This is a genomic window from Dyella sp. (genome assembly GCF_035685885.1).
Taxonomy (GTDB): domain Bacteria; phylum Pseudomonadota; class Gammaproteobacteria; order Xanthomonadales; family Rhodanobacteraceae; genus Dyella.
In genome coordinates this window covers 1-44,394 of record NZ_DASRZX010000086.1, presented here as the reverse complement: position 1 = coordinate 44,394, position 44,394 = coordinate 1, and the positions used below count along the sequence as shown (strand labels likewise).

Below are 44,394 nucleotides of genomic sequence, written 5' to 3'. Positions count from 1 at the left end.
GCACGGCCTTCGGGTCGCGTCCTTCCAGCAGTGCATCAAGCAGCTCGACCGAGAACGGCCCAGGGATCTTCTTTGCCATACATCCTTCCTTGCCTAACGGGCAGTGTATGGCTCAACACACAAAAATCCTGACAGGCTCCGGTCTGGCCCGCAACGGCAGTTTCGGCCAAGAGCCTACCGGCGACTGTGGTGTCCGCGCCAGCGGGCGGGTGCACTCAATTGGTGAGATGGCCCAGGTAGAACGCTGGGCGTCGCATCATTGGGGCACGGTGCCCGCCTGGGAGCATCCGCAACGCCTAGGAGTGAAGGGCGCCCGTTAGCGCCCGTGCAGCGACACCACGCGGGCCGCTGGTATACCGATCAGTCCCGGCACGCTGCGCACATTGCGCGCTAGCAGGAAGCAAAGGGCCGCCGACACGTCGCCGCCCGCACCGAGCACGTCGGCCACGCTGTGCATGATCGCCGCCGCTTCGCTCAACTCTTCGACGCCTTCGGCCACATCGGCCACGGTGCGCGCGGCATGGGCCGCTAGCGTCGCCGGGGCAGCGGGCAGGCCGTCCGTGCTGGCGGTGTCGAGGGTTTCAGCAAGTGCGCGAACAAGTGCGAGGTGATCGGCGTGCATGGTATTTCCCTGGAAATGGTGCGGGGACTTTACCGAGCGTTACGAGGAAAATCCGGCCGCTGTCGTTCGCCCATATTCGGCTTTCGGTGTAGGGACGAAAGTAGGGAGGAAATTTCGGCAGGCAACAAAAAAGCCGCTGAATCAGCGGCTTAGATGTGTTCTTGGCGGAGAGGGTGGGATTCGAACCCACGGTACGCTTACACGTACGCCTGATTTCGAGTCAGGTACATTCGACCACTCTGCCACCTCTCCAAAGCGGTGCGTGTGGTCCACGCGAGCCGGCAATCTTACGCGGTAGATGGTCGGCTGGCAATGGGCTGCGGGCGATTTCTGCGCTCATTATATATAGGCTGCATGGCTTGAGACTGCTCAAGACCTAGTGGAGCGATATGCCCCAGCGGTCCCGGCGGGGCAGGTAGTGATTTCCAGGGTCGAGGGACAGGGCCACGCGGGTCGCGCGTCCCACGATCTCGTTTCGCGGAAAGAATCCGTAGTAACGCGAGTCCGCGCTGTTGTCACGGTTGTCGCCGAGCAGCAGATACTGACCTTCGGGCACCTTTACGGCAGCGAAGTCGTTGCTGGGTCCCTCGGCGGCAAGCGACCAGCGTACTTCGTGTTGCACGGGGCCGATCTGTTCGATGGCATAGGCGGCCGGGTCTTCCCGATCGTCGCGTACGCCACTCACGTCATCGGGCAGATAGGCGGCCTGCTTGCCATTGACGTACAGATGGTTGTGCAGGAGCGCGATCTCGTCGCCCGGCACACCAATCACGCGCTTGACCAGGCGTTCGCCCGCCTTGTTCGAATCCAGCACGACGATGTCGCCACGTTGCGGATCGGAGCGGTGCCAGAGCGATATATGGGTCAGCGGCAAGCGCAGGTCATAGGCGGCCTTGTCGACCATGATGCGGTCGCCGATGCGGATGGTCGGCTGCATGGAACCCGTGGGCACGACGTTCCAGTCGGCAACGGCGCTGCGGAACACCACCATGCACAGCATGAAGGTGATGAAGCCCTTGTTGCGGGAGATCAAGCCAAGGATGGCGTGCACGATAGTTCCCTCCATAAGGCCCCGATGCTTGTCGGACAGGGCGGGGAGGGGAAAGTTGCAGTCCAAAAAAAGGGGCGGTATTGCCACCGCCCCATGACTGTCGAACTTCTCAGGCCGCCTTGCGCTTGGCCAGGCGCAGCCAGGTATCGACCACGGTATCGGGGTTGAGCGACACCGACTCGATGCCCTGGTCCATGAGCCACTCGGCAAGGTCCGGATGATCGGATGGGCCCTGGCCGCAGATGCCCACGTACTTGCCCTTGTCGCGGGCCGTCTTGATGGCCATCGCCAGCAGCTTCTTCACCGCCGGGTCGCGTTCGTCGAACAAGTTGGCCACGATGCTGGAATCGCGGTCCAGGCCGAGCGTGAGCTGGGTGAGGTCGTTGGAACCGATCGAGAAGCCATCGAAGATATCCAGGAACTCATCGGCCAGCAGCGCGTTGGACGGCACTTCGCACATCATGATGACCTTGAGGTCGTGCTCGCCCTGCTTGAGGCCGTTCTTGTCCAGCACCTCGATGACCTTGCGGCCTTCGCCCAGGGTGCGCACGAACGGGATCATCACCCATACGTTATCCAGGCCCATCACTTCACGCACGCGCTTGACCGCCTTGCACTCCAGCGCAAACGACGCCGCGAAACCCGGATCGACGTAGCGACTCGCGCCACGGTAGCCGATCATCGGATTCTCTTCGTGCGGCTCATAGCGCGAGCCGCCGATCAGGCCGGCGTACTCGTTCGACTTGAAGTCGGAAAGGCGCACGATCACCGGCTTCGGATACACCGACGCGGCGATGGTGGCGATGCCTTCGGCAAGACGATCGACATAGAAAGACACCGGATCGGCATAGCCGGCCATGCGCTCGTCGATCTTCTTCTTGGTTTCCGCATCCTGCTTGGCGTATTCCAGCAGTGCTTTGGGATGCACGCCGATATGGCTGGCGATGATCATTTCCAGGCGGGCCAGGCCGATGCCCGCATTCGGCAGCATGCCGAAGTCGAAGGCGCGCTCGGGGTTGGCCACGTTCATCATGATCTTGAGCGGCGCTTCGGGCATGTCGCCGAGGTCGGCTGTCACGCGTTCGAACTTGAGCTGACCCTCGTAGATCATGCCGGTGTCGCCTTCGGCGCACGACACGGTGACGTCCGCACCATCCGGAATCAGGTCGAGCGCGTTGCCCGTGCCCACCACCGCTGGCACGCCCAATTCACGGGCGATGATCGCGGCATGGCAGGTGCGCCCACCGCGGTTGGTGACGATGGCGGCGGCGCGCTTCATCACCGGCTCCCAATCGGGATCGGTCATGTCGGCGATCAGCACGTCGCCTGCCTGCACTTTGTTCATGTCGGCCAGCGAGCGGATCACGCGCGCCTTGCCCGAGCCGATCTTCTGGCCGATGGCGCGGCCTTCGGCGAGCACCTTGCCCTTCTCGTTGAGGTGGAAACGCTCAAGCTGCGTGGCATGTGCTCGCGACTTCACCGTCTCCGGACGAGCCTGCACGATGTACAGCTTGCCGGTGTTGCCATCCTTTGCCCATTCGATGTCCATCGGACGGCCGTAGTGCTTTTCGATCACCAGGGCCTGCTTGGACAGTTCCTGCACGTCCTCGTCGGAAATGCAGAACTTGTTGCGCAGATCCACAGGCGTCTCTTCGATCCTCACGCGCTCGCCGGGCTTGTCGGAATACACCATGCGCTGCTGCTTGGCGCCAAGGCTGCGGCGCAGGACGGCGGGCTTGCCGGCGTTGAGCGTGGGCTTGAACACGTAGAACTCATCCGGATTGACAGCGCCTTGCACGACCATCTCGCCAAGGCCGTACGAGCCGGTGACGAACACGACGTCGCGGAAGCCCGATTCGGTGTCCAGCGTAAACAGCACGCCGGAAGCACCCACGTCCGAACGCACCATCAGCTGCACGCCGGCGGAGAGGAACACGTCCTCGTGCTTGAAGCCCTGGTGCACGCGATAGGCGATGGCACGGTCGTTGTACAGCGAGGCGAAGACCTCCTTGACCTTGTGCAGCACGTCCTCGATGCCAACCACGTTGAGGAAGGTTTCCTGCTGGCCCGCGAACGAGGCGTCCGGCAGATCTTCGGCGGTGGCGGAGGAGCGCACGGCCACGGCGATGTTGTCCGCGCCGGCGTCCTTGCACAGCTTGATATACGCGTCGCGGATGGCCTGGTCGAGTTCGGCCGGCAGCGGGGTCTCGGTGACCCACTCGCGGATTTCCTTGCCGGCAGCAATCAGCGCCTCGACGTCATCGACGTCCAGTGGCGCCAGGCGTGCCTGAATGCGCTTGGCCACGCCGCTCTTGTCGAGGTACTGCTGGAACGCATCGGCGGTGGTGGCAAAGCCACCGGGCACGGACACGCCGAGTTTGGCTAGATTGCCGATCATCTCGCCCAGCGACGCATTCTTGCCGCCAACCTTGCCCAGGTCAGTCATGCGCAGCGTGTCGAGCCAAAGCACCAGGTCGTTCAAGGGAGTCTCCTCGAGAGCTCGTAGGTTGAAACAGTCCTGGCCGATTTCTTCCAAAAACCGGCCACAAAGAACTGGTATTGTCCGCTGCGGATGGTGCGAAGCACAAGAAGACCATTCCGCGCAAAAGCGACGCCAGCTGCATACCAGTCAGCCGATAGTCAAGCAAAGACAGGCTTTTCGGGTTGCGCTAAGGTGAGGGCCAGGAACAGTCAGGGACTTCGGGTTACCCATGCAGCGAACCGTTTTCTTCATCTCCGATTCCACTGGTATTACCGCCGAAACGATCGGCAACAGCATCCTGGCCCAGTTCGAAGGGGTTCAGTTCGACAAGCATCGCCTGCCGTTCGTCGATGACGCGCATAAGGCCGAGGCTGCTGCGTTGCGCATCAAGACCCGATATGCCCAGACGGGCGAGCGTCCCATCGTGGTGAACACCATGGCATCGCGCGATCTGTGTGACATCGTGGCGGAAAGCGGTGCATTGATGCTGGACGTGTTCGCGCCCTTCATCGGGCCGCTGGAGGAGGAACTGGGCGCCAAGCGCTCCGGCGCGGTGAACCGATCGCATGGTCTGGTCGATTTCGACAAGTACGAGGCGCGCATCAACGCGACCAATTACGCGCTTTCCCATGACGACGGTATCGATGTGGACTACGCCCAGGCCGACCTGATCCTCGTGGGTGTCTCCCGTTCAGGGAAAACGCCCACCTGCCTGTACATGGCCTTGCATTACGGCGTCAGCGCCGCCAACTATCCGCTGACCGACGATGACCTGGACAAGCTGGAACTGCCGTCGCGGTTGCGTCCCTACAAGGACCGCCTGTTCGGCCTCACTATCGATCCGATGCGCCTGGCCCAGATCCGCGAGCAGCGGCGGGCAGGCAGCCGTTATGCCAAGCTGGAACAGTGCAAGTGGGAGCTGGCGCAAGCGGAAAAGCTGATGCGCCGGGAGAGCATTCCCAGCCTCAATACCACGCATGTCTCCATCGAGGAGATCGCGAGCAAGATCTTCGACCGCTTCGGCATCGAGCGGACCATGTTCTAGAGAGGAGTCGCATCCATCCATGAGTGTCGTACTGGACAGCCGCAACGCATTGCTACCGGGGCGCTTTGGCTTCCTGATGGGCTTGTATGCGGAGAACTATCACCGGCTGGTAAAGCTTTTCGCGCCAGAAGAGCTCCCGCCGGGGTTCTACGTTTCCAGCGTGGACGATGGATTGGACGTGCGGATGCAGGTGCAGGAACGCCATCCGTACACGCTCGAACTGGAGCTCACCTACAACTTCGTGGATGCCCATACCGGACATCCGTCGCCATCGGCCCAGTTGCGGATGTACACCGACGCGCATGTTGCCGAGGCGCTTCATTGTCATCCGGGCCGGCATCTATGGCAGGTGCTGGGGCCATTTCCTCCGGCGCACACCGTGCTGCAGCACCGCTTGCGCATGAACGGGTTTCTCTCGCGCTGGCTGGAGTACCTGGCGGAGCAGGGGCACTCGAAGGGAACGCTGGAGCGCCTGGAGGATCACCGCTCGCCGGACGAGGACGCTTTTTTGTAGGAGCGCACCCAGTGCGCGAAATGCCTATGAAGCGATAACGCCCGGCTCTGCGGTCGCGCACTCGGTGCGCTCCTACAGAAGGCGGCACTTTTCTCCAGACAACAAAAAACCCGCCAATGGCGGGCTCTTCGTAAAGTGGCGGAGCGGACGGGACTCGAACCCGCGACCTCCGGCGTGACAGGCCAGCATTCTAACCGACTGAACTACCGCTCCACATTTTTACAGCTTCCAGCACTGCACCAACTCGACTTCATCCATGACCACTCTCAACTGCTTCGCCGGAACCCGGTTTTAGCGTTAGAGTGGCGTCCCCACGGGGATTCGAACCCCGGTCGCCACCGTGAAAGGGTGATGTCCTAGGCCTCTAGACGATGGGGACGTATCTAATTTTGGTGGAGCCAGGCGGGATCGAACCGCCGACCTCCTGCATGCCATGCAGGCGCTCTCCCAGCTGAGCTATGGCCCCGTGTGCCTCTGGAAGCCCGAAAGAATAAATAGGGATTGCGATTTCGTCAAGCGTTGGTCGTGAATATTTTTCAAAAAATTTTCACGAATGAGCAACAACAGGCGGTTAGCGCTGACGATTGATGTCTCCTTCGGATATTTCATGTTCCATCGCCGATGCGCGCACGCGTCGGCTGCATCATTCGTTACGCGGGGCTGTGCATCTCATGCTCGGTTGTTAGTCTTGGGTGACATCCCTACGGATTTCATCGATGCACGATCTGCACTTCATCCAGGATCTCGCGACCGTCATGTTGATCGCGGGCCTGACGACGGTGATCTTCCAGCGGCTGCGCCAGCCAGTCGTTCTCGGATACATCATCGCCGGCGTGCTGGTTGGGCCCTATACGTTCCCCGTGGTCTTCATCCACGACGAGCAGACCATTCGCACCTTGTCCGAGCTGGGCATGATCTTGCTGCTATTCGCGCTCGGTCTGGAATTCAGTCTCAAGAAGCTGCGTGAAGTCGGCGGCGCGGCGCTGGTCGCCGCATTGTGCGAAATCGTGCTGATGCTGTGGGTGGGTTACGAGATCGGCCGCTTCTTTGGCTGGAGTTCGATGGACGCAATATTCCTCGGCGCGATGCTGTCGATGTCTTCCACCACCATCATCATGAAGGCGCTCGATGACCTGAACCTCAAGCGGGAACGCTTTGCGCAGTTGATGTTCGGCATCCTCATCATCGAGGACGTGCTTGCCATCGTGCTGATGGCGCTGCTGACGGGCATTGCCAGCACGGGTGGCCTCGAAGCTGCGGAGGCGATGAGCGCCATCGGTCGACTGACATTGTTCATGGCGGTGTCGCTGGTCGTGGGCTTGTTGCTGGTGCCACGCGTGGTGGACTACATCGCCAAGGTCAGTCGGGACGACGTGTTGCTGGTTGCCGTGCTGGGCCTGTGCTTTGGCTTCTGTCTGCTGGTGACGGAGATGGGATACAGCGTGGCGCTGGGTGCTTTCATGATTGGCGCCATCGTCGGCGAATCGCAAAGCGTCGAGCGCGTGGAGCGCATCGTCATGCCCGTGCGCGATGTGTTCAGTGCAATCTTTTTCGTCGCCATCGGCATGCTGATTGACCCGGCCATGCTCAAGCAGTACTGGCTACCCATCCTCGTGGTGACGGCGGTGGTGGTCCTGGGCAAAGTCATTACCTGCAGTTTCGGCACGTTCGTCGCCGGTAACGGCGGGCGCACATCGCTGCGCGTGGGCATGGGCCTGGCGCAGATTGGCGAGTTCTCGTTCGTGATCGCTTCGCTGGGTCTGAGCCTCAAGGTCACCAGCGGATTCCTGTATCCGGTGGCGGTGGCGGTGTCGGCGATCACGACGTTCCTGACGCCGTATCTCATTCGTGCCTCCGATCCGTTGGCGAACGTACTTGGCCGAAAGTTGCCCCAGGGTTTCACCAGCCTGATGAAGACTTATACGGAATGGATGGGCAACCTCCGCTTTGGCGAGCAGGGGGCCGTGGTAGCGAAGATGATCCGGCGGCTCGTGTGGCACGTCATCATCAACATGATGCTCGTGGTGGCCGCTTTTCTGGTGATGTCTTACCTCTATCGCCGCGGCTTTTTTCATTGGGACATCCTCACCGACAGTCCGCAGGTGAAACGCAGCCTGGCATGGTCTGCCGCCGCGCTGATCTCATTGCCGATGATCGTGGCGGCCTATCGGAAGGCCACGGCGCTGGGCATGCTGCTGGCGGAGCTGAGCATCCCCGAACGTGTCGGTGGCGCCTACAACATGCGCATCCGGGCCGTGATGGCGCGATTCATTCCGCTGGTGGTCATGTGGGTTCTCGGTCTGCTCGTCGCCGCACTGGCTTCCACCATTCTGCCTCCGCGTGAGGTGGCCCTGGTGCTGCTGCTGGTGCTGTTGTTGCTGGCGTGGTTGCTCTGGCGGGGCCTTGTGCAAGTGCATGCGCGGCTGCAGGCGGCGCTGCGCGACACGCTGGACAAACCCGGGCGCTCCGAGGACGGGCACGGATGAGGACGTTTTTGGCAGGTTAAGTGCATGGTGCTGCCGTGCACGAATCGTAAAAAACCGCGCCGCGGAGCCGATTCGTGAACTTTTGATCACGACTGGCGGTCGTAGCCCCCGCAGCGTTGCCAAGACTCGACAAGGACCGCACAATGCGGGCCTGCCTCCATCGGGGGGGCTTAGAGTCCGGTAGCGCCGGCACATCTCAAATACGAGGGAGTTCCACATGAAGCATTTTCTGCGTCCCACGCTGACGGCGGCCGCGCTGGCTGTTGCACTGGGCTCGACCGCTGGCGTGCACGCGCAGGCTGCGAAGACCGCCGCTGCCCCGGCCACGGCTGCTCCGGCTACGGTCGACAAGACCAAGGCCAGCTACGTGGTGGGCTGGGACCTGGCGAGCTCGCTGCCGCCGTTGGTCCGCAACGAAGTGGACCCGGCAACCGTTGCCCGCGCGCTGCAGTCCGCCCTGTCGGGCCAGAAGCCGACCATGAGCGAGGCGGAAGCCAAGCAGGTGCGTGACGCTTTCGTGGCCAACCTGCAGGCCAAGGCCAAGGCTGAGTACACCCAGGTCGCCGCCAAGAACAAGTCCGAAGGCGATGCCTTCCTCGCCAAGAACAAGACCGCTCCGGGCGTGAAGTCGACCGCTTCGGGCCTGCAGTACCAGGTGATCAGCCAGGGTACGGGCGCTCGCCCGGGTCCGAACGACACTGTGCAGGTGAACTACGTCGGCACCTTCGTCAATGGCGAAACGTTTGACGATTCGTCCAAGCACGAAGGCGGTGGCGCTGCTTCGATCCCGCTCGCCGGCGTGATCCCGGGCTTCCGCGAAGGCATGCAGCTGATGCAGGTCGGCGGCCACTACAAGTTCTTCATCCCGGCGAACATCGCCTACGGTGCGCAGCCGCAGAACGGCTTCCCGCCGAACTCGACGATCATCTTCGACGTCACCCTGGTCAAGACCGGCCCGACGCCGGCTGGTCAGGAAGGCGCCGGCGCGAAGTAAACGCCGACTTTCCCAGTAACAAGGAACGGGGCGCGAAGCAATTCGCGCCCCGTTTTGCTTTTTCCGGGCACCGCCAGGCGAACGTGCCGCTTGCCTCAGGCCGGCGTGCTGCAGCGCACGGGCCTGCTAGAATCCCGGTTCTTGCCTTGGGAGTTTTCGCGACAATGAAGGTCACCATCTTTGGCACCGGTTACGTGGGTCTGGTCACCGGCGCCTGCCTGGCGGAAATGGGCAACCATGTCGTCTGCGTCGACATCGATGCGGGCAAGGTCGAGCGCCTGAAGAACGGCGAGATTCCCATCTATGAGCCGGGCCTGGAACCGATCGTCAAGCGCAATCACGCCAGTGGGCAGCTTGATTTCACCACGGAACCCGCGCCGGCCATCGAGCATGGCCAGGTGCTGTTCATCGCCGTCGGCACGCCGCCGGACGAGGACGGCAGCGCTGACCTCAAGTACGTCCTGGGCGTGGCGCGCACCATCGGTCAACACCTCGATCGCTATACCGTCGTCGTCAACAAGTCCACGGTGCCAGTGGGAACGGCCGATCGCGTGCGTGCTGCCATCGCAGACGAATTGGCCAAGCGCGGTGCGTCGGTCGAGTTCGACGTGGTGTCCAACCCCGAGTTCCTCAAGGAAGGCGACGCGGTGGAAGACTGCCTGCGCCCGGACCGCATCATCATCGGCAGCTCTAGCGAGCGCGCCATCAGCGTGCTGCGCAAGCTGTATGCACCGTTCAATCGTAACCATGAGCGCACCGTTCTGATGGACGAGCGCTCCGCCGAGCTGACCAAGTACGCCGCCAACGCCATGCTGGCGACGAAGATCAGCTTCATGAACGAAATCGCCAACATCGCCGAGCGCGTCGGCGCCGACGTGGAGCTGGTGCGTCAGGGCATTGGCTCGGATCCGCGCATTGGCTACCACTTCATCTATCCGGGCGCTGGCTACGGCGGATCGTGCTTCCCCAAGGACGTGCAGGCGCTTGAGCGCACGGCGCGCGGCGTGGGCTACGACGCGCGCCTGTTGGGTGCGGTGGAAGCGGTGAACCACGACCAGAAGACCAAGCTGTTCGATCTGATTTCGCGTCATCTGGACGGCCAATTGGCCGGCAAGACCATTGCGCTGTGGGGCCTGGCGTTCAAGCCGAACACCGACGACATGCGCGAGGCATCCAGCCGTAACTTGATGGAGGCGCTGTGGGAAGCCGGCGCCAAGGTGCGCGCGTTCGATCCGGAGGCGCGCACGGAGACGCATCGCATCTACGGCGATCGCGACGATCTTGTCCTCTGTGACGGTGCCTACCAGGCGCTGGACGGCGCGGACGTGCTGGCCATCGTGACGGAGTGGAAGGCCTTCCGTAGTCCCGATTTCAACCGCATCCGCACTATGCTGGCCAATCCGGCCATCTTCGACGGTCGCAATTTGTATGACCCGGTCGCCGTGGAAGAAGCCGGGCTGGCGTACTACGGCATCGGGCGTGGTCGCAGCCTGAGGCGCTGAACATGGCGGACGATTCGCTGCAGCAACGCTTGACCGAGCTGGAAGTCCGGCTCACCTTTGTCGACGACACGGTGAACGCACTGGCCGGCGCCGATGCGGAGCTGTCGATGCGTCTTGCAGCGCTGGAAGACATCATCCGCGGATTGCGCAGCGAGCTCTCGTCGCTGCGTGCTTCGCAGGGAGCCGACCCGCATAGCGAACCACCGCCGCCGCACTATTGATCGCATCCTTTCGTATCAGCACGACGCAAGCGAGTTTTAATCATGGTCGATTCCCTGCGCGATCAGCTGCTCAAGAGCGGCATCGTCCAACAGGTCCGTGAAGAAAAGCGCCAGTCGGCGCCGCCGGGCGGCAAGCCGTTCCCGCAGCGCCATGGCGGCAAGCCGCCCCATGCAGGCAAGCCGGGGCAGCACAAGCCGCAGGGCAAGCCAGGCGGCAAGAGCCAGGAGGAAATCGACTTGGCGAAGGCTTACGCCGTGCGCGCGCAAACCGAAGCCAGGGAGCGCAAGCAGGCCGAGCAGGCGGCGGCGGAAGAGGCGCGGCTGCGACGCGAGCGCAAGCAGAAGATCCAGCAGTTGCTCAACGGCAAGACGCTCAACAAGGCGGACGTGGATCACGTGCGCCACTTCGAATACGGCGGCAAGATCCGCCGCGTGCATGTGGATGCCGACCAGTTGGCATCGCTCAACGCGGGCGAAATCGGCGTGGTGCAGCAGCAGGGACGCTATCTGCTGGTGACGCGTGACATGGTGGAACAGGTGCGCGCGATCGATGCGCAGCAAGTAGCGTTGCTGGTCGAACCAGGCAGCGAACCGGGCGTGGGCGAGGACGGCGTGCCGGACGACCTCATGTGGTAGGCACGGGCCTTACGCTTGCGTCCAAACGAAAACGCCCGGCAAGAGCCGGGCGTTTTGCTTTGCGGCGACGACCTTTGAGATCAGGCGTCAGCCTCTTCGGTCTGCATCGCTGACTCCGGCAGCTCGAAGCCGGTTACCGCCAGCGTGGGAAGATCCCAGCCCTGCTTGGGCGCAAAGCGTTCGCCGTAACGCTGCGCGAGCTTTTCCAGCTTGCCCTTGACCACGGTGGCACCTTCGCTGCGCGCGTACTGGATCGGGCCGCCGCGGAACGGCGCAAAGCCGGTACCGAAGATTACGCCGGCATCGAGCAGGTCGGCATCGTCGACGACGCCATCTGCAAGGCAGGCAACAGCCTCATTGACCATGGGGAGGATCATGCGGTCCTGCAGGTCAGCGGGAACCACGTAATCAGGATCCACTTCCGGCTTCTGCGGCTTGCCGTCCTGCCACACGTAGATGCCCTGGCCATCCTTCTTGCCACGCTTGCCGGCAGCGAGCTTGTCCTCCAGGCCGGGCGGCAGTTCCAGGCCAAGGAACGGCGCCAGCTCCTTGCCGACCGACGCACACACGTCCAGGCCCACCGTATCGGCAAGCTCGATCGGCCCCATAGGCATGCCGAACTTCTTCGCTTCCTTGTCGAGTACGGGGCCCGGTACGCCCTCGCTGTACAGGCGCATGGCTTCGAGCAGGTAGGGCATCAGGATGCGATTGACCAGGAAGCCGGGCGTGCCCTTGACGGCTACCGGCAACTTGCCGATGGCCTTGCAGAACGCGAGCGCGCGCTTCTCGGCATTTGCGTCGAGCTGATCGTGGCGCACGACTTCGACCAGTGGCATCTGCGCCACCGGGTTGAAGAAGTGCAGCCCCAGAAAGCGTTGCGGTGCCTTCAGGCCCACGCGCAGTTCGTCGAGCGGAATGCTGGAGGTGTTGGTGGCAAGCAGTTCGTCAGACTGGAACTGCGGTTCGAGGCTCGCGTACAGCGCTTTCTTCGCCTCGGCGTTCTCGTAGATCGCCTCGATGGCCAGGTCGGCGGTGGCCACGCCCTTGCCCTCGATATCGGCACGCAGGCGACGCACGGTGGCCTCGACCTTGTCCGATGATTTCAGCTTCTTCTCGTAAAGCTGGCGGGCACGATCCAGCGCGGGCTGGATGTACTTCATCTCGCGGTCCTGCAGCGTGACCTCGAAACCCTTGAACGCCGCCCACGCGGCGATGTCCCCGCCCATCACACCTGCGCCGACGACATGCACATGCTTGATGCCGTGCTCGATGCCACTGCCCTGGCTCTTCAGGCGCTCCTGCAGGAAGAAGATGCGGATCAGGTTCTGGGCCGTCGACGTTTCGGCCAGCCTGGCCACCGAACGCGCCTCTAGCTTGAGGCGCTGCTGGATGCTGGGGCCACCGCGCTTCCACACGTCGATGAGTGCGAACGGCGCCGGGTAATGTTCCTTGCGCACCTTGGCGGCGGTTTGCTTGAGCACCATCGGCGCGAGGATCTGGCGAGCCAGCCACGTGTTGGTGGCCCATGCCTTGGCGCGCTGGGCGAACGGGCGGGCATGCGGGCGGCGCAGGAGCGCGCGCGCTTCGGCCAGCAATTCGGCTGGCGGAGCAAGGCGGTCAACCACGCCAAGCGAAAGCGCGCGCTTGGCAGAAAGAGCCTTGCCCGTCAGCATGATGGGCAGCGCATCGGTGGCGCCGATCAGGCGGGGCAGGCGGGCGGAGCCGCCCCAGCCGGGATGGATGCCCAGCATGACTTCGGGCAGGCCAATGCGGGTCTTTTCATCATCCGCAGCGACGCGCTGGCGACAGGCCAGGATCAGCTCGGTGCCACCGCCCATGCAGGCGCCATGCACGGCGGCCACGGTCGGGCAGGGCAGTCGCGCGAGCGATTCGAAAACGCGCTGGCCATTCTCGATGTTCTCCAGCACGGTGCCGTGCTGGGCATAGGAAACGAATTCCTTGATGTCGGCGCCGACGGCGAAACCGAAGGGCTTGGCCGAGTGAATCAGGACACCGGCCGGCTTCTCGATTGCCAGGCGCTCGACGATCTGTCCGAGCTCGTCCAGCACTTCCCGCGAGAACGCGTTGACGTTGCTGCCGGCGCGGTCGAGCGCGAGGGTGACGATGCCGGTGTCATCCAGGCTCGTCTTCCAGTGATTGAAGCGCAATCCTTCGAACATGGGGATATGGGAGTAACCGGGAGGCCTTGCACCATACCTTCCCGTAGCGAGGAATGCGAGACGGCTTGGCCCTCCGTTCCGGGCGTTCGTGAGGAAGGCGTAAAAGGCCGTGCTGTGCGCCAATGCATGAAATGCGTCACGGAATCGGGCAAGGCTTCCCACCCACCTAGGCGAACACCCCGAGACCACGTAATTTACGTCGTAATGAGTACTGCCATCGCCCCACCCCCGAGCCACGCCGGCGCCGAGATTCTCGAGCGCATCCTGGCTGCACGCGGCAATCTGATCGCACTGGAAGGCGGGGAGGACGTTGGACTGGTCGGCCAGCTCAGGCCTCTGGTTCGGCGCAGCGGGCAAGCGGTTTACTTGTGGAACCCCGAGATCGGGCTGGGAAACCTGCGCGAGGAACATGTCGGGTTGCCGGGTTCCCAGCGCCTGAGCATTGCCCTGCGCTACATGCAGCAAAGCAATCATTTCGGCGTCTATCTGTTGCAACGGGTGCCGTTGCCGCTGGCGATGGGTGATGCCACCTTGTTGCGACAGCTCGCCCGTGCGACGACCGGGCATGTGCGGCGGATCGTGTTGCTCGATCCGCCGGAGTCGCTCATCGCAAGCTTCAACGACGTGCTCGAGCGTGTGAGCTGCCAGCCCAAACCGACACAACGTCCGCGCCTGCGCGACGGCCATTGGTTGCTCTGACGTGACCGGGCAGACAGGCATTCTGGTCGTGGCGGCCCAGCGCGAACCGCGCCGGGCGCTGTTCGACACCTTTGAGCGCGACGGCCACTACGTCGTGCATTCCGCGCGCGACGCCACCCACGCCGGCATCCTGCTGGAGGGGCGTGCGGCCCTGGCCCTGATCGTCATTGTCTTCGACGGCGACGGTCGCGAGGCGGCATCCGGTCTGGACGTGCTGCGCGCCCTGCCGGCGTGTGCCGGAGCACCGATGATTGCCGTGCTGGACGACGCGTCATCCCTCAAGCCGGCGGTGCTGCCGGCGGGCATGGCCGATTGGCTATACGCCTCGCAGATCGAGCACGAGTTGCTGGCGCGCTGGCAACGAGTGCAGAAGGCGGCTCGTCCTGCGGGCGTGGCGGCCGTGCAGCCGGCGGCTGGCGAGAGCGAGTACCGTTTCGCCTTCGAGGAAGCCGATAGCGAATGGCTTATCGTGGATCCGGCGCGCGGACGCATTCTTGATGTCAGTCCGGCCGTGGTACAGCACAGCGGGCTGGCTGACCATGAGTTGCGAGGTCGGCCGCTGCAGGACGTAATCTCCTTTGCCGATGTTCGCGCGGAACAGGTGCTCGCCGAAGGTTCGCGGCACTGGTACCCCTGTCGCCGCCGTTCGGTACGCGGTGCGGAAAGCGGCGAAGCAAGTGCCCGGGCGGTTCGCCACGCCGGTCGCGATGTCGCCGCCCTGATGTTCCGCAGCGACCGCGCGAGCGCACGCCCCGAGATGGCGCTAGCCCTGCTGGCACGCATGTTTGGCTCGGGCAGCGGCGACGAAGGCATCGCCGAAGCGGCCCGCCTCTTGTTCGAAGACATGGCACTGGATTACGTCGCAGTCTGGTCGGCCAGGCAGGACGATGGCGGCTCGCCCGTACAGTTGGTGCAGTACTGGCGGGGCGAGGAACAGTTGTGGCCTGGCCCGCACCTGCAGAGTTCGCTGCGCCTGGTGCTTTCCGGGCAGGCAATGATGCATCAGGCCGACGCCGCGCGCCTGGCTCCGATGGATCCCTTGCTGGAACAGCTGGGCCTGGTCGGTTTCGCCGGCTGGCCGCTGCAGGACGAGCGTCGAACGGTGCTTGGCGCGCTGCTGGTTGGCACGCGGCAACCGTTACCGTCTCTGGCCATCGTGCAGCCCGTGCTCCGCTGCGCGGCGTCACGCTTCGGCCATGCACTGGAACTGCGCCACACCCGCGAACAAGGTCGCGCGGAGGGCCTGCTGGATGCCTTGACCGGCCTGCCGAACCGGCTGCTGTTCAACGACCGCCTGGATACCGTTATCCGCGAGGCCAACCGCACTGGCGAATCGTTCGCCCTGCTGTTCGTGGACCTGGACCGCTTCAAGACCATCAACGACACGCTGGGTCACGCCGTGGGCGACCAGGTGCTGCTCACCACGACGCAGAGGTTGCGCGGTTCGGTGCGCGCGTCGGACACAGTCGCGCGTTACGCGGGCGATGAGTTCGTGGTTATCCTGCGCCATATCGTCAAGAACGAGGACGTGCTTCGCATCGCCGAGAAAATCGTGCAGGTGATGGGCGCCCCGTTGCGCATCGATGACGGTACGGAACTGCAGGTCACCGCCTCCATCGGCGTGAGCTTCTTTCCCGACGACTCGCCCGACGCCGAGACACTGCTCAAGCACGCCGATGAGGCGATGTACGCAGCCAAGAGCCTGGGTCGCAACAACTACCAGATCTTCGAAGGCAGCGCGGAACAATCGCAGCAGCAGAACCTCGCGTTGAAGTCGGGCTTGCGTCACGCGGAGCACAAGGGTGAGCTGCGCGTGTTCTACCAGCCGCAGGTGGACGCGGCCAATGAAGACATCGTTGGCATGGAAGCGCTGGTGCGTTGGGAGCACCCCGAGCTGGGCTTCATCGGTCCGGGTTTCTTCATTCCACTGGCGGAAGAAACCGGCCTCATCGTTTCCATCGGCGAATGGGTGTTGCGCACGGCATGCCGCCACGCGCAGGAATGGGAGCGCCGTTTCGGCCTGCGCCTGCGCTTGGGCGTTAACCTGTCGGCCGTGCAGCTGATGCAACCGAACCTGCTGGAGATCGTGGCCTCGGCGCTCGACGAGAGCGGGCTCGAAGCCGGCCTTCTGGAAATGGAAGTCACCGAAAGCATCAGCATCAAGGAAGCGCCGAATCTGGTGGAGAACCTGCAGGGCCTCCATCGGCTCGGTTGCCGGATCGCCATCGACGACTTCGGGACGGGCGCCGCCTCGCTCGACTACCTGCGCAAGTTGCCCGCCGACCGCATCAAGATCGACCAGAGCTTCGTGCGCAACATCGGGGTCGATCCGGATGACGAAGCGATCGTCCGCGCCACCATCGAGATGGCGCATCGCCTCAAGCGCGGCGTCGTGGCCGAAGGTGTCGAGACCGAGCAGCACATGCAATTCCTCCAGGCCAACCACTGCGACGAGTTGCAGGGCTTCCTGTTCTGCCGCCCGCTGCCCCAGCCGGCTTTTGAAAAGCTGCTGCTGGAGCGCCAGCGCCTGTTGTCAGGCATCAGCGGTTCAGCTGCCTGACTTGCGCCATCGGGCGCTATCCCCATATCCCTGTGAGAGCGGATCGCTGAGGGCCCGGCGGCGTCATCGGTGCGCTTCTTGCGCGCCCGTGCGTTTCCATCCAGGGACATCATGGGCGCCCTTGCCTGGCAGGGGTTGGTAAACATGTGCTGGCATGCTGAACTAGAACGCGAAGGGCTTGTCTGAGCAACTCGCTCCCGTTCCCTAGGCATACCCAGGCGCGTGGCAGTATCGACGAAGGAGAGGGCCCGGATGGGCGAAAACGAACTGGACAGTGCGCTGGTCGAGCGGGTCCAACAAGGGGATAAGCGGGCGTTTGACCTGCTGGTGCGCAAGTACCAGCACAAGGTCATCTCGCTCGTGTCGCGCTATGTGAAGACTCACGGTGAAAGCGAGGACATCGCGCAGGAGGCCTTCATCCGCGCCTGGCGCGCCATCGGGTCATTCCGGGGCGACAGTGCTTTCTATACTTGGCTGTACAAAATTGCGGTGAATACCGCCAAGAACCATCTGGTTGCCATGGGCCGCCGGCCTCCGGCCGACGATATCGCCATCGATGACGCTACTTTCGTGGCTGGCGCGGACCGCATGCACGAGAGCGCCACGCCCGAGCGTGAACTCATGCGGCAGGAAATTGAACAAACCGTGTTTTCCACTGTCCAATCGCTACCTGAAGAATTGCGCACTGCGATTACCCTTCGTGAAGTGGATGGCTTGAGCTACGAGGAAATCGCCGAGGCGATGGGTTGCCCGATAGGTACGGTACGTTCACGTATCTTTCGTGCACGCGAAGCTATCGATGAGAAACTGCGGCCGCTGCTGTCCGACCGCGAGGACAAGAAACCATGAGTGATACCCAACGCGAAAACCTCTCTGTCGGCATGGATGGCGAGTTGTCGAAAGAGGAACTGCGCTTCCTCCTGCGGCGGCTCGACCACGATGCCACGCTGCATGAGGCTTGGTCGCGCTATCACGTGGCGCGTGATGGCCTCCGTCGGCAACTGCCGTCGCTGGCCTCACCGGGTTTTGCTTCGCGCGTCATGCAGGCCATCGAGCAGGAAGGTGTGGTGGTGCAGGGCAAGCAGCGTCGTCACTGGCTGCATTGGTCGGCCGGCGGCGCCATCGCCGCGAGCGTGGCGGTCGCTGCCTTGATGGTGGCGCAGCCCGCGGGCCAGCCGGAGCACGTCGCCCCCCAGGTCGCCGCGACGGCCTCGAAGACATTCGACAGCGATAGCGGCATGCAGGCCGTGGCGTCGGGTGCGCCGGCCATGGCTCCGCCGGGCCTCAATGTTTATTCCGAAGTGCCCTATCAACTGAGCCAGCAGGCATCTGCCACGCTGGGTGGCAGCGACAATACGTTGTTGTATTCGCGCAACAACCTGTCGCCGTACCGCGTGGGCCGTGTGCCTGCCAACAGTGGCGACGGCAGCTACCTGTTGCTGATCCATCCCGACCAGGCGCAGCCACCTTCTGCGCAGGCGACTGCCAACCCGCAATGAAGCATGACCGTGTGTCCACCGCCACGGTCCCGTCCTTTCCCCAGTCACTTGTCCACGCCAACCTGCCTTGCGGGTTGGATGGGCGCGTGTGCCATAACACGGAGGATTAGATGAACCGATTGACCCTGCGCACGTTGTCGTGCGGTGTCCTTGTGAGCCTGGCGCTGGCTGGTGGCGTGCAGGCACAGAGCGCCGCGCCTGCCATGTCCGGGCTCCCCGACTTCACCGGCATCGTGCAGAAGAACGCACCGGCGGTGGTGCACGTCGAAGCCAAGTACAGCGGCAAGAAGCAGTCCAGGGGACGCTCCAATGGCCCATCCAACCCGTCCAACCCGGGCATGCCGGACGACGATGACGACCCGCAGATGGAGATGTTCCGGCGCTTCTTCGGCATGCCGATGATGCCGTCGCCGGAAGACCAGCAGCGCACGTCGCTGGGCTCGGGCTTCGTCATTTCGCAGGATGGCTACATCCTCACCAATACCCATGTGGTCGATGGCGCCGATACGGTGACCGTGCGTTTGCAGGACCGCCGCACACTGACGGCCAAGGTGGTTGGCAGTGATCCGCAGTACGACATCGCCTTGCTCAAGGTCGACGCAAAAGGCAGCCTGCCGGCCGTGAGCATTGGCGATTCGCGTGCGCTCAAGCCCGGGCAGTGGGTGCTGGCGATCGGCTCGCCGTTCGGTTTCGATTACACCGTGACCCAGGGCATCGTCAGCGCCGTGGGCCGCAACCTGGGCAGCCAGGACCAGCCCTATACGTCGTTCATCCAGACCGACGTGCCGATCAACCGCGGCAATTCGGGCGGCCCGCTGTTCGACCTGCAGGGTCGTGTAGTGGGCGTCAATTCGCAGATCTATTCGAACACCGGTGGCTACCAGGGCGTCGCGTTCTCCATCCCGATCGACGTGGCCATGAACGTGGTCAAACAGATCAAGGAGAAGGGCTACGTGTCACGCGGCCAGCTCGGTGTGATGGTGCAACCGGTGAGCGACGACATGGTCAAGGCGCTCAAGCTGGAGGGCGCGTCGGGTGCTGCTGTCACCCAGGTGTCACCCGGCAGCGCGGCGGAAAAAGCCGGGCTTCATCCGGGCGACGTGATCGTTGCCTACAACGGACAGAGCATCAATTCGAGCGTTGATCTGCCGCCGCTGGTCGGCCAGACGCCGCCGGGCGCGAAGTCCAGCGTCACCATCCTTCGTGATGGCAAGAAGCAGGAGCTTGGCATCGTCGTCGGTGAAATGCCGCGCGACAAGAATGCCGTGATGGCCTCGGCTGAAGGAGGCAAGCCTGCGGCGCAGGCGGGCGCCAATGCGCTGGGCCTTGCCGTGCAGGACCTGGATGGCGACACGCGCCAGCAGCTGGGTCTCAAGGCGGGTGAGGGCGTGGCCATCAGCAATGTGACGGGCTCGGTGGCAGCGCGTGCCGGCCTGCAGCCCGGCGATGTGATCCTCATGGTGAACCAGAAGAGGGTAGGCAGTGCGGCGGCATTCCGCGATGCCGCCAAGGACGCCAAGCCTGGCGATACGGTGCTCCTGCTGGTCCGCCATGGGGACCAGAGCGGCTTCGTTGGGTTGACCGTCCCGGGCGGGAAAGACGATTGAAACGCGCCTGTTGCGGCCGATGGCAGGGCCGCAACGGGTTCGGGAGGGCTTCGACGCGGCCGGTGTGACGAGAGCTTGGGCCATCGTCATGCCGGTGCCGCGCCGGGGCCGGTCGTTTCCGGTGCTTGCCGAGCGAGCGATTCAGGCGATATGCCCGGCCGGGACGGGTTCCATGCGATAATGCCGGGTTCGTATCACCATCCCGGTGATGCGCTGCCCGCGCGCCGCGCAAGGCAGTGAACGCAGCCAGCGTGTTCCATGGAACTGATCCGAAACTTCTCCATCATCGCCCACATCGATCACGGCAAATCGACCCTGGCCGATCGCATCATCCAGATCTGCGGTGGCTTGACCGAGCGCGAGATGGAGGCGCAGGTGCTCGACAACAATCCGATCGAGCGCGAGCGCGGCATCACCATCAAAGCCCAGTCCGTGTCGCTGCCGTACAAGGCGCGCGACGGCAAGACCTATCAGCTGAATTTCATCGACACGCCTGGTCACGTCGACTTCTCCTATGAAGTCAGCCGCTCGCTGGCCGCGTGTGAAGGCGCGCTGCTGGTGGTGGACGCGGCGCAGGGTGTGGAAGCGCAGTCGGTCGCCAACTGCTACACGGCCGTGGAAATGGGCCTGGAAGTGGTGCCGGTGCTCAACAAGATCGACCTACCCACCGCCGATCCGGAAAAGGTGAAGGGCGAGATCGAGGCGGTCATTGGCATCGATGCCGACGACGCCGTGGCGGTCAGCGCCAAGACCGGCCAGAACGTGATCGAAGTGCTGGAAGCCATCGTCGCGCGCATTCCGCCGCCGAAGGTGGGCGACACCGATCGCCTGCAGGCGCTGATCATCGATTCGTGGTTCGACAATTATCTCGGCGTGGTGTCGCTGGTGCGCGTCGTGCAAGGCGAGATCAAGCCGGGCGACAAGCTGCTGGTGATGTCCACCGGTCGCGCGCACGAAGTGAGCGAAGTGGGCGTATTCACGCCCAAGCGCAAGAAGCTTGCGAAGCTCTCGCCGGGCGAGGTGGGCTGGATCACTGCGTCGATCAAGGACGTGCACGGCGCACCGGTGGGTGACACCTTGACCTCGGCTGGCAAGCCGGCCGACAAGCCGCTGTCGGGCTTCCAGACGATGCAGCCGCGCGTGTTCGCCGGCTTGTTCCCGGTCTCCGCCGACGATTATCCGGCCCTGCGCGAAGCGCTCGACAAGCTGCGCCTCAATGATGCCGCGCTGTTCTTCGAACCGGAGAGTTCCGAGGCGATGGGCTTCGGTTTCCGCTGCGGCTTCCTCGGCATGCTGCACATGGAGATCGTGCAGGAGCGCCTGGAGCGCGAGTACGACCTCGACCTCATCACCACGGCTCCGACGGTGGTCTATGAGGTGCTCAGGACCGACGGCTCCATCCTGATGCTCGACAATCCGGCCAAGCTGCCCGCACCGCATCTGATGCAGGAGATCCGCGAGCCGATCATTGTCGCCAACATCCTCACGCCGCCGGATTACATCGGCAACATCATCACGCTGTGCGAAGAGAAGCGCGGCGTGCAGCGTTCCATCCAGTACCTCGCCACGCAGGTGCAGATCACCTATGAAATGCCGCTGGCCGAAGTGGTGCTGGATTTCTTCGATCGCCTGAAGTCGGTGTCGCGCGGCTATGCCTCGATGGACTACCACTTCGAACGCTTCGAGGCCGGTCCGTTCGTGCGCGTGGACGTGTTGATCAATGGTGATCGCGTGGATGCGCTGAGCCTGATCGTGCACCGCGTCCATGCCGAACGTCGAGGCCGCGACCTCGTCGAGCGCATGAAGGATTTGATCCCGCGCCAGCAGTTCGACGTGGCGATCCAGGCCGCGATCGGTGCGCAGATCGTCGCCCGTTCCACGGTGAAAGCGCTGAGAAAGAACGTGCTGGCCAAGTGTTATGGTGGTGACGTCAGCCGCAAGAAGAAGCTTCTCGAGAAGCAGAAAGAAGGCAAGAAGCGCATGAAGCAGGTCGGCCACGTGGAGATTCCACAGGAAGCCTTCCTTGCCGTATTGAAGGTGGATAAATAAAACTGCGGATCCGGCGCCGACGCGCCGGCCAACCTTTGGAGTAGGGCATGGATTTCGACTTTTCGGCGATTCTGCTTGGCCTGACCGTGCTGTTCGGCGTGGTGTGGGGCCTGGATCGCCTGTTCTTCTATGGCTCGCGCAAGGCGAAGGCCGAGGCCGCTGGGGCCGAGATCCGCGAACCGATTGTCGTCGACTGGTCGCGCTCGCTGTTTCCTGTCGTGCTCGTGGTGTTGCTGCTGCGCTCGTTCGTGGCCGAGCCGTTTCGCATTCCTTCCGGTTCGATGATGCCGACGCTCGACGTGGGCGACTTCATCCTCGTCAACAAGTTTGCCTATGGGCTGCGCATGCCGGCCTTCAACAATAAATTCGTAAGCCTGGGCGAGCCCAAGCGTGGTGACGTGGTGGTATTCCGGTTCCCGGGTTACCTGTGCGAGGACGGCGGCAAGCTGGTGCGCAGTGGCGACCAGAGCTGCGCCGACCCGCATGCGCCGGTGCCGAACCAGAACTGGATCAAGCGCATCATCGGCATGCCGGGCGATCGCGTGGAAATGCGCGGCGACCAGCTCATCGTCAATGGCGAAGCGGTGGCGGCCGACCTGATCGGGCCCTACGAGGGCGACCCCAGGCGGCCGGAATCGCGCCTGATGCTGGAAATGGGCGCCACCCTCTGGAACGAACACCTGCCCAACGGACAGGGCGGCGTGGTCAATCATCTGACCGCCCGCATGCCCAATTACACCGTCCCGCCGCCGCTGCCCAACGCCCACGTGCCGCTGGTGGTGCCGCAGGGTTGCTACCTCGCCATGGGTGACAACCGTTACAACAGCACCGACAGCCGCTGGTGGGGTTGCATGCCCGAGCAGAACCTGGCCGGCAAGGCCTTCCTGATCTGGCTGAGCTGGACCGGGTCGGGCGTTGCCTTCCACCGAATCGGCACAGTCATACACTAAAAGTAGGAAAAGCGTGACACGCGTTGACCGGAACACGGTGACGGCGAACGCATCTTGCGGTGACAATGGCGCCCGAGGTTGCCCTTCGCGGGAATCACGCGGAAGGGCGGCCCATCAGTCAGATTTCGCCGCAGGTCGGCATAGCGAGGGGACTATGAAATCGAAGCAGTCGGGCATCACCCTGATCGGGTTCTTGTTCGTGTTGGCCATCGCGGCCTTTTTTGGCTTCATGGCCATGAAGCTGGTGCCGTCGTACGCCGAATTCATGGGCGTCAACAAGGCCATGAACCAGGTGGCGAGCAGTGGCGTGGAGGGCAAGACCCTCGATGACCTGCGACGCGACCTGATGTTCAAGATGGGCTTCCAGTATGTGGACGATTCCACCATCAAGCCCAAGGACATCGTCATCAAGCGCAGCGGCAATGCCGCCCAGCTGAGCGTCAGCTACGACAAGCGCATTCCGTTCATGTACAACATCGACTTCCTGCTGCACTTCGAAAAGAGCGTGGCACTGCAGGGCAATGTCGGTGGCTAAGCGCAGGCCCAGGATTTGACCCGATTCGCCCACCATTTTCGTGATCCCGCGCTGTTCGAGTTGGCGCTGACCCATCGCAGCGCGGGTAAACCGAACAATGAGCGATTGGAGTTCCTGGGTGATGCCTTGCTCGGCGTCGTAGTGGCCGAGCTGTTGTACGAAGCCCATCCCCATGCGAGCGAAGGCGAGCTTTCCCGCCTTCGCTCGCAACTGGTCAACGGCCAGGCACTGGCCGTCATCGCGCGCGACCTGGAGTTGGGCGACCAGCTCAAGCTCGGGTCCGGCGAACTCAAGAGTGGTGGCTACCGACGCGAGTCCATTCTTGCGGACGCCTTCGAGGCGCTGATCGCCGCGGTTTACCTCGATGCGGGTTTCAGTGTGTGCCGCAACGTGGTTCGGGCGCTGTTCGAGCCGCTGGTGGCCGCGATCCCCCGTTCGTCCAAGGATGCCAAGACGCGCCTGCAGGAGCTGCTGCAATCCCGCGGCTGGCCGCTGCCCCAGTACGAGCTGACCGATAGCCACGGCGAAGATCATGCCAAGACGTTCGACGTGACCTGCGAGATCGCCGAACCGGCCCCGATACGCGCCGAAGGCAACGGCAGCAGCCGCCGGGCTGCCGAGCAGGAAGCCGCCGAAATCGTCTTGCGCCACCTGCAGGATCTGCAGAAAGCCCCTTGAGGCAGCCGTTTCAGGCTGACCCGGCGATGGCGTTATCCCCACGCATCGCCAGCGACTACACTTTCCCATGTTCCCCGGCCCATCCTGTCCGCGAGTGCGGCGCCGTTTCGGGGAAAACCGACACAGGTTTCGACCATGAACGACAATGACGATCTCGATCTCGGCGCCCCGGCCGAGCTGCCCCATGACGATTTCCGCTGTGGCACCGTAGCCCTGGCCGGACGCCCCAATGTGGGCAAGTCGACCCTGCTCAACGCGCTGATCGGCTTTCGCCTGTCGATCGTCAGCCCGCGTCCGCAGACCACGCGCCACCGCATTCTCGGCATCGCCACCAGCGAGGCGGGGCAGATCATGTACGTGGACACCCCAGGCCTGCATCGTGGCGCCAAACGGGCGATGAACCGCAGCCTCAACCGCGCGGCGCGCTCGGCGATCAGCGAAGTCGATGTGGTGGTGCAGGTGATTGAGGCCGGGCGCTGGACGGACGAGGACGAGGCGCTCTACGAGGCCCTGGTCGAGCAGAAACTGCCGCGCTTGCTGGTGATCAACAAGGTCGACCTGGCCAAGGAAAAATCGACCATGCTGCCCTTCGTGGCAGAGCTGATGGCACGCCACAGCTTTGACGACGTCCATTACGTCAGCGCCTTGAAGCAGAAGGGACTCAAGGAACTGGAGCAGGGCATTCTTAAGCACCTGCCGGTGCAGCCGCCGGTGTACGGCGAGGACGAGATCACGGACCGCAGCGAACGCTTCCTGGCGGCTGAAATGGTCCGCGAGCAGCTGATGCTGCGGCTGGATCAGGAGCTTCCCTACGCCACCACGGTGGAGATCGAGCAGTTCACCGATCGCCCCGACGGCATCGCCGAAATCCACGCCGTGATCTGGGTGGAGCGCGACGGCCAGAAGGCCATCGTCATCGGCAACGGTGGTGCCCAGCTTAAGGCGATCGGCAGCGCCGCCCGACGTCACATGGAGCGCACGTTCGAGCGAAAGGTCTTCCTGCGCCTGTGGGTGAAGGTGCGCGAGGGCTGGGTGGATGACGAGACCATGCTCAAGAAGCTCGGCTATACGGACTGAGTCCGGCATGCGGCGACGACTGGCATTCTTTCATTCCCGGCCGCTGTAGTCGCCCATGCGCATCGAGCAGCAGCCCTCCTATGTATTGCATTCGCGGCCTTATCGCGAAACGTCTTTGCTGCTCGAATGCCTGACGCGCGATCACGGCCGCATCGGCGTGGTTGCGCGCGGGGTTCGTCGAGAACGATCGCGGCTTCAGCGAGCGCAACTCGAACCGTTCCAGCCCATGCTGCTCGACCTGCAGTTTCGGGGGGAACTGGCTACTTTGCTGGCAGCTGAGACCGTCGGCGTGTCGCAACGCCTGTCGGGCGATGCCGGCTTGGCCGGCCTGTATCTCAACGAACTGGTGGTGCGCCTGACAGGGCGCCAGGATCCAGTTCCCGAATTGTTTGACGCCTACGCGCGGACGCTGCCCCGTCTGGCGGGAACCGAACCGCTTGCCTGGACCTTGCGCCGTTTCGAGCGCGACCTGCTCGAAGCCATCGGCTATGCGTTGCAGCTCGAGTTCGAGGCGGAATCCGGCGAGCCGGTGGAACCCCGGCAGGATTATCGCTATCAGGCCGAGCAAGGGCCGTCGCCGTGCCGCACCGGGACCGTCCATGCCGTGCGTGGCAGCGATCTGCTGGCGCTTGCCGAAGACCGGCAGCCGGATGCCGCCGGCCTTTCAGCGCTGCGCGTGATGATGCGGGAGGTGATCCGTTTCCATTTGGGTGGCGGTGAACTGCACGCCTGGCACGTGCTGGGCGCCGCCCTTTCGCGGCGGTAGTTGCGCGTCAGCCCGTTTCTGCTTCGACGGCTTCAATGGTGGCCATCAATGCCTTGCGGAAGCGCGAAAGCGGCGCGAGTGATCCTGAGTGGCCAAGCTTGAGGTGACGTTGCAGCAAGGTGGCCTGTGTCGCCAGCGCCGTGGCCCCGCAAAAGCCGCAGGACGAGCGCAGGCGATGCAGTCGCTCGGCAAAGGACGACGGATCGTCTCGCAGGATGTCGAGGTCCTGGTACAGCCCGACGAGTTCTGCTCGCAGCAGGGCGCGCATGGCTTTCACCACTTCGGCGTCGCCCATCGTCGCCTCGGCCTGCGCATCGTCGAGCAAGGGCAATGCGGCGGCTCCCGCCTGCACCAGGGCGAGGATGCGCCGGAGGTCCGAGATATTGCAGGGCTTCTGCAAAACCTCGCTGAATTCGGCGGACAGCAGGCGTTGCCGCTCCGAGGCGTCCATGTCGGCACTGGTGGCCACGGCGGTGCAGTCGCTGGAGCGGGCGCCGGGGTCGTGGCGCAGCGCGGTCAGTACTTCCTCGGCTCCCGCTCCGGGCATGCGGCAATCCAGCAGCAGGAGGTCGAAAGGCTGGTCGTGCGCCAGGGCAATGGCCGCCGGGCCGTCGTTGCAGGCCTGGGCGTCGAGCCCGAGGCTGCGCAGGGCCTCGACAAGAAATAGGCGGCTGGTCGGGTCGTCGTCGGCCACCAGGGCGCGGACAGTTTCAGGGGCGCCGGAGGCGCGCGACGGGTCGCTGGAGGGCGTGTTGAACATGACTAGTCCGTGTCGTTCAGCTGGTTTTGGCAGAATGGCGCGTCATGCGCTCCACATCAAGCCACCTGTTGCTCAATCTCGGCGTCCTCCTGGGGATGTGTGCAGTGTTGCCTGCACGGGCGGACGTGGCCATCGGCGCTAAGGCGATGAGCGTTCCCGGCCTGAAGATGCAGGATCTGCAGACGCAGATCGGCGAGGACGGGCAAGGCGGGCTCAAGCTCACGCTCCGTGCGGCCAAGGCGGAAGTACCGGCGATGGGCTGGAAGCGCGTGGGCGTGAACCTGCAGGGCACGCTGCAGCGTGACGTCCATATGCGCTGGCTGTTCAACGGCAACGCACAGCTGGCCGGTGCGCCGGGCGGAGCCCTGGGCAACGCGACCGTGGCCATGGTCATCGATGAGGCTGCCAACACGCTGGAGATCGACCTCGCCCAAGGACAGGCGCAGGCCGGCGCGGCCTTGCCGCTCGATCAGCCCACCCACGCGCAAATCAGCCTCAAGGGCGTGCCCGTGGTGTGGCTGCAGGGATTGCTGGGCACGGTGTGGTCGGGCCGGGCCACGGCCGGCAAGCTGGATGCGGACATCGCGCTGGACACGGCAGACAAGGGCATCCAGGCGTCCGGCCAGTTCGCGCTGGCTGCTGCGGGCTTCGACACGCCTAGCGGCACATTGGCCGGCCAGGCCGTGAACGGCAACGGCCGCCTGAATATCGACAGCACCGCCGCGCCCGCCCGGATCGATCTTGACGCCAGCCTGCGTGGTGGCGAGGTTCTGCTCGGGCCGCTCTTCGCGCGTCTGCCCGACCATCCCGTGCAGTTGAGCCTGTCCGCCGCGACACAGAATGGCGCGGTGGATTTCACCCGGTTGCGACTGGCCGATGCCGATGCGCTGCAGCTGGACGGCAACATGGCCTTCAATGCCAAGGGCGATCTGCAGCGGATGAAGTTCGATCGCCTGCAGGCCCGTTTCCCGGCCGCCTACCAGCGATATGGGCAGGCCTGGCTTGCCACGTTGGGCATGCGCGACCTGCGCACCGAGGGCCAACTGAGCGGCACGCTGGACCTGGGCACCAATGGCCTGCGCAGTTTCGCCTTCGATACGGACGGCCTGGACCTGGCCGACAGCGAGGGACGTCTCACGGTGAAGGGCTTGCACGGCGGGCTGGATTGGGCGGCCGATGGCGACCGCCCGGCCACCACCATGAGCTGGCAAGGCCTGCAGGTTTATCGCATGAGCAGCGGCGCCGCGCAGGCTCACTGGCAGAGTCATGACGGTGCGCTCAGCCTGCAGCACGCGCTCGAAGTGCCGCTGCTGAACGGGCGCGCGCGCATCGGTGATTTCGAGTGGCGTCCGACGGCCGCCAAAGGACGCCGTCTCAGTACGTCGATGACCTTTGCCGGGATCGACATGGCAGCTTTCTCGCGCGCCATGGGCTGGCCGGAATTCCCGGGCACGCTTGGAGGCGCCATTCCCTCCTTGCGTTGGGTCGATGATCGTTTCGAGCTCGATGGTGGTCTTTCGGTGAGCGTGTTCGACGGCTTCATCGACATCACGCGCCTGGCCCTGCAAGGTCCTTTCAGCCCCAGCCCGGTGCTGACCGCCGACGTGCAGATGCGGCAGCTGGATCTGGCGGCGATGACCGGCGTATTCGACTTCGGCAACATCACGGGTCGCATGGATGGTTCGATCGACGAGTTGCGCCTGGTCAATTGGAGCCCGGTGGCTTTCAAGGCCAGCCTGCTGGCAGGCAGCGGTGGCCGGATCAGCCAGCGCGCGGTGAACAACCTGACGGCGGTCGGCGGCGGTGGCGTGGCGGCGGGCCTGCAGGGCGCCGTGCTGAAGTTGTTCAAGACCTTCGGCTACAAGCGCATCGGGCTCAATTGCACGCTGCAGGCATCGGTGTGCCACATGAGTGGCCTCGATAGCGACGCGGATGGCTACACTATCGTCGAAGGCAGCGGATTGCCGCGCCTGCAGGTCATTGGCCACCAGGCCCAGGTGGACTGGCCCACGCTGGTGCGACGTCTAAAGACCGCCATTGAAGGCAATGGACCGGAAGTCCACTAAGCACCCCCATCCCCGAAGGAGTCGAACATGCGCAAGCTCGTCTATGGAATGCTGACCATGGTGCTGGTCGCCCTGGTGGGGTGCGTCACCATCAATGTGTACTTTCCCGAAGCGGCTGCGCAGAAGGCGGCCGACCAGTTCATCGGCACGGTGATCGACAGCGCGCCCACGGCCGCACCCAAGGCCGAGCAGCCGCCAGCGCCGCCGAAGAAGGGCGTGCAGCCCTCGGCGATGCTGCTGGACCTGCTCGTTCCGGCCGCTTATGCGGCTGAAACACCGAACCTGCGCGTGCAGACGCCGACCACCGAAGCGATCCACGGCCGCATGCAGGAGCGCTTCCGCGGCACGCTGGCACCGTTGTTCGACAGCGGGGCAGTCGGCTTCACGCAGGATGGCCTGGTAGCTGTGCGCGACGCAGCCAAGGTGCCGCTGGACCAGCGTGCCGGCGTCAACGCGGCGGTGGCCGACGAGAACCGCGACCGCAATGCGCTTTACCGCGAAGTGGCCAATGCCAACAACCATCCGGAATGGGAAGGGCAGATTCGGACCACGTTCGCCAAGGGCTGGATCGAGCGGGCGCGTGCGGGCTGGTATTATCAGGACTCCTCGGGCGCCTGGAAGCAGAAGTAAGCCGTTCGCCCCATCCTTTGCCCGACTGGCGCGCCCGGGTCTCCTGACTCGGGCGTGCGCGTTTCTGGAAGACGCCGTACCCATGAATGAATTCCAAGCCACCATCACCGACCTCAGCCACGACGGCAAGGGTGTCGCCCGCCTCGACGGCAAGGCCGTCTTCGTCAGCGGTGCACTGCTGGGCGAAGAAGTGAAGCTGCGCATCCGCAAGCGTCATCGTCATTACGACGAAGCCGAGGTGGTGGAGCTGCTCACCCGTTCGCCGCATCGCGTCGAGCCGCGTTGCCGTCATTTCGGCCAGTGCGGCGGCTGCTCGCTGCAGCATCTGGATGCGGTTTCGCAAATCGAAGTGAAGCAGCGCGTACTGAAGGACAACTTCGAGCGCATCGGCAAGGTCGAGCCCGAGCTGTGGCTGCCGCCGCTTACGGACGAGCCCTGGGGCTATCGCCGCAAGGGACGCCTGTCGGTGCGCTCGGTGGCGAAGAAGGGACGCGTGCTGGTGGGCTTCCGCGAAGAGAGCAATCCGCGCTTCGTCGCCGACATCCAGCAGTGTGAAGTAGTGCATCCTGCGCTAGGCCCCAAGATCGGCCTGCTGGCCGAGCTGGTGGGCGGCATGGATGCGTCGAACGATATTCCGCAGATCGAGTTCGCCGCGGGCGATGACACCATCGCCCTCGTGTTCCGCCACATGTCCCCGCTGAGCGAGCGCGATCGCGATGCGCTGGTCGCGTTCGGCAAAGAGCATGGCTTTGCCATCTATCTGCAACCCGGCGGCGTGAGCAGCGTGCATCCACTGTGGCCCGAGCATCCGCGGCTGGCCTTCCGCATTGCCAGTGGCGACGATGCCATCGAAGACGTGGAACTGGAATTCCGCCCGCTGGATTTCGTGCAGGTCAACGCAGGCATGAACCAGCGCATGATGGCGCACACCATGGCGTTGCTCGATCCGCAGCCAGACGATCGCGTGCTGGACCTGTTCTGTGGCCTGGGCAATTTCACGTTGCCGATTGCGCGCCGCGTGGCCGAAGTCGTCGGTGTCGAGGGTGAGCACGGGCTGGTCGAGCGCGCCGCAGAGAACGCGGCGCGTAACGGCATCACCCACGCACGCTTCGAAGTGGCCAACCTGTTCGAAGACCAGCGCCACGCGGCGTGGGCGAAGCAATCGTGGGACAAGCTGCTGCTCGATCCGCCGCGCGCGGGTGCCGACAAGGTGCTGGAGTACCTTCCGCACAAGGACACCCGGCGTATCGTGTATGTGTCATGCCATCCTGGCTCGCTGGCGCGCGATGCGGGCATCCTGGTGCAGAAGCATGGGTTTCGCTTGAGCGCGGCCGGCGTGATGGACATGTTCCCGCACACCGCCCACGTGGAGTCGATCGCGCTGTTCGAAAGGTGATATTCGGGAGACATCATGGGTATTGAGATCGAACGCAAATTCCTCCTCGCTAGCGACGGCTGGCGCGACGCCGCCACGCATAGCGAACGTATCGCGCAGGGTTACCTGGTGAGTGCGCAGGCCTTGCGCGACGGCACGGCGCATGCCTCGGTGCGCGTGCGGCGTACCGGCGATCGCGCATGGCTCAACATCAAGTCGGCGCAGTTGGGCATCGAGCGCGCGGAGTTCGAATACCCGGTGCCGCTGGACGACGCGGAGCAGATGCTGGCCACGTTGTGTGACGGCGTGCTGGAAAAGATCCGTCATCACGTGGTCGTCGATGGCGTGCTATTCGAAGTGGATGAGTTCTTTGGTGACAACGCCGGGCTGGTGGTGGCCGAAGTGGAGCTTTCCTCGGCCGATGCCGCCTTTCCGCGGCCCGAGTGGCTGGGGCGCGAGGTGAGCCACCTGCCGCGCTACTACAACGTCAACCTGATCGCCCATCCCTACGCGCATTGGACGCAGGATGAGCGACACGCCGCGGGAGAACCCACGGCATGCTGATGATCGGCCTTGCGGGCACGGCGCTGGCTCCCGCCGAGCATGCGTGGCTCACGGCACCCGGCGTATCGGGCGTGGTGCTGTTCTCGCGCAACTTCGCCACGCGCGATCAGTTGATGGCCTTGATCGACGCCATCCGCGAGGTGGGTGGCGAAGACATGCTCGTTGCTGTCGACCAGGAAGGCGGCCCTGTGCAGCGTTTTCGCGAGGGATTTACCCGCCTGCCGCCGCTGTCGACCATCGGCGCGGCCTTTGACCGCGATGCGGAAAACGCGATCCGGCTCGCCGAGGAACACGCGTGGGTGATGTCCAGCGAACTGCGCGCCAGCGGTGTGGATTTCAGCTTTGCGCCGGTCGTGGACCTGGCGCGCGGCAACGCGGCGATCGGCCTGCGCGCTTTCCATGCCGATCCCGCCGTTACCGCGGAGTTGGCACAGGCTTACGTGCGTGGCATGCACCTTGGCGGCATGGCAGCCGTGCTCAAGCATTTCCCCGGGCACGGATCGGTGGCGGCTGATACGCACAAGGCGACGGCCATCGACGAGCGTTCCCTCGACGAGATTCGCCGCGATGACCTGCTGCCGTTTGCGGAAAGCCTGGCCGCGCACGCCGAAGCCGTCATGGTGGCGCACGTGGTCTATCCCGCGGTGGACGCCCAGCCGGCGGGGTTCTCCCGTCGCTGGATCGTCGACATCCTGCGTGGCGAACTGGGCTTCCAGGGCGCGGTGATCAGCGACGACATCAGCATGGCGGCGGCAGGGGCCGCAGGTGGCGTGGCGGCGCGCGTGAGTGCGCACCTCGATGCCGGTTGCGATCTGGTGCTGGCCTGTTTTCCCGATGTGGTGGACGAGGCCATTGCCGCCGTGCACGGCCGCGCCGCTGCGGCGCCGGAACGTCTGGCGTCACTGCGCGGTGCCGTGGCATCCACCTGGGAAGGACTTCTCGACAATCCACAGCGCGACCGTTTCATCGCGCGCATCACGGCGCTGCACGGCGCGGAAGGACAGGCAAGCGCATGACGAATCCAACCCCTTCGCTGGCAGCGGCCCTGGCCGATGCCGATCTGTTGTTCGACCGTCCGGCCCTGGAAACGGTCATCGCCGACATGGGGCGGCGCATCGATGCCGCGCTGGATGGCGAGCGTGCGGTGTTCCTTACCGTGATGAACGGTGCGCTGATCTTCGGCGGCCTGCTGGCGCTGTCGCTGCGTACCGACGTGGAATTCGATTACGTGCATGCCACTCGCTATCGCGGTGCCACTTCGGGCAGCGAGTTGCACTGGTTGCGCGAGCCCATCGCCGACCTGCGGGGCCGTACGGTGCTGCTGGTGGACGACATCCTGGACGAAGGCCACACGTTGAAGGCCGTCCGCGACGACTGTTTGCGCCGGGGCGCGCGCCGCGTGCTGGTGGTCAGCTTGTGCACCAAGCAGCACGACCGGCTGACCGATGGCATCGTGGCGGACTTCAACGGCGTCGAGCTGCCGGATCGCTACGTGTTCGGTTTTGGCATGGACTACCACGAGCAGGGCCGCAACCTGCCAGGCATCTACGCACTCAAGTAAGCATCGGGGAACGGCTGCATGAACATATTGGGCATTTCCGGCAGCTTGCGTCAGGCGTCCTTCAATAGCGCGCTGTTGAAGGACGCGCAGGAGCTAGCGCCACCGGGCATGAACATCCTGATCCATCGCCTGCACGAGCTTCCCTTGTTCGACCAGGACGTGGAGGAGCAGGGCGATCCGGCGCCGGTGGCCGCGTTCAAGGAGGCGATCGAGCACGCCGACGGCCTGCTGTTCGCCTGCCCGGAATACAACGGCGGCATCACCGGCGTACTGAAGAACGCCGTCGACTGGGCCTCGCGCATCGGCAAGTCGCGCAAGGTGGCCCCGCTCACCGGCAAGATGGTCTGCATCATCGGCGCCAGCCCGGGCATCACCGGCACGGTGCGTGCACAGGATCAATTGCGCCTCGTGCTTCGGCGTGCGGGTGCCCGTACCGAGCCGCAGGGCGACGTGCTGGTGTTCCAGGCGCATACCAAGATCATCGAAGGGAGGCTGGCCGACGAGCGCACGCGTGAGGCGCTTGGCCGGCACCTGCAAGGCTTCGCCGACTGCCTGGCCGCCGCGGCAAATGACATCTCATTGAAATAGGAAAGACCCGTGACTATCGATCTGGCCGTCATCGGCGGCAGCGGCTTGTACAACTTCCCCGGCCTGGAAAACGTTTCGCGCCACGCGATCGACACGCCGTTCGGCGCTGCCTCCGGCGACGTGGTGATCGGCGACTTCGCCGGACGACGCGTGGCCTTCCTGGCGCGACATGGCGAAAGCCATACCGTGCCGCCGCATCGCGTGAACTACCGCGCGAACCTGTGGGCCCTGCATTCGCTCGGCGCGCGCAAGGTCATCGGCGTCAATGCCGTCGGCGGCATTCGCAGCGACATGGGCCCGCGAGTAGTCGTGGTGCCCGACCAGATCATTGATTACACCCACGGTCGCTACACCAGCTTTTGCGATGTGGAGGGCGCCGAGGTCCGCCATATCGATTTCAGCGAGCCGTACACCGAATCGTTGCGTCGGCAACTGATTGCTGCCGCGGACAAGGCGGGCGTGGCGGTGATCGATGGCGGTTGCTATGGCTCTACCCAGGGGCCGCGACTGGAAACGCGCGCCGAGATCGCCCGGATGAAGCGCGATGGTTGTGACCTGGTGGGCATGACCGGCATGCCCGAGGCCGTGCTGGCGCGGGAGCTTGAGCTCGAATATGCCTGCCTTGCGCTGGTGGCGAACTTTGCCGCCGGTTGCGGGGACGAGGAGGAGATCAGCATCGAGGAAATCTTCGCCCATCTGGCCGCCGCCACCGCCGAAGTGCCCCGCATCCTCGGGGTACTGCTCAAAACGTGAGCAGCTGGCACGGTTTTGATCGTGCCAATCCATCCACCATATTGCGCTTTGACATCAAACATGTTGATACTTCCGCCGTGCCAGGGGCGGCGGACCAAGGGGTCAAGGTGGTTCAGCGCTTTTCCGTGGTGCATCCAGTCCATGATTCAGAGGTTCACGCAATGCGTTTCGGTACGGTCAAGTGGTTCAACGACGCCAAGGGTTTCGGCTTCATCGCGCCTGAGGACGGTGGGGAGGACGTGTTCGTCCACTTTTCGGCAATCAACTCCAAGGGCTTTCGCAGCCTGCAGGAAGGTCAGCGCGTGAAGTTCGAAGTCACCACGGGCCCGAAGGGCGCCCAGGCTTCGGGCGTCGAAATCGCTGGTTGATCTCGGCGAGCCGGCGCGTGCGCCGGTCATCGATGTAATTGGGAAGCCCCGCGTCGAAAGGCGCGGGGCTTTCCGTTTTTCCGACACACGAACACGGGAACACACATGGCAGACCGCAGAGATTTCCTGAAAGTCTCCCTGCTTGGCGCGTCGGCGCTGGCCATCGCGGGGAAGGCTGACGCTGCCGCGACGGCGCCGGGCAAGAGCGCCACAGGCGCACGCGTGATATCCACCTGGGACTTCGGCGTTGCTGCCAACCAGGCGGCGTGGTCGGTGTTGTCCAAGGGCGGACATGCGCTGGATGCGGTCGAAGCCGGCGCGATGATTCCCGAGGCCGACCTCAAGAACCATAGCGTGGGACGCGCGGGCTATCCGGATCGCGACGGTCACGTGACGCTGGACGCCAGCATCATGGATGCACAGGGCAATTGCGGCGCAGTGGCGGCGCTGGAACACATCGCCCACCCGATCCAGGTGGCGCGCCGCGTCATGGAGCGCACGCCTCACGTGCTGCTGGTGGGCGACGGTGCGTTGCAGTTCGCGCTGGAGCAAGGCTTCAAGAAAGAGGAGTTGCTGACGCCCGAGTCCGAGCAGGCCTGGAAAGAATGGCTGAAGACCGCGCACTACCAGCCATCGGCCAACAGCGAAGTTCGCGATTACGGCAAGACCGGCCTCCCGGGCGGCAAGGACAACCACGACACCATCGGCATGCTGGCCATTGACGCAAACGGTCAGCTGGCCGGCGCCTGCACGACCAGCGGCATGGCCTGGAAGTTGCGCGGCCGCGTGGGCGACAGCCCGATCATCGGCGCCGGCCTGTACGTCGATGGCGAAGTGGGAGCGGCTACGTCCACCGGCGTGGGCGAGGAAGTGATACGCAACGCAGGCAGCTTCCTGGTGGTGGAACTGATGCGACAGGGGCGCTCGCCGCAGGAGGCCTGCCAGGAGGCGGTGATGCGCATCGTCAAGAAGAAGCCGAATGCGTCCAAGGACCTGCAGGTCGGTTTCCTGGCCATGAATCGCCACGGCGAGGTCGGTGCATTTGCGATCCAGCCGGGCTTTTCCTATGCCGTGTGTGACGCGAAAAAGCAGGACGGCCTGCTGCCTTCCAGGAGCGTGTTCTGACATGCCGGCGTGTGTGCTCGAGGTTGCTGCCAATTCGCTCGACTCCGCGCTCGCCGCGCAGGCGGGTGGAGCGGGGCGCATCGAGTTGTGCACGGCGCTGGAACTGGGCGGCCTCACGCCCTCACACGGCGAGATCGCGCTGGTGCGCGAGCAGGTGCGGTTGCCGCTGTATGTGTTGATCCGTCCGCGTGCCGGCGATTTCCTCTATAGCGACGGCGAGCGGGCGACCATGCGCCGCGACATCGAAGCCTGCGCCGCGCTGGGTTGCGATGGCGTGGTGCTCGGCGCGCTCGATGCCGACGGCGACGTCGACATGGAAGCGTGCAGCGAGCTGGTGATGGCGGCCGGGCGCATGGGCGTCACCTTCCATCGCGCGTTCGATCTGGTGCGCGAGCCGATGCGTGCACTCGAAGACATCGTCGCGCTGGGCGCCGAACGCGTGCTCACCTCGGGCGGCAAGCCTTCGGCACTCGATGGCGTGCCACAGATCAAGGCGTGCATCGAACGGGCCGGAAGCAGGCTGACCGTGATGCCCGGCGCCGGCATCACGCCGGACAATATCGCCCGTCTCGCCGCGCTGACGGGGGCGCGGGAACTGCACGCGTCGGCCAAACGCGTGATTCCTTCGGGCATGCGCTACCGGGCAGCCGATGGGCTCGGGATGGACGGCGGCGAATGGCGCTCCGACGAGGAGCAGGTCCGTGCGCTCGTGCAGGCTTGGGCTGCGGTGTAGGCCTTTCCCTACACCTTAGGCCGGATTGAAGCGACAAGACGCCTGCTTACGCTCTGCAAGGTCTTTCGATCGAGGGTAAGTTCATGCGCTGTCCGCGTCTTGTCCCGCTGGTTCTTGCCGGCCTGCTCGCCGGCTCCGCCATCGCCCAGTTGGCGCCGCCGCCTGCGCCGCCCCAGCGACCCGTGCAGGACACCTATTTCGGCACCACGCTCACCGACCCTTACCGTTACATGGAGAAGGTGGACGACCCGCAGGTCATCGACTGGCTGAAGGCGGAGGGACGCTACACCGGCGCCGTGCTCGGCTCGGTGCCAGGACGCGCGGCGCTTCTCAAGAGCGTATCGCAGATGTCCGGCTCGTTCGCCATCGTGAGCCAGGTGCAGCGGATGAATGGCGTGCTGTTTTACGAGGAGCGCGCCGAAGGGTCGGACAACTTCGACCTGTGGACGCGCGCTGCCGATGGCCGGGCGCGCAAGCTGATCGATGTCGCCGCGCTGCGCGCATCGCATGGCGGCCGGCCGTATGCCATCAACTATTTTTCGCCTTCGCCCGATGGCGCCAAGGTGGCGGTGGGCATCTCCGAGGGCGGTTCGGAAGACGCCTCGCTCTACGTCTACGACGTCGCCAGCGGCAAGCAGGTGGCCGGCCCGCTGGAGTTGGCGCGGTTCGGCGTGACCGGGTGGACGGACGACGGCCAGAAGCTCTTCGTCATGCAGCAGGCGAAGCAGCCGCCCGGCGCGCCGGAGAAGGACAAGTTTCTCAACGTGCGCAACGTGGTGTGGGACATGACATCCGCGCCCGTGGCCCTGCTGGGTGGCAACGTGCCGGGCAAGGTGAAGTTGCCGCCGGAGATGTTTCCGTTTCTGCTGACGCGCCCCGGCGCCAGCACGGCAGTGACGGAAGTGCAGAACGGCGTGCAGAACGAGCTTGCACTATGGACCGTGGCCGCCTCGCGTGCCGCTGATCCGACAGCGCCGTGGGTTTCGCTTGCCAGCGCCGATGACGGCATCACAGCGGTGGACATGGTCGGCGATCGCATCTTCCTGCTGTCGCACAAGGACGCGCCGACCTTCAAGGTGCTCGCGTTGAAAGCGGGCGAGCCGCTCTCTTCGGCGAAGACGCTGGTGGCCGCGCAGCCGGGACGGCTGATCGAAGGCATCGCCGCGGCCGCTGACGGTGTTTACGTGTATGCACGGCGAGGCGTGTACTCGGAGTTGTTCAAGGTGCCGCTGGAAGGCGGCGCCGAGCAGGCCGTCGCGCTGCCGTTCAAGGGGTCGGTGGCCGAACTTTCCACCGATCCGCGCGTGCTTGGCCTGGTGTTCCGGCTGGAAAGCTGGGTGACGCCACCGACGATCTTTGCGTACAGCCCGGACACGAAGCACCTGGCGGACCTCAAGCTGGGCCGCGTGCCGAAGAACTTCGATGCATCCCGCTACGTGGTGGCCGGACTGTCGGCCAAGGCCAGGGACGGCACCGCGGTGCCACTCAGCTATGTGGAGCTGAAGAACGCGCCGCACCCGCAGCTGCTGTTGCTGTACGCATATGGTTCGTACGGCATGTCCCAGTTCCCGTTCTTCAGTCCGCGCTGGGCCAGCGTGGTCAGCAACGATATCGGCCTGGCCGTATGCCACGTGCGTGGTGGTGGCGAGCTGGGCGAAGCGTGGCGCCTGGGCGGCAAGGATGCGAACAAGCCCAACACCTGGCGCGACCTGATCGCCTGCGGCGAAGGGCTGGTGTCGCGCGGCTACACCACGAAAGACAAGCTCTTCATCATGGGCGGCTCGGCGGGCGGCATCACCATGGGGCGCGCGATGGAGGAGCGGCCAGACCTGTTCGCCGGCGTCATCGACATGGTGCCCGTGTCCAACACCGTGCGACAGGAATTCTTCTCCAACGGCGTGCCGAACATTCCCGAGTTCGGCACCGTGAAGAACCAGGACGGTTTCCGCAACCTGCTGGCGATGGACAGCTACTTCAACGTCAGCGACAAGGCGCAGTACCCGGCCGTGCTTATCACCACGGGGCTCAACGATCCGCGCGTGCCTTCGTGGGAACCGGCAAAGCTGGCCGCGCGTTTGCGTACGACAGGCTCGAAGGCGCCGGTGTTGTTGCGCGTCGACGAAGCCGCCGGCCATGGCATCGGTTCGACGCGTTCGCAGAACGACGAACTCTATACCGACGTCATCACCTTCATCCGCTGGCGCGGTGGCATGGCCGGCTGGCAGCCGCAGGCGCTCCCTGGAGGCGCCAGCGCGGCGGGTGCGGGCAAGTAGAGGTTCGAGGTCAGGTAGTGAACTGCAACCGCGCCAGCTCGGCATAGAGACCGCCTTCGGCCAGCAGGCTATGGTGCGTGCCCTGCGCCACGATGCGGCCGCCGTCCATCACCACGATGCGATCGGCGCGCTGCACGGTGGCAAGGCGATGCGCGATGACCAGCGTGGTGCGGCCCTTCTCCAGTCGTTCCAGTGCCTGCTGGATGGACGCCTCCGATTGCGCGTCGAGCGCCGAGGTGGCTTCATCGAGCAGCAACAGCGGGGCATCGCGAAGAATGGCGCGGGAGATCGCGATGCGCTGGCGCTGGCCGCCGGAAAGACGCACACCGCGTTCGCCCAATTCCTCCTCGTAGCCCTTGGGCATGACGCTGATGAATTCATGCGCCTCGGCGGCACGCGCGGCCTCGCGCACTTCGTCATCACCGGCGTCCTGGCGGCCGAAACGGATGTTGTCCGCCGCGGTGCCGCCGAAGATCACCGTTTCCTGCGGCACCAATGCGATGACGCCGCGCAACTCGGGTAGGGCGAGTGCCCGCAGATCGACGCCGTCGAGCGTAATACGGCCTGTCTGCGGATCGTAGAAGCGCAGCAGCAGCGCAAACACCGTGCTCTTGCCAGCGCCCGAGGGGCCAACGAGCGCCACGGTTTCGCCCGGGCGAATCGAAAGATCGAATTCGTGCAGCGCCGGTGCATCGCGACGCGTCGGGTAATGGAACGACACGCTGTCGAAGCGCAACGCACCTTGCACCGGCTTGGCCAGCGGCGTGGGCTGCGGGGGGCTGGTGATCTCGGCGCGCTCCTCGAACAGCTCGCCAATGCGCTCCATGGCGCCGGCCGCGCGCAGCACGTCGCCCCACACCTCCGAAAGGCCTGCCAGCGAGCCAGCCGCGAAAAATGCATAGAGCACGAACTGGGTGAGCACGCCCGTGCTCAGTGTGCCGTTCAACACGTCGCGCGCGCCGGCCCACAGCACCAGCGTGATGGCGCCGAAGAACAGCACGATCACGGTGGCGGTGAGCATGGCGCGCATGCCGATGCGCTTGCGCGCCGTGGCCAGTGCGCGGGTGATGGCGGCGCCGTAGCGCGTGCTCTCGATATCCTCGCGCGCATACGCCTTCACCGCCGGCGCGGCGTTGAGTGTTTCGTTGGCGATGGCTGCCGTGTCGGCAAGGCGGTCCTGGCTGGCGCGCGAAAGCTTCTGCACGCGCCGGCCAAACACCAGGATGGGCAGCATCACGGCGGGAATCACCAACGCGGTGAGGCCGGCCAGGCGAGGACTGGTCAGGGCCATCATCACCGCGGCACCTACCAGCATGACGGCGCTGCGCAGCGCCACCGAAATGCCCGAGCCGATCAAGGCCTGGATCACTTCGGTATCGGTGCCCAGGCGCGAGATGAGTTCACCCACGCGGTTGCGCTCGAAGAAGCCGACATCCAGCCGGATCACGTGCGAATAGAGCTTCGCGCGCAGCGATGCCAGCGCGCGTTCGCCCAGCAGGGTGATGCAGTAGTAGCGGGCAGCGGTGGCGAAGGCCACCACCAGCGCCACGGCGAACAGGCCCACGAAGGTGGCATTGATCGCCGTGGCGTTCGAGTTCACGAAGCCCTGGTCGATGATGTGGCGAAAGGCGATGGGCAGCACCAGCGTGGCCGACGAGGACAGCCCCAGGAACAGCAGCCATCCCACCGCGAGCTTGCGGTGCGGTTTGACGAAGGGCCACAGCCGCAGCAGTGTGCCGAGGCGTCGGTTGGAAGGGGGCGTGGTGGCGCTTTCGCTCATGGAAGGGCTTCTGTATGGCGCAGGGGCGCTACCTAGGTGGGGCGGCGCGGCCGGTATATCAATCCAGCCGGCGCGCCTCGTGGCGCCCGCGGCTGATGTCGGTGACGCGGGCCTGCGCTTCGGCGGCACGCGGCTCGGGCAGCTGGATTTCCATGTCCACGCCGTCGGCGCCGAAATCCTCGCGCGTGATGTCGGCATCCAGTTCGCGCAGGCGGGCCTTGAGCAGGGCCAGCTCGGCGAAATCACAACGCAGGGCGAGGCGGGCCATGGCCACGATCGGCAGGCGCTCGGCGCGTCGCAGGCATTCGGCCGCGGTACCGCCATAGGCGCGCACCAGTCCGCCCGCGCCCAGCTTGATGCCGCCATACCAGCGCGTCACCACGACCACCGCGCGATCGATGCCCTGGCCCTCGATCGCCTGCAGGATAGGGCGGCCCGCGGTGCCGCCGGGTTCGCCGTCATCGTTGAAGCGATAGTCCTGGCCGATGCGGTAGGCCCAGCAGTTGTGCGTGGCCGCTGCATCGCCCACGTCGCGGATGAAAGCGAGCGCTTGCTCGGGCGTCTGCACGGGCGCGGCCTGCGCAAGGAAGCGGCTTTTCTTGATGTCTTCGCTGTGCTGGCATGGCGCGGCGAGCGTGTACAGCGTGTCACTCATGGTCGGGCAACTGTTGCCTCAGGTCGTCCGGCACGGCGATATCCGGATGCGCCTGCCGGAAAGCGGCGAGGCGTTGCAGGGCTTCGTCTCGCCGCTGCTGCACAAGCAACTGACGGATCTTGTCCAGTTCCTGCGTCGGCGTATCGCGAGGATCGATGGCCGTGGCGTCCGTGGGTGCCGTCATTCGTGCAGCAGGCCCGGCCATGGTTTTCATGGTCATCGCACTGCGTGCGCCGGCATAGTTCGATACGTCTGCAGCGGGGGCCGGCTGCATGGGCGCGGGAGCGGGAACAGGCGCGGCCTGCGGCACGGCGGCCACTTCCTGTGCCACGGGCGCTTCAGCGACCTCAGCTGGAGCGGTGGACTTGGCGGCCAGCGCGGGTTCTTGTACCCGTGGCTTGAGCGCCGCGCGCAGGGACTCTCGCGGCTTGGGTGATTCGGGTGTCGTCACGGGCGCATGGGTCTGGGCGACGACGAGTTCATCCATGGCGGGCGCGGCGTTGGTGGCAACGCTGCTCGTGCTCGTGCTTGTCGATGGCGCGAGCGTGATGGCTTGTGCCGGCGCGGAACGTGCAGCAGGCGTCGGCTGCTGTTGCATGCGCCAGCCAAGCCCCACCGCGACCACCAGCACCGCAGCGCTGGCGGCCGCCACGGGCCAGCGTGGCACGTGCCGTCGAGGCGGTGCGGCCGCACGGGCGGCGTGCTTCACCGTTTCGTCCAGCGCGCGCGAGGGCTCATGCGACGGCAGGCTGCGGTACAGCGCCTTCAGCTCGTCTTCGCCGGGCAGGGCGTTGTCGTCGTGGTCGTGGGTATTCATTCGGCCAGTTGCTCGCGCAATCGATTCATGGCGTAGCGCAATCGGGATTTTGCCGTTTCGCGCCCCACGCCGGTGACTTCGGCGATCTCCTCCACGCTCAGGTCGTTCTCCAGGCGCAGCAGCACGGCGGTGCGCTGCTCGTCCGGCAGGGATTCGATCGCGCGCTGCAGGCGACGGCGGCGCTCGAATTCGGACAGGACGTGCTCGGGCTGCTCGTGGTCGGGCATGGCCACGCGCTCCAATATCTGTTCTGCCTCCTCGCCCGTGGCGATCGGTCGGTGGCGCCGATAGCTGTCGATCAGCAGGTTGTGTGCGATCTGCAACAACCAGGTACTGAATTTCGCCTGCGGCGTGTAACGGGCGCGTGCAGCGACCACGCGGCTCCAGGTTTCCTGGAACAGCTCCTCGGCCAGCCGCGTGTCACGGGCGCTGCGCAGCAGGAACCGGTAGAGCGTGCCGCGGTGGCGCGCATACAACGCGTCGAACGCCGCCGCATCGCCCTGCGCATAGGCAAGCATCAACGTTGCGTCATCGTCCACGGAGGCATCCATGGGCGGGGAGGTTAAGCCAAAGCGCCGCCCGGCGGCAGCGCCCCGGACGACATTCGTTGATGGCCGGGAAGATGGCGAGGCGGGCCGGGCACTCGTGCAGGTTTCCATGGAGATGGAACGCACCAGGCTCGCCGGAGGGGTTTGGCGTGCAGGGCAGGGCATCCATGCATCTGGCGTCGCCAGCGATAAAAGCTCGTGGATCAGCTGCGATGACGTGCTGCCGGCAAGCCTTTGAAGGTTGGTCGTGAGCCGAATCTACGGGTGCCCAGGGGTCGTTTTCGTCCCCGGGTTGCCCTGCAGCGCAACCTCTACGTCGTTTGGCCGATAAGAGCCCGCTTTCACGACACGATGCTTCGGCCTAGAGTTGGCCGCTGACCGAGCGCTGCCGGTCCGGGGAATCTCAAATCAAAGGGGAGACATGAAGATCTGCGCGATGTCCACGCGGTTGGCGGCTTGCCTGTTGTTGGGCCTGATGTTCTCTTCCGCATATGCCCATGGCGCCGGCACGCCTGGCGACGGCCAGTCCAACGCCAAGCTTCCCGCCAAGGCGGAAGCAGAGGCCAAGGCATCGATGGAAACCATGCAGATTCCCAGCCACGGCGCGCTGATGAATGCACTGGTCTATGTGGCCGCAGGCGCCGGACCGCACCCGGTGGTGATCCTGTTGCACGGCTTTCCCGGGAACGAGCGAAACCTGGATCTTGCACAGGACATGCGGCGCGCAGGATGGGACGTTCTCTACTTCAACTATCGAGGTTCGTGGGGCACTCCCGGGAATTTCTCCTTTGCGCACGGCATCGATGACGTGGCGGCAGCCATCGCCTATCTGCGCAAGCCCGAAAACGCCCGGCGACTGCGGCTGGATCCTTCGAGGATCGTGCTCGTGGGCCACAGCATGGGTGGCTTCATGACCGTCCAGGCCGCTGCCGCCGATCCAGCCATCAAAGGCATTGCGATGATTTCGGCGGCCGATATGGCTGGCGAGATGGAGCACATGCAGTCCCAAGACTCACCGGCGGACGCCGTGAAGAAGATGAGCGCCGGGCTGGCCGAGGAAGGCATGGCACCGCTCAGTGGATGCACGCCCGATAGCCTGGCACAGGAGCTGTCAACGCACGCTTCCGCCTGGGCATTTCGCACCAAGGCCCAAGCCATCAAGGATCGCCCCGTGCTCGTCATGACATCGGACGATGGCCTGGCGCCCGCCGACGACGCCTTCGCCGCCGCGCTTCGCCAGGCGGGCAATACCCAGGTGACCAGTCATCACCTATCGACCGACCACGCGTACTCCGACCAGCGCACGGAACTCTCGCGTGCGGTATTGGAGTGGCTGGCGGGGTTCAAGTAGCCGGCAGTCATGTCCAGAAACGTCCTCCTGCGTGAGCTACTTCCGCTCTCGCAGTCGGGGAAATTGGTGTGTCGCGGCTTTGGTTGTCAGCGTTAGTAGTCCCGCTCCTGACCGGCATCCGGAATTGGTTGGGCAAGATTGAGTAGGTCCGCCTCCGACTGCGGTTTCAGCCGGTCGTTGCAACGAATTGATGAAATCGTTCGGCCGGTGTTTCGAAGTTTAGAGTCTTTCTCGGCCTTCCGTTCAAACGCCTGGCCACGGCATTGAGTTGCGCTTGCGTAACCCCGGAGAGAT

The 44,394-nt window shown here is 64.5% G+C and carries 40 protein-coding genes, 4 tRNA genes and 1 pseudogene; 31 read left to right on the top strand and 14 right to left on the bottom strand.

Features of this window, described 5'->3' with window-relative positions:
• Window positions 1-316: 316 nt before the first annotated feature.
• The 4 genes from VFG49_RS10660 to ppsA all read right to left on the bottom strand — a co-directional run bounded on the left by VFG49_RS10660 (window position 317) and on the right by ppsA (window position 4,155).
• Complete coding sequence (locus VFG49_RS10660) at window positions 317-622, bottom strand: hypothetical protein (RefSeq protein ID WP_324860247.1); 306 nt, start codon at window positions 620-622, stop codon at window positions 317-319.
• 162 nt (window positions 623-784) lie between these two features.
• A tRNA-Ser gene (locus VFG49_RS10655) sits at window positions 785-874 on the bottom strand.
• A 124-nt stretch (window positions 875-998) separates the two neighbouring features.
• Window positions 999-1,673 carry a signal peptidase I gene (gene lepB / locus VFG49_RS10650; RefSeq protein WP_324860245.1) on the bottom strand — a complete coding sequence of 225 codons (675 nt, stop codon included), beginning with the start codon at window positions 1,671-1,673 and terminating at the stop codon, window positions 999-1,001.
• A gap of 109 nt (window positions 1,674-1,782) precedes the next feature.
• On the bottom strand, window positions 1,783-4,155 hold the full coding sequence (gene ppsA / locus VFG49_RS10645) for a phosphoenolpyruvate synthase (RefSeq protein ID WP_324860243.1): 2,373 nt from the start codon (window positions 4,153-4,155) through the stop codon (window positions 1,783-1,785).
• Between the two features lie 229 nt (window positions 4,156-4,384).
• On the opposite strand from ppsA, the gene ppsR reads away from it, so the two are divergent.
• Window positions 4,385-5,200: a posphoenolpyruvate synthetase regulatory kinase/phosphorylase PpsR gene (gene ppsR, locus VFG49_RS10640; RefSeq protein ID WP_324860241.1), complete on the top strand. Its 816-nt coding sequence runs from the start codon at window positions 4,385-4,387 to the stop codon at window positions 5,198-5,200.
• Between the two features lie 19 nt (window positions 5,201-5,219).
• Window positions 5,220-5,714 carry a DUF1249 domain-containing protein gene (locus VFG49_RS10635; protein WP_324860239.1) on the top strand — a complete coding sequence of 165 codons (495 nt, stop codon included), beginning with the start codon at window positions 5,220-5,222 and terminating at the stop codon, window positions 5,712-5,714.
• 136 nt (window positions 5,715-5,850) lie between these two features.
• On the opposite strand, the gene VFG49_RS10630 is transcribed toward VFG49_RS10635, so the two are convergent.
• The 3 genes from VFG49_RS10630 to VFG49_RS10620 all read right to left on the bottom strand — a co-directional run bounded on the left by VFG49_RS10630 (window position 5,851) and on the right by VFG49_RS10620 (window position 6,180).
• Window positions 5,851-5,927: transfer RNA gene (locus VFG49_RS10630), tRNA-Asp, on the bottom strand.
• A 90-nt stretch (window positions 5,928-6,017) separates the two neighbouring features.
• Window positions 6,018-6,093, bottom strand: a tRNA-Glu gene (locus VFG49_RS10625).
• 11 nt (window positions 6,094-6,104) lie between these two features.
• Window positions 6,105-6,180 (bottom strand) — tRNA-Ala (locus VFG49_RS10620).
• A 250-nt stretch (window positions 6,181-6,430) separates the two neighbouring features.
• Between VFG49_RS10620 and VFG49_RS10615 the strand changes: the two genes are divergently transcribed.
• From VFG49_RS10615 to VFG49_RS10595, 5 genes are all read left to right on the top strand, one after another.
• Complete coding sequence (locus VFG49_RS10615) at window positions 6,431-8,200, top strand: cation:proton antiporter (protein WP_324860237.1); 1,770 nt, start codon at window positions 6,431-6,433, stop codon at window positions 8,198-8,200.
• Window positions 8,201-8,417: 217 nt separating this feature from the next.
• The gene (locus tag VFG49_RS10610; RefSeq protein ID WP_324860235.1) at window positions 8,418-9,194 is read left to right on the top strand and encodes an FKBP-type peptidyl-prolyl cis-trans isomerase; all 777 of its coding nucleotides are present in this window, start codon (window positions 8,418-8,420) and stop codon (window positions 9,192-9,194) included.
• 164 nt (window positions 9,195-9,358) lie between these two features.
• Window positions 9,359-10,696 carry a UDP-glucose/GDP-mannose dehydrogenase family protein gene (locus tag VFG49_RS10605; RefSeq protein WP_324860233.1) on the top strand — a complete coding sequence of 446 codons (1,338 nt, stop codon included), beginning with the start codon at window positions 9,359-9,361 and terminating at the stop codon, window positions 10,694-10,696.
• 2 nt (window positions 10,697-10,698) lie between these two features.
• Complete coding sequence (locus VFG49_RS10600) at window positions 10,699-10,917, top strand: SlyX family protein (RefSeq protein ID WP_324860231.1); 219 nt, start codon at window positions 10,699-10,701, stop codon at window positions 10,915-10,917.
• Window positions 10,918-10,959: 42 nt separating this feature from the next.
• Entirely contained in the window at window positions 10,960-11,553 is a 594-nt protein-coding gene (locus VFG49_RS10595) for a DUF2058 domain-containing protein (RefSeq protein ID WP_324860229.1), read from the top strand.
• A gap of 80 nt (window positions 11,554-11,633) precedes the next feature.
• Here VFG49_RS10595 and VFG49_RS10590 read toward each other — a convergent pair whose 3' ends face one another.
• Complete coding sequence (locus VFG49_RS10590; RefSeq protein ID WP_324860227.1) at window positions 11,634-13,733, bottom strand: 3-hydroxyacyl-CoA dehydrogenase NAD-binding domain-containing protein; 2,100 nt, start codon at window positions 13,731-13,733, stop codon at window positions 11,634-11,636.
• A gap of 204 nt (window positions 13,734-13,937) precedes the next feature.
• On the opposite strand from VFG49_RS10590, the gene VFG49_RS10585 reads away from it, so the two are divergent.
• From VFG49_RS10585 to recO, 11 genes are all read left to right on the top strand, one after another.
• Window positions 13,938-14,432 carry a hypothetical protein gene (locus VFG49_RS10585; RefSeq protein ID WP_324860225.1) on the top strand — a complete coding sequence of 165 codons (495 nt, stop codon included), beginning with the start codon at window positions 13,938-13,940 and terminating at the stop codon, window positions 14,430-14,432.
• A gap of 1 nt (window position 14,433) precedes the next feature.
• Entirely contained in the window at window positions 14,434-16,992 is a 2,559-nt protein-coding gene (locus VFG49_RS10580; RefSeq protein WP_324860223.1) for a putative bifunctional diguanylate cyclase/phosphodiesterase, read from the top strand.
• Window positions 16,993-17,244: 252 nt separating this feature from the next.
• A complete protein-coding gene (gene rpoE, locus VFG49_RS10575; protein ID WP_324860221.1) occupies window positions 17,245-17,841 on the top strand; it encodes an RNA polymerase sigma factor RpoE in 597 nt (198 codons plus the stop codon).
• On the top strand, window positions 17,838-18,491 hold the full coding sequence (locus tag VFG49_RS10570) for a sigma-E factor negative regulatory protein (RefSeq protein ID WP_324860219.1): 654 nt from the start codon (window positions 17,838-17,840) through the stop codon (window positions 18,489-18,491). The genes rpoE and VFG49_RS10570 overlap by 4 nt, the downstream gene beginning before the upstream one ends.
• A gap of 110 nt (window positions 18,492-18,601) precedes the next feature.
• Window positions 18,602-20,098: a DegQ family serine endoprotease gene (locus VFG49_RS10565; protein ID WP_324860217.1), complete on the top strand. Its 1,497-nt coding sequence runs from the start codon at window positions 18,602-18,604 to the stop codon at window positions 20,096-20,098.
• Window positions 20,099-20,356: 258 nt separating this feature from the next.
• Complete coding sequence (gene lepA, locus VFG49_RS10560) at window positions 20,357-22,147, top strand: translation elongation factor 4 (protein WP_324860215.1); 1,791 nt, start codon at window positions 20,357-20,359, stop codon at window positions 22,145-22,147.
• 47 nt (window positions 22,148-22,194) lie between these two features.
• A complete protein-coding gene (lepB, locus tag VFG49_RS10555; RefSeq protein WP_324860213.1) occupies window positions 22,195-23,097 on the top strand; it encodes a signal peptidase I in 903 nt (300 codons plus the stop codon).
• Window positions 23,098-23,251: 154 nt separating this feature from the next.
• Window positions 23,252-23,632: a DUF4845 domain-containing protein gene (locus VFG49_RS10550; protein ID WP_324860211.1), complete on the top strand. Its 381-nt coding sequence runs from the start codon at window positions 23,252-23,254 to the stop codon at window positions 23,630-23,632.
• 15 nt (window positions 23,633-23,647) lie between these two features.
• Window positions 23,648-24,310, top strand: coding sequence for a ribonuclease III (gene rnc, locus VFG49_RS10545; protein ID WP_324860209.1), 663 nt, complete (start codon window positions 23,648-23,650; stop codon window positions 24,308-24,310).
• A 135-nt stretch (window positions 24,311-24,445) separates the two neighbouring features.
• The gene (gene era, locus VFG49_RS10540) at window positions 24,446-25,387 is read left to right on the top strand and encodes a GTPase Era (RefSeq protein WP_324860207.1); all 942 of its coding nucleotides are present in this window, start codon (window positions 24,446-24,448) and stop codon (window positions 25,385-25,387) included.
• Between the two features lie 55 nt (window positions 25,388-25,442).
• Window positions 25,443-26,153, top strand: coding sequence for a DNA repair protein RecO (gene recO, locus VFG49_RS10535; protein WP_324860205.1), 711 nt, complete (start codon window positions 25,443-25,445; stop codon window positions 26,151-26,153).
• A gap of 7 nt (window positions 26,154-26,160) precedes the next feature.
• Here the strand turns inward: recO and VFG49_RS10530 are convergent, their stop codons facing one another.
• Window positions 26,161-26,913, bottom strand: a complete 753-nt coding sequence (locus VFG49_RS10530; RefSeq protein ID WP_324860203.1) for a response regulator — start codon at window positions 26,911-26,913, stop codon at window positions 26,161-26,163.
• 44 nt (window positions 26,914-26,957) lie between these two features.
• On the opposite strand from VFG49_RS10530, the gene VFG49_RS10525 reads away from it, so the two are divergent.
• The 12 genes from VFG49_RS10525 (at window position 26,958) to VFG49_RS10470 (ending at window position 38,949) form a co-directional block, all read left to right on the top strand.
• Window positions 26,958-28,979 carry a hypothetical protein gene (locus VFG49_RS10525; RefSeq protein WP_324860201.1) on the top strand — a complete coding sequence of 674 codons (2,022 nt, stop codon included), beginning with the start codon at window positions 26,958-26,960 and terminating at the stop codon, window positions 28,977-28,979.
• Window positions 28,980-29,006: 27 nt separating this feature from the next.
• Window positions 29,007-29,609 (top strand): YdbL family protein, encoded by a 603-nt coding sequence (locus VFG49_RS10520; RefSeq protein WP_324860199.1) that lies wholly within the window; start codon window positions 29,007-29,009, stop codon window positions 29,607-29,609.
• A gap of 82 nt (window positions 29,610-29,691) precedes the next feature.
• Window positions 29,692-31,005: a 23S rRNA (uracil(1939)-C(5))-methyltransferase RlmD gene (gene rlmD, locus VFG49_RS10515; protein ID WP_324860197.1), complete on the top strand. Its 1,314-nt coding sequence runs from the start codon at window positions 29,692-29,694 to the stop codon at window positions 31,003-31,005.
• A gap of 15 nt (window positions 31,006-31,020) precedes the next feature.
• A complete protein-coding gene (locus VFG49_RS10510) occupies window positions 31,021-31,548 on the top strand; it encodes a CYTH domain-containing protein (RefSeq protein ID WP_324860195.1) in 528 nt (175 codons plus the stop codon).
• Window positions 31,542-32,564: a beta-N-acetylhexosaminidase gene (gene nagZ, locus VFG49_RS10505; RefSeq protein ID WP_324860193.1), complete on the top strand. Its 1,023-nt coding sequence runs from the start codon at window positions 31,542-31,544 to the stop codon at window positions 32,562-32,564. Before VFG49_RS10510 ends, nagZ begins: the two co-directional genes overlap by 7 nt.
• The gene (locus VFG49_RS10500) at window positions 32,561-33,109 is read left to right on the top strand and encodes a hypoxanthine-guanine phosphoribosyltransferase (RefSeq protein ID WP_324860191.1); all 549 of its coding nucleotides are present in this window, start codon (window positions 32,561-32,563) and stop codon (window positions 33,107-33,109) included. Before nagZ ends, VFG49_RS10500 begins: the two co-directional genes overlap by 4 nt.
• Before the next feature lie 18 nt (window positions 33,110-33,127).
• The gene (locus VFG49_RS10495) at window positions 33,128-33,697 is read left to right on the top strand and encodes an NADPH-dependent FMN reductase (protein ID WP_324860189.1); all 570 of its coding nucleotides are present in this window, start codon (window positions 33,128-33,130) and stop codon (window positions 33,695-33,697) included.
• A gap of 9 nt (window positions 33,698-33,706) precedes the next feature.
• Complete coding sequence (locus VFG49_RS10490) at window positions 33,707-34,450, top strand: S-methyl-5'-thioinosine phosphorylase (protein WP_324860187.1); 744 nt, start codon at window positions 33,707-33,709, stop codon at window positions 34,448-34,450.
• 161 nt (window positions 34,451-34,611) lie between these two features.
• A complete protein-coding gene (locus VFG49_RS10485) occupies window positions 34,612-34,818 on the top strand; it encodes a cold-shock protein (protein WP_026633225.1) in 207 nt (68 codons plus the stop codon).
• 105 nt (window positions 34,819-34,923) lie between these two features.
• The gene (locus VFG49_RS10480) at window positions 34,924-35,943 is read left to right on the top strand and encodes a N(4)-(beta-N-acetylglucosaminyl)-L-asparaginase (RefSeq protein WP_324860185.1); all 1,020 of its coding nucleotides are present in this window, start codon (window positions 34,924-34,926) and stop codon (window positions 35,941-35,943) included.
• 1 nt (window position 35,944) lies between these two features.
• Complete coding sequence (locus VFG49_RS10475; RefSeq protein ID WP_324860183.1) at window positions 35,945-36,676, top strand: copper homeostasis protein CutC; 732 nt, start codon at window positions 35,945-35,947, stop codon at window positions 36,674-36,676.
• 83 nt (window positions 36,677-36,759) lie between these two features.
• A complete protein-coding gene (locus VFG49_RS10470) occupies window positions 36,760-38,949 on the top strand; it encodes a prolyl oligopeptidase family serine peptidase (protein ID WP_324860181.1) in 2,190 nt (729 codons plus the stop codon).
• Between the two features lie 10 nt (window positions 38,950-38,959).
• On the opposite strand, the gene VFG49_RS10465 is transcribed toward VFG49_RS10470, so the two are convergent.
• The 4 genes from VFG49_RS10465 to VFG49_RS10450 are packed head-to-tail and all read right to left on the bottom strand — an operon-like array spanning window position 38,960 to window position 42,752.
• Entirely contained in the window at window positions 38,960-40,729 is a 1,770-nt protein-coding gene (locus VFG49_RS10465; RefSeq protein ID WP_324860179.1) for an ABC transporter transmembrane domain-containing protein, read from the bottom strand.
• A 58-nt stretch (window positions 40,730-40,787) separates the two neighbouring features.
• Window positions 40,788-41,384 carry a YigZ family protein gene (locus VFG49_RS10460; protein WP_324860177.1) on the bottom strand — a complete coding sequence of 199 codons (597 nt, stop codon included), beginning with the start codon at window positions 41,382-41,384 and terminating at the stop codon, window positions 40,788-40,790.
• Window positions 41,377-42,201, bottom strand: coding sequence for a hypothetical protein (locus VFG49_RS10455; protein ID WP_324860175.1), 825 nt, complete (start codon window positions 42,199-42,201; stop codon window positions 41,377-41,379). The genes VFG49_RS10460 and VFG49_RS10455 overlap by 8 nt, the downstream gene beginning before the upstream one ends.
• Window positions 42,198-42,752 (bottom strand): RNA polymerase sigma factor, encoded by a 555-nt coding sequence (locus VFG49_RS10450; RefSeq protein WP_324860173.1) that lies wholly within the window; start codon window positions 42,750-42,752, stop codon window positions 42,198-42,200. The genes VFG49_RS10455 and VFG49_RS10450 overlap by 4 nt, the downstream gene beginning before the upstream one ends.
• A 418-nt stretch (window positions 42,753-43,170) precedes the next feature.
• Here VFG49_RS10450 and VFG49_RS10445 point away from each other — a divergent pair, with 418 nt between their 5' ends.
• A complete protein-coding gene (locus VFG49_RS10445) occupies window positions 43,171-44,100 on the top strand; it encodes an alpha/beta hydrolase (protein WP_324860171.1) in 930 nt (309 codons plus the stop codon).
• 166 nt (window positions 44,101-44,266) lie between these two features.
• On the opposite strand, the pseudogene VFG49_RS10440 reads toward VFG49_RS10445, so the two are convergent.
• Window positions 44,267-44,394 (bottom strand): annotated as a pseudogene (locus VFG49_RS10440) (IS30 family transposase); the annotation flags it as partial.

What these genes read in the sequence shown, in the direction of transcription:
- VFG49_RS10660 (WP_324860247.1), bottom strand. Translation starts at nt 622, where the DNA reads ATGCACGCCGATCACCTCGCACTTGTTCGCGCACTTGCTGAAACCCTC.
- ppsR (WP_324860241.1), top strand. Translation starts at nt 4,385, where the DNA reads ATGCAGCGAACCGTTTTCTTCATCTCCGATTCCACTGGTATTACCGCC.
- VFG49_RS10635 (WP_324860239.1), top strand. Translation starts at nt 5,220, where the DNA reads ATGAGTGTCGTACTGGACAGCCGCAACGCATTGCTACCGGGGCGCTTT.
- VFG49_RS10615 (WP_324860237.1), top strand. Translation starts at nt 6,431, where the DNA reads ATGCACGATCTGCACTTCATCCAGGATCTCGCGACCGTCATGTTGATC.
- VFG49_RS10610 (WP_324860235.1), top strand. Translation starts at nt 8,418, where the DNA reads ATGAAGCATTTTCTGCGTCCCACGCTGACGGCGGCCGCGCTGGCTGTT.
- VFG49_RS10605 (WP_324860233.1), top strand. Translation starts at nt 9,359, where the DNA reads ATGAAGGTCACCATCTTTGGCACCGGTTACGTGGGTCTGGTCACCGGC.
- VFG49_RS10600 (WP_324860231.1), top strand. Translation starts at nt 10,699, where the DNA reads ATGGCGGACGATTCGCTGCAGCAACGCTTGACCGAGCTGGAAGTCCGG.
- VFG49_RS10595 (WP_324860229.1), top strand. Translation starts at nt 10,960, where the DNA reads ATGGTCGATTCCCTGCGCGATCAGCTGCTCAAGAGCGGCATCGTCCAA.
- VFG49_RS10590 (WP_324860227.1), bottom strand. Translation starts at nt 13,733, where the DNA reads ATGTTCGAAGGATTGCGCTTCAATCACTGGAAGACGAGCCTGGATGAC.
- VFG49_RS10585 (WP_324860225.1), top strand. Translation starts at nt 13,938, where the DNA reads ATGAGTACTGCCATCGCCCCACCCCCGAGCCACGCCGGCGCCGAGATT.
- rpoE (WP_324860221.1), top strand. Translation starts at nt 17,245, where the DNA reads ATGGGCGAAAACGAACTGGACAGTGCGCTGGTCGAGCGGGTCCAACAA.
- VFG49_RS10570 (WP_324860219.1), top strand. Translation starts at nt 17,838, where the DNA reads ATGAGTGATACCCAACGCGAAAACCTCTCTGTCGGCATGGATGGCGAG.
- VFG49_RS10565 (WP_324860217.1), top strand. Translation starts at nt 18,602, where the DNA reads ATGAACCGATTGACCCTGCGCACGTTGTCGTGCGGTGTCCTTGTGAGC.
- lepA (WP_324860215.1), top strand. Translation starts at nt 20,357, where the DNA reads ATGGAACTGATCCGAAACTTCTCCATCATCGCCCACATCGATCACGGC.
- lepB (WP_324860213.1), top strand. Translation starts at nt 22,195, where the DNA reads ATGGATTTCGACTTTTCGGCGATTCTGCTTGGCCTGACCGTGCTGTTC.
- VFG49_RS10550 (WP_324860211.1), top strand. Translation starts at nt 23,252, where the DNA reads ATGAAATCGAAGCAGTCGGGCATCACCCTGATCGGGTTCTTGTTCGTG.
- era (WP_324860207.1), top strand. Translation starts at nt 24,446, where the DNA reads ATGAACGACAATGACGATCTCGATCTCGGCGCCCCGGCCGAGCTGCCC.
- recO (WP_324860205.1), top strand. Translation starts at nt 25,443, where the DNA reads ATGCGCATCGAGCAGCAGCCCTCCTATGTATTGCATTCGCGGCCTTAT.
- VFG49_RS10530 (WP_324860203.1), bottom strand. Translation starts at nt 26,913, where the DNA reads ATGTTCAACACGCCCTCCAGCGACCCGTCGCGCGCCTCCGGCGCCCCT.
- VFG49_RS10525 (WP_324860201.1), top strand. Translation starts at nt 26,958, where the DNA reads ATGCGCTCCACATCAAGCCACCTGTTGCTCAATCTCGGCGTCCTCCTG.
- VFG49_RS10520 (WP_324860199.1), top strand. Translation starts at nt 29,007, where the DNA reads ATGCGCAAGCTCGTCTATGGAATGCTGACCATGGTGCTGGTCGCCCTG.
- rlmD (WP_324860197.1), top strand. Translation starts at nt 29,692, where the DNA reads ATGAATGAATTCCAAGCCACCATCACCGACCTCAGCCACGACGGCAAG.
- VFG49_RS10510 (WP_324860195.1), top strand. Translation starts at nt 31,021, where the DNA reads ATGGGTATTGAGATCGAACGCAAATTCCTCCTCGCTAGCGACGGCTGG.
- nagZ (WP_324860193.1), top strand. Translation starts at nt 31,542, where the DNA reads ATGCTGATGATCGGCCTTGCGGGCACGGCGCTGGCTCCCGCCGAGCAT.
- VFG49_RS10500 (WP_324860191.1), top strand. Translation starts at nt 32,561, where the DNA reads ATGACGAATCCAACCCCTTCGCTGGCAGCGGCCCTGGCCGATGCCGAT.
- VFG49_RS10495 (WP_324860189.1), top strand. Translation starts at nt 33,128, where the DNA reads ATGAACATATTGGGCATTTCCGGCAGCTTGCGTCAGGCGTCCTTCAAT.
- VFG49_RS10485 (WP_026633225.1), top strand. Translation starts at nt 34,612, where the DNA reads ATGCGTTTCGGTACGGTCAAGTGGTTCAACGACGCCAAGGGTTTCGGC.
- VFG49_RS10480 (WP_324860185.1), top strand. Translation starts at nt 34,924, where the DNA reads ATGGCAGACCGCAGAGATTTCCTGAAAGTCTCCCTGCTTGGCGCGTCG.
- VFG49_RS10475 (WP_324860183.1), top strand. Translation starts at nt 35,945, where the DNA reads ATGCCGGCGTGTGTGCTCGAGGTTGCTGCCAATTCGCTCGACTCCGCG.
- VFG49_RS10470 (WP_324860181.1), top strand. Translation starts at nt 36,760, where the DNA reads ATGCGCTGTCCGCGTCTTGTCCCGCTGGTTCTTGCCGGCCTGCTCGCC.
- VFG49_RS10465 (WP_324860179.1), bottom strand. Translation starts at nt 40,729, where the DNA reads ATGAGCGAAAGCGCCACCACGCCCCCTTCCAACCGACGCCTCGGCACA.
- VFG49_RS10460 (WP_324860177.1), bottom strand. Translation starts at nt 41,384, where the DNA reads ATGAGTGACACGCTGTACACGCTCGCCGCGCCATGCCAGCACAGCGAA.
- VFG49_RS10455 (WP_324860175.1), bottom strand. Translation starts at nt 42,201, where the DNA reads ATGAATACCCACGACCACGACGACAACGCCCTGCCCGGCGAAGACGAG.
- VFG49_RS10450 (WP_324860173.1), bottom strand. Translation starts at nt 42,752, where the DNA reads ATGGATGCCTCCGTGGACGATGACGCAACGTTGATGCTTGCCTATGCG.
- VFG49_RS10445 (WP_324860171.1), top strand. Translation starts at nt 43,171, where the DNA reads ATGAAGATCTGCGCGATGTCCACGCGGTTGGCGGCTTGCCTGTTGTTG.